Genomic DNA, 55,679 nt, shown 5'->3' on the forward strand with positions numbered 1-55,679 from the left:
GGCCGAGCCCCGCCCCGCCTCCCGCCGCCCCGCGCTGGCCGGCGCGGCGGCCATCGCCGCCGCGCTCTGCCTCGCCCTGGCGGTCGGCTTCGACGATCTCGCGACCTGGCTGCGCGCCGATATTTACGCCGGCGTCGGCCAGCGCAAGAGCGTGACGCTGGAGGATGGCTCGCGCGTCGAGCTCGACGCGCGCTCGGCCATCGCCTTGCATTTCGAGCCCGGCCGCCGGCGGCTGACGCTGCTCGAGGGAGAGGCCTGGTTCCAGGTCGCGCCCGACGCCGCGCGTCCTTTCGTCGTGGAGGCGGCCGGCGGGTCGGTGACGGCGCTCGGCACGGCTTTCGACATCGCCATGGACAAAGGCGAGGCGCGCGTCACCGTCACCGAGCACAGCGTGGCGGTGGCGAGCGGCGGCGGCTCGGTAGTGGTCGAGGAAGGCGCGCAGAGCGCCTTTTCCGCTGAGCGCGCCGCGCGGCCCGAAGCCGTCGACGTCAAGCGCGCCACCGCTTGGCGTCGCGGCAGGCTGATCTTCGAGAACAGGCCGCTCGGCGAAGTGCTGGCGGCGCTCGGCCGCCACCGGCGCGGCTATGTCTATTGTCTCGGCGAAGCGAGCTGCGCCCGGCGCGTGACCGGCGTCTTCGACGCCGAGAATCCGGCCCAGGCGCTGCGCGAGATCGAGGCTTTTCTCGGCCTGCGCGCATTCCATGTCACCGACTATCTGATCCTCCTGCACGGCTGAGGCGTTTCGCAGCGCGCGAAAAAATTTTGCGCCGCGACGTTTCGTTTTTCGCATCCACCGCGTCCAGCAAGACAGGGGCTTCTCGAGCGCCCCGAGGCGGACGATCGACGAGGAGATGCGGAGACATGGCGAGGAAGTCGGCGCGCGGCGAGCGGCGAGGAAAAGCGAATATGGGTTCGACGGTCGCGGCGGCGGCGTTCGGCGCCTTGATGACGGGAGCGGGAGTCTCGGATTCTCCCGCGCAGGCCGCTATTGCTCCGCAGGAGCGCTCGGGAGTCATTCAGGCCTATCGCATTCCCGCGGGCTCGGTGGCTTCGGCGCTGAATGTCATCGCCGATGAGAACGATCTCCATGTGCTCTATGACGCGCGCCTCACCCATGGGCGCATGACGCCCGGCCTTTCCGGCAAATATTCGGTGCGCGAGGCGCTCGGCGCGCTGCTGGCGGGCACCGGCCTCACTTATGAATTCTCGCGCGACGGGCAGGCGGTGTCGATCGTCCTCGCGCAGAACGACGCCGGGACGCAGACCGACGCCAGCGGCGCGACGCCGCTGCCGACGATCGACATTGGCGCGCAGACGAATGGACGCGGCGACGACGCGCGCGCCCGTCCGGCGCCGGGACCGGGCGATCGCTACACGGGCTATACCGCCGCCAGCGCGGCGGCGACATTGAAGGTCGACACGCCGCTGCTCGAGACGCCGATTTCGGTGCGCTCGGTGACGCGCCAGACGATGGACGACCAGCAAGCGATCTCCGTCGGCGACGCCGTGCTGACCAATGTCTCCGGCGTGACGCCGCTGCCCAATCTTCTCGACGTCTACAAGGTGCGCGGCTTCTCCGTCTCGCAGAGCACCTATAAGAACGGCCTGATCGAGCTGCGGTCGCGCTATCTCGACACGGCCAATCTGCAATCCATCGACGTGCTGAAAGGCCCGGCCGCCATGCTCTTCGGTCGCAGCGAGCCGGGCGGCCTCATCAATCTGGTGGTGAAACGGCCTCTGGAGACGCCTTATTACTCGATACAGGAACAGGTGAAATCCTATGGCGGCACGCGCACGACGATCGATGCGACCGGCCCGCTGACGGCGGACAAATCTCTGCTCTATCGCGTCAACGCCGAATATTACCGCGCAGATTCCTATCGCGATTTCGTCACCGATCGCAATTTCTTCGTCGCGCCGACGATCTCCTATCGGCCGATCGAGCAGTTCCGCATCAATGTCGATTTCGAATATCAGAACAAGACCTGGGTCGATGATTATCAGCTGCTGCCCGCGGTCTACGATCATCCGGCGAATATTCCGATCAGCCGCTATCTCTCTGCGCCCTATCTCACGACGAATTTGACGAATCACTTCGACAAAAAGCGCATCGCCTATGACTGGACCTATGACATATCGAAGGATTGGAGCATCACCAATCGGCTGAGCTATACGAGCGTGGGCACGAGGAACGGCAATGTCGCCGGCGCCGCCTTCAATCAGATCACTGGCGTGCTGAACCGAACTTACGTCTATTTCCCCGGCAATACGGACAACACTTTCGCCACCAATCTCGATCTCAAAGGCAAGTTCGAGACTGGGCCCTTGTCGCATTCCGTACTGCTCGGCTTCGACTATTTCAGCAATTATTGGGGCATGAAGAGCCAGATCATCACGCCGATCAGCGCCATCAACATATATGCGCCAAATTATTACACGCTCGATCTTCCCAGAGGCGGCGGCTATGCGCATTCCGGCGAGCAATGGACCGGCGTCTATGGACAGGACATGATCTCCTTCCTCGACGACAGCGTGCACGTGCTGCTCGGCGGTCGTTATGACTGGAACGCCGTGAGTTCGTCCGGCAGCTACAACGCTAATTGGTGGTCCGCCTACACCGGCTACAAGACAGCGGACACCTCCGCTTTCAGCCCGCGCGTCGGCGTCGTCTATCAGCCGCTGCCTTTCATGTCGGTCTACGGAAATTTCGCTCAGTCCTTCGGCTCCAACAACACGAGCAATTACAGCCTGCCGCGACCACCGCAACGCGGCGAAATATGGGAGGTAGGCGCCAAAGCGGAGCTCTTGGACAAACGGCTAACGCTGACCATGGCCTATTTCGACATCACCAAGACGAATATTCCGACCGCCGATCCGCTCAACTCGACCCTCTCCTATCTGATCGGCAAAGCGCGCAGCCAGGGCTTCGAATTCGATCTCACCGGACGCATCGACGACAATTGGAGCGTCATCGCAAATTACACGCATGACGATGTGCGCACGCTCGAGGGCTCGTCGGCCAATGCGCTCGCCGTCTACAACGGCCAGCTCGCTTCACCCGGCAAGGCGCTGGCATCGAGCCCGCGCAACTACGGCAATCTCTGGGTGAAATATGACGCCGACGACGCTTTCAAGGGGCTGAGCCTCGGCGCCGGCCTCACCGTGACGGGCAGCGCGCTCGGCGACAACGCCAATTCCTTTGTGCTGCCGGGCTATGCGCTGCTCAATGGCATGATCGCCTATACGACGAAGATCGAGGGCGTCACCGTCACCGCGCAGCTCAATGTGAAGAACATCACCGATACGGTCTATTACCCCGCGTCGCAGGACCGCACCTATATCATGACCGGCGCGCCACGCAGCTTCCTCGGCTCGCTGCGGGTGGAGTTCTGACGCTCACTCGAACGTCACGCTGAGCCCGTGACGTTCGAGCTCTTCCTCTATCGCCTCCAGAATTGTCTGCAGCTCGACGATGTCGATGGAAATCTCCTCGTCGGGCGCGTCCCAATTCTCTATGTCGTCGAGGCGGATGAAGAAATCCGTGTCCTCGTCCGCATCGGGCGGCGGGGCCGAATTGGCGATGGTCAGCACATGGCCGCCGGAAAGGACGCGGATCGCGCCTTCCGTCATCTCGATCACGATCGATTTGCGCCGCCCCATGCCGATGCTCCCGCTGTCGCGCTCACTCTACAATCAATCCGGCCCGAATCGCCACTTTTCGCATCAAGGTCGGAAGCCCCTCCTCGGAAAGCCTCGCGAGCGGCGTCCAACGGCCGTTCTCGATATAAGGCGGCGGCGCCGGAAGCGTCGCGGCGAATATTGTGAGACGCAGCGAAAAATGCGTGAACACATGCTCGACCGCGCCGGGCAACTCTTTCCAGCGCGCCGCCATGGGCGCATGGGCGCGGGCGCGGGAAGGGTCGAAATCGACGCGAAAGGGCGTCGAGGGAAATTCGCTCATGCCGCCGAGCAGGCCGCGCGGCGGCCGCGTGCGCAGCAACGCCGCGCCGCCGCTGGTCACGACGAAAGCCGCGCCGCGGCGCAAAGGCTTGTCGAGCTTTTGCGCCTTGACAGGGAAGCGCTCCGTCTCGCCGCGCAGCGCCGCCGCGCAGGCGGGCGCTAAGGGGCAGAGATCACAGCGCGGCGCGCGCGGCGTGCAGACCGTCGCGCCGAGATCCATCAGCGCTTGCGTGAAATCACCGGAGCGCGCGGCGGGGAGCAGCGTCTGCGCCTGCTCGCGCAAGTCGCGCTTGGCCTCGCGGATCGGCCTGTCGATGGCGAAGAGCCGGGCGACGACTCGCTCGACATTGCCGTCGACGGCGACGCATGGCGCATCGAAAGCGATGGCCGCCACCGCCGCCGCCGTATAGGGGCCGACGCCGGGCAGCGAGAGAAGATCGCCCTCCTCCCGCGGGAAAATTCCGCCGCGCTCGAAAGCCACCTGTTGCGCGCAGGCGTGGAGATTGCGGGCGCGGGCGTAATAGCCGAGCCCGGCCCAGGCTTTCATCACCTCCTCCAGCGGGGCGGCGGCCAGCGCCGCGACGCTCGGCCAACGCGCGAGAAAGGCGTGGAAATAGGGTTTGACCGCCTCCACCGTCGTCTGCTGCAGCATGATTTCCGACAGCCATACGGAGTAAGGATCGGCCCGCTCGCCAGGCGCCGCGCGCCAGGGCAGATCGCGCCGGCTCCGGTCGTACCAGGAGAGCAGCGCACGCGGATCGGGCCGCGGCGGCTTTTCTGCGGACGACCTTCCGGCCGACGACTTGGCGGGGACTCTCGGCATGGGCTAATCTGTCCTTACCGAGATCGGAGCCGATCGCGCAAGGAGCAGGCCATGACCGGGGCGGCGACGGGACGCTCGAAAATCAGGCAATCGCGCCTCATCGGCGAATTCATCGACAGGACGCTCGATCCTCTGGCGGCGCGGCATGGCTTCAGCGAAAGCTCGCTGCTGCTGCGCTGGGAGGCGATCGTCGGCGCGCGCGTCGCCGCCATTTGCGAGCCGGTGAAGCTGCAATGGCCGCCGCGCGCCAAAAGGCGCGCGGCCGACGAGAACCAAACTGGCGCCAAAAGGCGCGCGGCCGACGAGAACCAAACTGGCGCCAAAAACCGCGCGGCCGACGAGAACCGAGCCGGCGCCAAAAACCGCGCGGCCGACGAGAACCGAGCCGGCGCCAAAAACCGCGCGGCCGAGAAGGAGGACGAGCCGGCGACTCTGGCGCTGCGCGTCGAGCCGGGTTTCGGGCTCGACATTCAGCATATGAGCGCCGCCATCATCGAGCGCGTGAACACGCATCTCGGCTGGCGCTGCGTCGCCAAGATCACGATGAAACAGGAGCCGCTCGCCCCCCGCCGCGTCCGGCCGGCGAAGCCGCCGGTCGATCTCGCGGCGCGCCGGCAGGCGGAGGCCGCGACCGAAGGCGTCGCCGACGAGAGGCTGCGGGCCGCGCTCGTCACGCTCGGCGAGCGGGCGCTCGCCAAGCCCGCCCGCTGATCATTGGATGATCCAATAAGCGTCGGGATCGCCGCGCATATGCACTTTCGCCAGCCGGCTGAAGGGCGGGACCACCTCGACGATGAGGTCGCCGCCGAGCACGCGGCAGTCCTTGCTCTTTATGCCGCGGCGGATCATTTCCCGCGCCGCCTCGAGGTCATATTGCTCCGCGAGCTCGATGACGCGCTGCATGTCGGCGCGCTCCTTGCAGCCGGCATAGCCCGGAAAGCCTTCGTAAATGACGGCGACCTCGACGGCCGCCGCATGGCCGAGTAGAAAAGGCGCGAGCGCCGCGCCGAGAAAAAACGCCGAGAGCTTCATCCTCGTCTCCCAATGAAATGATCGGCTCGCCCGTGAGGGACGCGGGACGCTTTTGAAATTGCGACAAAAATCGATCGGCGACGCAGGGGCGAATCACTGCGCGCAATGGTCGCTCATTCGGCGCTGAAATTCCTCTGTGGATTTATCGAAATCGATCGACCGCATAGGGCGCCGGATCGGTGAAAGGCGTCTCTCCGGTCATCATCTCGGCGAGCAGCCGGCCGCTCACCGGGCCGAGCGTGAAGCCATGATGCTGATGGCCGAAGTCGAACCAGAGCCCCTGATGGCGCGGCGCCTTGCCGATGATCGGCAGCATGTCCGGGAAGCAGGGCCGGCAGCCCATCCAGGGCTTGGGGTCCAGCCGCTCGCCGAGCGGAAACAGCGTGCGGGCGAGGATTTCGTCCTTGTCCACCTGCACCGGCGTGGGCTTGGCGTCGCGGCTCGCGAATTCCGCGCCGGTGGTGAGGCGCACGCCGCGCGTCATCGGGGCCAGCACATAGCCATTGTCGGCGTCGAGCACCGGATGGAAGAGGCGCGCGCCCTCCTCGGTTCCGTAATGCATGTGATAGCCGCGCTTGACCGCGAAGGGCAGCTCATAGCCGAGCGGACGGAAAATCTGATCCGACCAGGGGCCGAGCGCGACGACGACGTCGCGCACGATCAGCGCGCCGTCATGGGTGGGCGCGCTCCAATGTCCGTCGCGCGTCTGCGCCAGCGCGCGCACATCGCCGGCGAGAAAGCGCCCGCCGCGACGCTGGAACAGCTCCGCATAGGCCTGCGCAACGGCGCATGGATCGGCGACCGAGGCGGTGTCGCGAAAATGCACCGCGCCGACGACGGGCGCTATGTCGGGCTCCAGCGCCGAAAGGCCGGCGGCGTCCAGCTCCTCGACGCGGAGCGAAAAGTCGCGCAGCCGCGCAGCGTCGACGATCCCTTTGGCGAGGCTCTTCTCGCTGCGATAGAGCTTGATCCAGCCGGTGCGGCGCACGATGTCGCCTGCGCCCGAGAGCTGGATCAGCGCGTCATGCTCCTCGAGACAGCGCTCGACCAGCGGCAGCGCGTCCAGAGCGTGACGCTTGGCGCGCTCCGGCGAGCTTTCGCGGAAATAGCGCCACAGCCAGGGCGCGACGCTGGGCAGGGCCGAGAAATGATAATGCGCCTGCGGCGAGAGATTGAGCGCATAGCGCAGGAGATCGCCGAAATCGCGCGGGAAGAGATAAGGGAAGATGGAGGCGCGCTCGATGAGCCCGGCGTTGCCGAAACTGGTCTCGAGCCCGGCCGCGCCATGCCGGTCGACGAGAACAACGTCTCGCCCCCGCGCCTGCAGATGCAGGGCGGCCGAGACTCCGACCATTCCCGCGCCCAGCACGGCGACATCGGCGGTCTGCTGCATAAGGTCCTCCGGGCGAACACATTCTAAAAGCGGAATATGGCGGCGCGGGCGGGTGAACGCTAGCGCAAGCGTTGCCTCATCCGCAGCAATATTTCGGCCAAGGCCGCGTCTTTTCCCCTTTGTGGTTTATTCACCACAAAGACACAAAGGACAGGAAGCGGAGCCGGCCCCGCCCCCTTCACTCTGCTCACGGAAGGGCCTAAACGATCCTCTTCCCGCCGACCGGCCGCGCGAAGACTTTTCCCAAAAGGACGCCCAAGCCCATGATCCCTCGCTATTCCCGCCCCGAGATGACGAAGATTTGGGAGCCGCAGACGCGCTTTCGCATCTGGTTCGAGATCGAGGCCTATGCCTGCGACGCGCTCGCCGAAATCGGCGTCATCCCCAAGGAGAGCGCCAAGGCGATCTGGGACAAGGCCGATTTCGTCACTTTCGACGTTGCCCGCATCGACGAGATCGAGCGCGTGACCAAGCATGACGTCATCGCCTTCCTCACCCATCTCGGCGAGTTCATCGGCCCGGATTCGCGCTTCGTGCATCAGGGCATGACCAGCTCCGACGTGCTCGACACCTGCCTCGCCGTGCAATTGGCGCGCGCCGCCAATCTTCTGATCGCCGATGTCGACGGTCTGCTCGCCGCGATAAAGCGCCGCGCGCTGGAGCATAAATATACGCCGACAATCGGCCGGTCGCATGGCATTCACGCCGAGCCGACGACCTTCGGCTTGAAGCTCGCGCAGGCCTATGCAGAGTTCACACGCTCGCGCGAGCGGCTCGTCGCCGCGCGCAAGGAGGTCGCGACCTGCGCCATTTCCGGCGCCGTCGGCACTTTCGCCAATGTCGATCCGCGCGTCGAGGAGCATGTCGCCAAGCAGCTCGGCCTCGCGGTGGAGTCTGTCTCGACGCAGGTCATTCCGCGCGACCGTCACGCCGCCTTTTTCGCGACGCTCGGCGTTGTCGCTTCGTCAGTGGAGCGGCTGGCGATCGAGATTCGTCATCTGCAACGCACAGAGGTGCTGGAGGCGGAGGAATATTTCTCGGCCGGGCAGAAGGGCTCGTCCGCCATGCCGCATAAGCGCAATCCTGTGCTCACCGAAAATCTCACCGGCCTCGCGCGGCTGGTGCGCGGCATGGTGACGCCGGCGCTGGAGAATGTCGCGCTATGGCATGAGCGCGACATTTCGCACTCTTCCGTCGAGCGCAATATCGGCCCCGACGCGACAGTGACGCTCGACTTCGCGCTCTCGCGCCTGACCAGCGTCATCGATCAGCTCGTGATCTATCCCGAGAATATGCAGAAGAATCTCGACCGCCTCGGCGGGCTCGTGCATTCGCAGCGCGTGCTGCTGGCGCTGACGCAAAAGGGCGTCTCACGCGAGGACGCTTATGCGCTGGTGCAGCGCAACGCCATGCCGGTATGGCGCGGCGAAGGCGAGTTCCGCAAGCTGCTCGGCGCCGACGCCGAGGTGAGCGCGAAGCTCTCGCCCGCGGAGCTCGATGAATTGTTCGATCTCGCCTATCACTTCAAGCATGTCGACACGATCTTCGATCGCGTCTTCGGCAAGGCGTGAATCGGGCAAGCAGTGACGCGCCCTCACGCCACCGTCTGCTTGCCATTCTCGTCGAACAGCACCTCGGTCTCGTCCTCGCCCATCAGAATAAGCGCGCGGGCGAGACCGCCCTCGGCGCGATATTCGTAAGCGTGGCGCAGCTCCACCTCGCCATAGACCATCTTCTCGCACAGAAGCAGACGCTCGGCCTCGTCATAGCGGGCGCGAAAGAATGTGTTGCGATTGGCGAGGTCGTTCGGATCGAGCGGCGACGTCAATTTGAGCGGAAGGCTCACGCCGCTATAGGTAAGGAAATAGTAATAACCGTCACTGTCCGCCTTCATGCGTTTCTCTCCCGTCGGGCCGGCATCGGCGCTCGCGCCGGGCCTCGTCGGAGCCATTGCGTAGCGCGCTCCGCGCAAAAAGAAAACCGCCTCGCTGCGACCAATTCTGCGCTTGACGAAATTCAGAATCGAGATCACCATTTCATCATCGCGTCACAGGGGGCCGCGGGAAACGGCGACGAGCCGACCCGGGCGAACCGATCGAGCGGGACCTCGAGGGATGAGAACGCGATGGGCGGGCCGGCGTGGCAACGCACGCAGGCCTCGAGTCGAGCGATACATGCGAGAGGAGCATGACGCCACCGGGTCACACCGTTTGACCTCAGCCGAGGTCGAAGGCGCAGCAAAGAAATCGAGCGCAGGTTTCCTCAAGCGCCGACATTCGTAACATCCCGACGGGCGGCGAAACGCGAAGGCCAAGCGCGACGCCTCCCAATCTTCCGAATCTGGAGCTTTCCGGAGATTTCGCATTCTGCGAAACAAGCGGCCCCGCCAGCCTCAGCGCTGCGGGGCCATCTCATGCATCCCCCCTCTTCTGCCCTCTCCCGCCGAAATCATTTGTAATTCGCCCGCAATTTCGCTAGCGCCTGCCTGCGGCGCAGCGTCGCGGAGGCGTCGATTTGAAAATCGTCATCGTCGATGAGAGTCCGGTGCGGGCTGCGATCCTCGAGGATGGATTGCGCGAGGCCGGCTTCACCAATGTCGAGCGCATTGCCGAAATGCGCAGCCTGCTCGCGCGCATCTATGCGATCGATCCGGACGTCATCCTCATCGATCTCGAAAATCCGAGCCGCGACATTTTGGAGCAGATGTTCCAAGTGAGCCGCGCCGTGCGCCGGCCCGTGGCCATGTTCGTCGATCAGAGCGACGCCGCTTCCATTCAGGCTTCCGTCGACGCCGGCGTCTCCGCCTATATCGTCGACGGGCTGAAGAAAGAGCGCATCAAATCCATTCTCGATCTCTGCGTGTCGCGCTTCAACGCCTTCTCACGCCTGCAGGACGAATTGGCGCGCGCCAAATCGGAGATAGAAGAGCGCAAGACGATCGACCGCGCCAAGGGTCTTTTGATGAAGGCGAAGAACCTCAGCGAGGAGGACGCCTATCGGCTGATGCGCAGCACGGCCATGCGCGAGAAGAAGAAGATTTTCGAGATCGCCCAGGCGATCATCACCGCCTCGGAGCTGTTCAAATGACCGCGGAGCGCGAACATTTACGCATCGGCTTCATTCCGCTCGCGGACGCCGCCTCGCTCTTCGTCGCCGTGGACAAGGGTTTTGCCGCGCAGGAAGGGCTCAATGTCGAGCTCGTGCAGGAAGTCTCCTGGTCCAATGTGCGCGACAAGCTCAATATCGGCATGTTCGACGCCGCGCATCTTCTCGCGCCCATCGCCGTCGCCTCCAGCCTCGGCGTCGGCCATGTGAAGACACCGATCGTCGCGCCCTATAATCTCGCCATGAACGGCAACGCCATCACCGTCTCTCCCGCGCTGCATGAGGCGATGCGGGCGCGGCTCGACGGCGATGCGCTCAATCCGCTGGCCACGGCGCGCGCGCTCGCGCGCGTCGTCGCCGATCGCAAGGCCGCGCAGGCGGAGCCGCTGACCTTCGGCATGACCTTCCCCTTCTCGGGGCATAATTATCAATTGCGCTATTGGATGGCGGCCGGCGGCGTCGATCCGGATGAGGATGTACGGCTCGTCGTGCTGCCGCCGCCCTATATGGTCGGCAGCCTGGCGCAGGGCCATGTCGACGGCTTTTGCGTCGGCGCGCCGTGGAATTCGGTCGCCGTCGATCTCGGCGTCGGACATATTCTGCATTTTTCGGTCGAGCTGTTCTCGCGCTGCGCGGAAAAGTCGCTCGCCATGCGCGAGAGCTTCGCGCTCGAGCACCCGAATGTCGTCGCCGCTCTGCTGCGCGCGCTGCGTCGCGCCGCGCGTTTCATCGCCGAAGCCGATCCGCATGAGATCGCCGCTCTGCTCGCACGGCCGGATCGCGTCGGCGTCGGCGCCGATGTAATCTTGCGGACGCTGCAAGGCCGGCTCAAGATCGCGCCCGATGGCGCGACGCGCGAGAATGCGCGCTATCTGCTGCTCGGCCAGGAAGGCGCCGAGCGGCCCGACCCCACTCAGGCTGCATGGCTCTATGCGCAAATGGCGCGCTGGGGACAGGCGCCCGTCTCATCCGCCCTTCTCGACGCGGCGAAAGCCGTGTTCCGCCCCGATCTCTTCGACGCCACTCTGCCTGCGGCGCCGCGCTCCGGCGACGCCATCAGCGCCTTCTGCGGCCCAAAATTCGATGATCGCGACCTCGACGCCTATCTCTCCGCCTTCCCCATTCGCCGCACGCCATAGCCTGTTTTTTTATCGATCCGGCGCCTGCCTATTGGGCAAGGCGCCGACTGAGGCGTCGCGCCTCGCCGCGACGGTTCTACAAAAATCCTTTGATTTACAAAGGATAATGGCTGTTCCGCCATTTGGCGCGCAGCTTGCAACACTCTCCCCGACGATGCGCCTCGCGCATCTTTCCATTTGTCCAACGACGGACGAACAGCAACGCCGCTGTCCCGAGGAGTTCGCGCGCCATGCGCTCTCCCGAGGGAAGCGGCTTTTTGCGTTTCGCGCCGTCGACTAAAGGACGGCGCCGACTCGCCCTGACCGATGCGCTCGCAGCGCGAAGAGGACGACGGTGACGATGACAGACGAAACAAGCTCAGCGAAAACCAATGCGGCCATGACGCTCGATCGTCGCGCGCTGCTGCGCGGCGCGGCCGGCGCCGCGGCGAGCTTCGCCGCCATTCGCACGGCCTTCCCCGGCGGCGCCTTCGCACAAGGCGCAGGGCCGGAAACGACGAAAGCGATCCTCGGCTATATCGCGCTGGTCGACGCCGCGCCGCTCATCATCGCCAAGGAAAAAGGCGTTTTCGCCAAGCATGGCATGCCCGATGTCGAGGTCGTCAAGCAGGCCTCCTGGGGCGCGACGCGCGACAATCTCGTGCTCGGCGGCGCTGCAAACGGCATAGACGGCGCGCATATTCTCACGCCCATGCCCTATCTGATCACAACCGGCAGAGTGACGCAGAACAATGCGCCGACGCCTATGTACATACTCGCGCGTCTCAATCTCGACGCGCAGGGCATTTCCGTCGCCAATGAATATAAGGATCTGAAGGTCACGACCAACGCCTCGGCGTTGCGCGAGGCCTTCGCCAAGAAGAAAGCCGAAGGCAAGGAAGTGAAGGTCGCCATGACCTTCCCCGGCGGCACGCATGATTTGTGGCTGCGCTATTGGCTCGCCGCCGCTGGCATAGATCCCGACAAAGACGTCTCGACCATCGTCGTGCCGCCCCCGCAAATGGTGGCGAATATGAAGGTCGGCAATATGGACGCCTTTTGCGTCGGCGAGCCGTGGAACGAGCAGCTCGCCAATCAGAACATCGGCTACACCGCCTGCGCGACCGGCGAGATCTGGTCGAAGCATCCTGAAAAAGCGCTCGGCCTGCGCGCCGATTGGGTCGACAAAAATCCACGCGCCGCACGCGCGCTCACCGCCGCCGTGCTGGAAGCGCAGCAATGGTGCGACAAAATGGAGAACAAGGCTCAGCTCGCGGAGATCGTCGGCAAGCGCCAATGGTTCAACGTGCCCGTCGCCGATATCGTCGGCCGCCTGAAAGGCGATCTCAATTACGGCAATGGCCGCATCGAGAAGGGCACGAAGCAGTTCATGAAATTCTGGCGCGACGCCGCTTCCTATCCCTTCAAGAGTCACGACGCCTGGTTCGTCACCGAGGACATTCGCTGGGGCAAGCTCGAGCCGACGACGAACATCAAGGCGCTGGTCGACAAGGTGAATCGCGAGGATATTTGGCGCGAGGCGGCAAAATCCATCAACGTCCCCGCCAAAGAAATTCCGACATCGACGTCGCGCGGCAAGGAGACCTTCTTCGACGGCAAGGTCTTCGATCCCGAAAACCCACAGGCCTATCTGAAGAGCCTGTCCATCAAGCGCGCGCAGGTTTGACCGAAGAGGCCGAAATGACGATGCAAATCACCAAGGACGATCTCGTCGATGCGACGCAGGCCGACGATCGCTCGATCGACGAGCTCTACGCGCGCCGACGCGCTCCGCTCATCGAGAGGCATGGCGCGCGCATTCGCGCATTCTTCGCCGCCGTGCTGCCGCCGATGATCGTGCTCACCATATTGCTCGGCATCTGGCAGCTTCTCTGCATCAAGCCGACCTCCGCTCTGCCATCGCCATCGCGCATTTGGAGCGAGGCCAATGATCTCATCCTGCATCCCTTCTTCATCGCGGGACCGCAAGACATCGGCCTCGGCTGGCGCGTGCTGACCTCGCTGCAACGCGTCGCCATCGGCTTCGGCCTCGCCAGCGGCGCCGGTGTGCTGCTCGGCGTCATCGTCGGACAATCGCGCTGGGCGATGCGCGGGCTCGATCCGCTGTTCCAAGTGCTGCGCACCGTGCCGCCGCTCGCCTGGCTGCCGATCTCGCTCGCGGCCTTTCGCGACAGTCACCCTTCGGCGATCTTCGTGATCTTCATCACCTCCATCTGGCCGATCATCATCAACACCGCTGTCGGCGTGCGCAATATTCCGCAGGATTATCGCAATGTCGCCGCCGTGCTGCGGCTCAATCACCTCGAGTTCTTCTGGAAGATCATGATTCCGTCTGCCGCGCCATACATCTTCACCGGCCTTCGCATCGGCGTCGGCCTCTCCTGGCTCGCCATTGTCGCCGCGGAAATGCTGACCGGCGGCGTCGGCATCGGCTTCTTCATCTGGGACGCCTGGAACTCCTCACGCCTCTCCGACATTTTTGTCGCCCTCGCCTATATCGGCGTCACCGGCTTCGTGCTCGACCGCATCGTCGCCGCGATCGGCGCATTCGCCACGCGCGGCGCGCAAGCCTCCTGAAAGGATTCGCCATGAGCTATCTTCGCATCGATCATGTCGACAAAGTTTTCACGAGCGGCGCCCGCGCGACGAGAGTGCTCGAAGCCGTCGATCTTTCCGTCGAGAAGGGACGATTCGTCACCATCATCGGCCATTCCGGCTGCGGCAAATCCACGCTGCTCAATATCGTCGCCGGGCTGGTGAGCGCGAGCGCCGGCGGCGTCGTGTTGGAAAATCGTCAAGTCGACACGCCCGGGCCAGATCGCGCCGTCGTCTTCCAGAATCATTCGCTGCTGCCTTGGCTTACCGTCTACGACAATGTGCGCCTCGCCGTGGACAAAGTGTTCTCGCGCAAAAAGAGCCGCGCCGAACGCCATGATTGGACCATGCGCAATCTCGAGCTCGTGCAGATGACCCATGCGAAGGACAAGCGTCCGAGCGAGATTTCCGGCGGCATGAAGCAGCGCGTCGGCATCGCTCGCGCGCTCGCCATGGAGCCGAAGGTTCTGCTGCTCGACGAGCCCTTCGGCGCGCTCGACGCGCTCACCCGCGCGCATTTGCAAGATCAGGTGATGGCGCTGCATCGCACGCTCGGCAATACGGTGATGATGATCACGCATGATGTGGACGAGGCTGTGCTGCTCTCCGACCGCATCGTGATGATGACCAATGGTCCCTGCGCCACGATCGGCGAGACGCTGGACGTAGCTCTGCCGCGCCCGCGTGATCGCGTCACTCTTTCCACCGATCCTCACTATCTCGAATGCAGGCGCCGCGTGCTGCAATTCCTCTATGAGCGTCATCACTATGTCGAAGCGGCGTGAGGCGGACGAAAAATGAGCGAGCCTCTCGTCATCATCGGCAATGGCATGGCCGCCGCGCGCCTCGTCGACGAATTGTCGAAGCGCGCGCTCGGCCGCTACGCCATCGCCGTCATCGGCGAGGAGCCGCGCCTCGCCTATAATCGCGTGCTGCTCTCTTCCGTGCTCGCGGGCGACGCGGACATGGCCGAGATAGAGCTGAGGCCCGCGAGCTGGTGGCGCGACCGCGGCGTTACTCTTCTCTACGGCGCCAAGGCGCACGCCATAGACCTCGCGACGAGACGAGTGTCGCTAGAGAGTGGCGAAAGCGTCGGCTTTTCCAAGCTCGTGCTCGCCACCGGCTCGCGCGCGCTGCGTCTGCCGCTGCCCGGCGCGCAGCTGCAAGGCGTTCATGTGTTCCGCGACGGCGCCGACGTCGACGCGCTGAAGCGCCTCGCGGCGCAGCGCAAGAAAATCATCGTTATCGGCGGCGGCCTGCTCGGTCTCGAAGCCGCCTATGGCCTCGTCAAAAGCGGCGCCGAGGTCTCACTCGCGCATGTCACCGATCGGCTGATGGAGCGGCAGCTGGACAAGGACGCGGCCGAGCTGCTGAAACGAATTATCGAGAGCAAAGGAATTGACGTTCTGCTGGAAGCGCGCACGACACGCATCCTCGGCGATGACCGCGTCAGCGCGATAGAGCTCGCCGATGGTCGGCGGCTCGCGGCCGATGGCGTCGTCTTCGCCGCGGGAATTGCGCCCAATATGGAGCTGGCGCGCGACGCGGGCGTGAGCACGCAAAGAGGAATCGTCATCGACGATCATATGGAAACGAATATCGCCGATATCTTTGCGATCGGCGAATGCGCGCAGCACAGAGGCGTCTGCTATGGCCTCGTCGAGCCCGCCTATGACCAGGCGCGCGTCCTCGCCGCGAGACTCTGCGGCGAAAGCGACATTTACGAAGGAAGCATCGTCTCCACCAATCTGAAGGTCTCCGGCGTCAATGTCTTTTCCGCCGGCGAGTTTATGGAAAGCGACGGCGCCGAGACGATCTCCTGGCGCGACTTTGGGCTCGGCCTCTACAAAAAGCTGATCATCGAGGACGGCCGTCTCGCCGGCGCCGTGCTCGTCGGCGACACCAGCGCCGCGCTCTGGTGCATCGAGCTCATTCGCACGCGCGCCGATGTGACGCAATGGCGCGATGCGCTGATCTTCGGCCGCGCGCTCTGCGAAAGAAAGGCGGCATGACCATGGCCGGCGATTTCACAGCAGAACAAAAGCGCTATCTCGAAGGCTTCGCCTCCGGCTTCCAGGCCTCGCGCGCGCAACGCGCCACGCCGACCAAGGAAAAGCCGACCAGTCCCGACGCCATTCATTTCGCGGCGCAGGATCGCGCAATCGCCAATGGCGGCGCGCTCAATGAGCAAGAGAAGATCAAGCGCGAGGAGCATCCATTCGACGCCTATTCGCGTCTCGTCGCGCAAACGAAGCGCAATGAGCCGCCAAAGCCGGCCGATAATTTTCGGTGGCGCTATCATGGACTGTTCTATGTCGCGCCGACGCAATCCTCCTATATGTGCCGCCTGCGCATCCCCAATGGAATTCTCACCCATTGGCAATTCACCGGCCTCGCCGATCTCGCCGACAGCCATGGCGGCGGCTATCTGCATGTGACGACGCGCGCCAATCTGCAAATCCGCGAGATAGAGCCCGAGAGCGCCGTCGCTATGATCGAAGGCGTGCAGAGCCTCGGCCTATGGACGCGTGGTTCCGGCGCCGACAATATTCGCAACATCACCGGAACGCCGACCGCCGGAATCGATCCGCAAGAGCTCATCGACACACGGCCCTTCGCGCGCGCGATGCATTTTCATATTCTCAATGATCGCTCGCTCTCCGGCCTGCCGCGCAAATTCAACATCGCTTTCGATGGCGGCGGCCGCATCGCCGTGCTCGAGGATACCAATGACGTCGCCTTTCAGGCGATCGAGATTCGCGAGGGGCATGGGCTCGCGCAGGGTGTCTATTTCCGTCTCGCGCTCGGCGGCATCACCGGCCATAAGGATCTTGCGCGCGACACTGGCGTGATCGTTCCGACGATCGAAGCCGTCGAGATCGCCGACGCCATATTGCGCGTCTTCATCGACACAGGCGACCGCACCAATCGCGCGCGAGCGCGTTTGAAATATGTCCTCGACCAATTGGGCTTCGATCGATTTCTGACGCTGGTCGAGGAAAAGCTCGGCCGTCCGCTGCTGCGCGCGCCGCAAGAGGCGATCGCGCCACGGCCCGGCTTCGACAGGCTCGCGCATATCGGCGCGCATGCGCAGAAAGAGGCGCAGAAAAGCTGGGTCGGCGTCGCATTGAAGCTCGGTCGCCTGACGAGCGACGAGGCGCGCGGTCTCGCGACGATCGCGCGCGATCTGGGAGATGGCGACATAAGGCTCACCGTCTGGCAAAATCTGCTCATTTCCGGAATTACCGAGGCGCGGATCGACGAGGCGCTCGCGCGGATCGAGGCGCTCGGCCTTGCAACGAAGGCGTCGCCGCTCCGCGCCGGGCTCGTCGCCTGCACGGGCAACGTTGGCTGCCGTTTCGCCGCCGCCGACACCAAAAGGCACGCAGACGAGATCGCCACGCATTGCGAGGAGAGAATAGAGATCGACACGCCGATCAACATACATTTGACCGGCTGCCGTCACTCCTGCGCGCAGCATTACATCGGCGACATCGGCCTCGTCGGCGCGCGCGTGCCGATCAATGAAGAAGGCGATACGGTCGAGGGCTATAATATGGTCGTCGGCGGCGGTTTCGGCGCGGAGGGCGCGATCGGCCGCGAGCTGCTCGAGAATGTCGCGGCGACAGATGCGCCGCGCAAGATCGAGAGCCTGTTGCGCGCCTATCTCGCGCATCGCGCGACGCGCGAAGAGAGCTTCGCCGCCTTCACGCGACGCCATGACGCAGAAGCTTTGCGACGGTTGATCGCGGAGACGGAACAATGACCAAGATCACGCAGCCGCAACGTCTCGATCTCATTCCGCCCTCGGCTCCATTCTCTGAAGAGCAACGCGCTTGGCTCAACGGTTTTTTCGCCGGCCTGATGTCGATGGACGACGCCGGCGTCGTCGCTCTGTCGCCAGCGGAAAATGCGGCCATCGCCGGCGACGCGGATGACGGCGCCGCGCCTTGGCATGATCCGACGCTGCAATTGCAGGAGCGCATGACGCTCGCGCAAGCCCGTCCTTTACGACGACGGATGATGGCCGCAATGGCGCAGCAGGACTGCGGCCAATGTGGCTATGATTGCCAAAATTATGCGGAGGCGCTGTTCGCCCATAAGGAGGAGCGCCTCAATCTCTGCGCGCCCGGCGGCAAGGACACCGCGCGCATGTTGAAAGCGCTCGCGCAAGAGCGCGACGCTGCGCCATCCACCGAGTCGGCGCCGACAGCGCCGTCGGTCTCGCATTCCACATCGGCGCCGGGCCGCTCACGCGACAATCCGGTCGAGGCGATATTTCTGTCGCGTCGGAGGCTGAACAAGCCCGCATCGGAAAAGGAGACATGGCATATAGAGCTCGATCTCTCGAGGAGCGGAATCGATTACAGCGCCGGCGATTCTCTCGGCGTCTTTGCGCAGAATGATCTCGGCCTCGTCGATCAGATCATCGCCATGATCGGCGCCTCGCCGCTCGCGCCGGTGAAGGGCAAGAGCCTGCGTGAAGCGCTGCGTGACGATTACGCGCTTTCGCCTGCGCCCGATCGGCTCTTCGAGCTGATCTCCTTCCTCACCGGCGGCGAGACGCGCGCAAAGGCGCGCGCGTTGGCGCAAGGAGAAGATAGAGACAATGACGCCGCCGATCTCGACGTGCTGGCGGCGCTGATGAAATTTCCCGGCGTGCGGCCGCATGCGGAAGCTTTCGTCGAGGCGCTCGAGCCACTGCAGCCGCGGCTCTATTCCATATCCTCCTCGCCGAAGGCGGCGCCGGGGCGCGTATCGCTCACTGTCGACGCCGTGCGCTACAAGATCGGCAAGCGCCTGCGCAAAGGCGTCGCCTCCACTTTTCTCGCGGAGCGCATCGAGAGCGAAGCGCCGCTGAAAGTCTATGTGCAGGCGTCGCATGGCTTTTCGCTTCCGGATGATCCGAATGCGCCGGTCGTCATGATCGGCCCCGGCACGGGCGTGGCGCCGTTTCGCGCCTTTCTGCAAGAGCGGGAGGCGGTCGGCGCGCACGGACGCAATTGGCTGTTCTTCGGCCATCAGCGCAGCGATTGCGATTTCTTCTATGCGGATGAATTGAACGCGATGAAGTCCTCCGGCCTGCTCACGCGCCTCTCGCTCGCCTGGTCGCGCGACGGCTCCGAGAAATTCTATGTGCAGGACCGTATGCGCGAACTCGGGCGCGATCTCTTCGCCTGGCTCGCCGATGGCGCGCATATCTATGTCTGCGGCGACGCCAAACGCATGGCCAAGGATGTCGAGCGCGCGCTCGTCGACATCGTCGCGCAATATGGCGCGCGCGCCACGGACGAGGCGGTCGCCTTCGTCGCCGAATTGAAAAAGAGCGGCCGCTACCGACAGGATGTCTATTGATGCAGAGGGTCGATCCGCGCAGCGCCTCTGTCGCGACCGTTTGTCCCTATTGCGGCGTCGGCTGCGGCGTGCTGGCGACGCCGGATGGATGCGGCGGCGCAGCTGTCGCCGGCGATCCCGATCATCCGGCGAATCATGGGCGGCTCTGCTCCAAAGGCTCCGCTCTGCATGAGACGCTGTCGCTCGACGGGCGTCTGCTGCATCCTATGCTGCGCGCCGGCGAGACGCTGCGACGCGCGACATGGGACGCGGCGCTGGATCATGTCGCACAGGGCTTTGCGCGCATCATCGATACGCATGGACCGCAGGCGGTCGCATTCTATCTCTCCGGCCAATTGCTGACGGAGGATTATTACGCCGCCAACAAGCTGATCAAGGGCTTCATCGGCTCGCCCAATGTCGACACCAATTCGCGGCTGTGCATGGCCTCGACAGTGGCGGGACATAAGCGCGCCTTGGGCGCCGATGTGGTGCCGGGATGCTATGAGGATCTCGATTGCGCCGATCTCATCGTGCTTGTCGGCTCCAATGCGGCTTGGTGTCATCCGATTTTGTTTCAACGCATGTTGCGCAACAAGCAGGAGCGCGGCGCGAGGATCGTCGTCATCGATCCGCGCCGCACGGCGACGGCGGAAGAGGCCGATCTCTTTCTGCCCATCGCGCCCGGCGGCGACGTCGCGCTCTTCTGCGGCCTGCTCGTGCATCTCGTCGCCAATGGCGCGACTTGTGACGATTACATCGCGCAACATACCGAAGGTTTCACGCAAGCGCTCGCCGCCGCGCGCGAGATCGCGCCGACCATCGCCGCGACCGCCGCCGCAGCCGGCCTGCGCGAGGGCGATGTCGCGGCTTTCTTCGAGCTCGTCGCCACGACGCCGAAAACCGTCACGGCCTTTTCGCAAGGCGTCAATCAATCCGCGCAGGGGACCGACAAGGTCGACGCGATCATTCATTGTCATCTCGCGACGGGACGCATCGGCGCGCCCGGCGCCGCGCCCTTCTCGCTCACCGGGCAGCCCAACGCCATGGGTGGACGCGAGGTTGGCGGTCTCGCCAATCAGCTCGCCGCGCATATGGGTTTTTCCAGCGCCGAGGTCGATCGCGTGCGGCGCTTTTGGAGCGCGCCGCGCGTTGCGACGCATGAAGGCCTCAAGGCCGTGCAAATGTTCGAGGCCATCGCACGCGGCGAGATAAAGGCGCTGTGGGTGATGGGAACCAATCCCGCCGTCTCGCTGCCTCGAGCCGATGACGCACGCGCGGCGCTTGCGAAGCTCGATCTCTTCGTCGTATCCGACAATGTTCTGTCGAACGACACGATAAACGCCGGCGCGCATGTGCTGCTGCCGGCGCAAGCCTGGGGCGAGAAATCCGGCACGGTCACGAATTCGGAGCGGCGCATCTCGCGTCAGCGCGCCTTTCTGCCCTCGCCCGGCGAGGCGAAGCCGGATTGGCGCATCGTCAGCGACGTCGCGACGCGCATGGGCTTTTGCGACGCCTTTCGATTTCAGTCGGCGGCGGATGTGTTTCGTGAGCATGCGGCGCTCTCCGCTTTCGAGAATGACGGCTCGCGCAGCTTCGACATAGGCGGGCTCGCGACGCTCTCGGATGAAGCCTATGACGCGCTGCATCCGACGCTATGGCCGATCCGCGCCGGCGAGACGAAAGGGCGCGCGCGCTTTTTCGGCGAGGGTGGATATTTCACCGCCAATGGCAAGGCGCGCTTCATCGCGCCCGAGCCGCCGTCGCTGAAGGCCGCGACAACGGCTGCCTTTCCCTTCCGCCTCAACACGGGGCGGATTCGCGACCAATGGCACACGATGACGCGCACGGGCAAAAGCCCGCGTCTCGCGCGGCATTCGCCCTTTCCCTTCGTCGAGATTCATCCGGCCGACGCGGCGCCGCTCGGCCTCGTCGATGGTGGATTCGCCTGCGTTTCGTCACGCCACGCCGAATGCCTGCTCGCAGTGTCCGTCACCGATCGCCAGCGACGCGGGCAACTATTCGCGCCCATTCATTGGAGCGACGAGACGGCCTCTTTCGCGCGCGTCGGTTCGCTCGTCGCCGCGATCGTCGATCCGCATTCGGGACAGCCGGAAGCGAAGGCGACTCCGGCGCGCATAGATGCGGTTACATTCAAATCGCGCGGCTTTCTGCTCTCGCGCGCGCCGCTGCGGCCGATGATCGCCGCGCTCGGAACCAAGGTCGCCGTCGCTGGCGGTCACGGCCTTCTCTTCGCCTCGGACACGGCTCTCGCATCATGGCGCGATTATGCGGCGTCGCTCGGCGATGAGGCAGATGTCGCGGAATATCTCGACGAGGCGCGCGGAATCTATCGCGCCGCGCGCTTTCGCGATCAGCGCGTCGATTTCTGTCTCTTCATCGGAACAGAGGATGCGCGCGGCGCCTTCGACGCGGCGACGACGCTGTTCGAGACGGAGCGGCTCGGCTTGGAGCAGCGTAAGGCGCTGTTGTCGGGGCGCTCGCCCGATGGCGCGGCGCAGGATGGTCCGATCGTCTGCGCCTGCTTCGGCGTCGGCGCCGCGGCGATCGACGCGGCCATCGCGAAGGGCGCGCACAGCGTCGCCGCGATCGGCGAGACGCTGCGCGCCGGCGCGAATTGCGGCTCCTGCATTCCAGAGCTGAAGCGCGCCATCGCCGCGGCGCGCGCCTGCTGCGAAGAGTGACGGAGCCTTATTTCGTCAGCGCCGCGACTCCGGGAAGCTCCTTGCCCTCGAGCCATTCGAGAAAGGCGCCGCCCGCGGTCGAGAGATAGCTGAACTCCTGCGCCGCATGGGCCTGGTTGAGCGCGGCCACAGTGTCGCCGCCGCCGGCGACGGAGAGCAGCTTGCCTTCCACGGTCAAACGCGCCGCCGTCTGCGCGACGGCGTTGGTGCCTTCGTCGAAGGGCGGCAACTCGAAGGCGCCGAGCGGGCCGTTCCACACCAGCGTCTTCGCCTTGGCGAGCAGACTCTCTATATGGGCGATGCTCTTCGGCCCGACGTCGAGGATCATGTCGCTCTCGCCGACATGCTCGATCGCGACGATATGGGACGGCGCATGAGCTTCGAATTTCTGCGCGACAGTGGCGTCGATCGGCAGCACGATCTCGCAATTGGACGATTGCGCGTCGGCGAGAATGGCGCGCGCCTTTTCGAGCAGCTCGTGCTCGCACAGCGACTTGCCGACCGGCTTGCCCTCAGCGGCGAGGAATGTATTGGCCATGCCGCCGCCGATGACGAGAATATCGACCTTGCGGATGAGATTGCCGAGCAGATCGAGCTTGGTGGAGATTTTCGCGCCGCCGACGATCGCTATAACGGGGCGCGCGGGATGTTCCAGCGCCTCGGAGAGCGCCTGCAGCTCCGCCTGCATAGTGCGGCCGGCATAGGCCGGTAGAAGATGCGCCAGCCCTTCCGTCGAGGCGTGTGCGCGATGCGCGGCGGAGAAGGCGTCGTTCACATAGATATCGCCGAGCTCGGCGAGCTCCGCCGCGAAGGCGGGATCGTTCCTCTCCTCGCCCTTGTGAAAGCGCGTGTTCTCGAGCAGCAGAATGTCGCCGTTCTTCATCTGCGCGATCGCCGCGCCGGCGACATCGCCGACGCAATCATCGGCGAAGGCGATTTTTCGCTTGGCCGTCTCCTCAATCGCCGAGACGATAGGCTTCAAGGAATCCTCTTCCTTGCGCTCGCCCTTGGGCCGACCGAAATGGGCGAGAAGGATGACCTTGCCGCCCTTTTTCGAAATATCCTCGATCGTCGGCAGCACGCGCTCTATGCGCGTCTTGTCGGTGACGACGCCATTCTCGGTCGGCACATTGAGATCGACGCGCAACAGGACGCGCTTGCCGTCGAGATCGGCGGAATCGAGCGTTTTGAAAGACGGCATGATCGTGCCCCGGTGAATGAGGAAAAAAATCGCGTCTAGATGAGCTTGGCGATCGTCGCGGCGACATCCGTCATGCGCCCCGAGAAGCCCCATTCATTGTCGTACCAGGACAGGACGCGCACCAGCTCGCCCTCGATCACCTTGGTCTGATCGAGATGAAACACGGATGAACGCGGATCATGGTTGAAATCGACCGAGACATTCTTGTCGTCGGTGTAACCCAAAACGCCCTTCAGCGGGCCGGCGGCGGCGGCGATGATGGCGGCGTTGATCTCTTCCACGCTCGTCTTGCGCTTGGGGACGAATTTGAGATCGACCGCCGAGACATTGGGCGTCGGCACGCGAATGGCGGCGCCGTCGAGCTTGCCTTTCAGCTCCGGAAGCACCAGGCCCACGGCCTTCGCTGCGCCGGTGGAGGTGGGGATCATGGACAGAGCAGCGGCGCGGGCGCGGTAGAGGTCCTTGTGATAGGTGTCCAGCGTCGGCTGGTCGCCCGTGTAGGAGTGGATCGTCGTCATGAAGCCGCGCTCTATGCCGATGGCGTCATTCAGCACCTTGGCGACGGGCGCGAGGCAATTGGTGGTGCAGGAGGCGTTGGAGATCACGAGATCGTCCTTCGTGATCTTGTCCTGATTGACGCCATAGACGACGGTGATGTCGGCGCCTTCGGAAGGCGCGGAGACCAGCACGCGGCGCGCGCCGGCGTCGAGCAGCGCTTTGGCCTTGTCGCGTGCGGTGAAAAGGCCCGTGCATTCGAGCGCAATGTCGATGCCGAGCGCCTTATACGGCAGCTCGGCGGGATTTTTGATCGCGGTGGCCTTGATCGGCCCATGGCCCACGTCGATCGAATCGCCATCGACCTTCACCTCGCGCGGGAAGCGGCCATGCACGGAATCATAGCGCAGCAGATGGGCGTTGGTCTCGACAGAGCCGAGATCGTTGATCGTCACCACCTCGAGGTCGGTGCGGCCGGTCTCGACGATGTAGCGAAGAATATTGCGTCCGATGCGTCCGAACCCATTGATCGCCACTCTCACGGCCATAGCGGTGCTCCTTCTCATCTGCTCGCTCGGGCGGGGCCGGGCGGCCGCTGAACCGCCCAAAATCGGGGCTTTGCCCATTTTGCCGCTTTTTGTGGCGGCGAACGCCCGCTCGAATGAGCGGCTTGATAACAGGTCGCGCCCCCCTGTCAACGCGGCTGCCGGCCGCTCTGCGGCGGAGCCGCGGCTCGGATTGGGGTTTACGCGATTGTCGCCAGGAGATAACGATTCTTACGTGCGAATCTAATCGCGATCGGTCCGGTTTCCATATGACGCAAGTCCCACACAGGCTCGACGACGCGCTGCAACGGCTCTCCGCCGCGCTGGAGCGGCTGGAGGAGACTGTCGCGCGACGCAGAGAGGCGGAGCTGTCGCACGCCGACCTCGAGGAGGAGCTCGCCGTCATGCAGGACGATCGCAGCCGCCTCGGTCTCGAGCTCGACGCCGCCCTCGCCCAGAACAGCGCGCTGGAGAAGGCGCGCGACGAGGTGCTGACGCGTCTCGACCGCACGAGCCTCGGCATTATCGCCGTGCTCGGCGACGAAGACAGGACGCAGACGTAGCGAGAGGCGGCGAATGGCGCATGTGGTGGTGACGATCGCGGGCCGGACCTATCGCATGGCCTGCGAGGATGGCGAGGAAGCCCATCTCGACGAGCTGGCCAAGCTCGTCGAGAACAAGATCCTGTCCTTGCGTGATGGCTTCGGCGACATTGGCGAGCAGCGCATCACCGTGATGGCGGCGCTCACCCTCGCCGACGAGGCGTCGATCGCGACGCGCAAGCTCGAGGCCGTGCAAACGGAGCTGGCGGCGCTGCGCGCGGATGCGGCCGCGGCGAAAGAGGCGGAGGCCGCTCTCACGGAGAAGCTGGCCGCCGCGCTCGAGGATGCGACGATGCGCGTCGAGCGTCTCTCGCGAGACCTTCAGCATGGGGGCGACGAGACGCCCCCTATGCTCTGAGACTTGCAGCACGGCCCGAGCCGGGCGCGCGCGTCAGCGGCCCCAGGCCTCGAATTCCGGCTGGTGCTTGACCTTCTCGAGCTCGTCGGCCTGCTGCGACAACTGAATATGCCGGCGTTCCGCCGCGTCGCGCTCCGCGCCATCCTTGAGAATGGCGATCTTGAGCTGCTCGGTCGCCTTGCGGGCGAGGCCGTTGATCCAGCGGTTGATATTGGTGACGACCAGATTCTTGCGCGCGAGCTCGGCGTCGCGGCCGGTCGCGTCGCTCTTCAAAATGTCGCGCTCCTTGACCGCCGCGGCGAGCTGCGCGTCGAGTTCGGCGAGCTTGTCCGGCGCGGCGCCGGCGCGCGCCTTCTCGATGGCGGCGATGCCGTCGTCCAGCCAGGAGATTTGCTGCGCGAGCACACCGTCCTTGATCGGGCCCTTGACGTCGAAGGAATTGGGCAGCGGAAAAAACGGGCTGATCTCCACCGCTCGCGCCGGAGCGGCGGCGAAGGGCGCCGAGATCAGGACAGCCAGAGCCAGTGAGGCGAATTTCGACATGTTTCTCTCCCATGCCGGCGGGTCATTATCTCTCGTGACGGCGCGCCCATCTCCCAGAGGACCGCCGCCGCCCGCGGCTGCTCGAGATTGGGCCAATGACGCGGCCAAGGCAAGCCTCGTTGAGCCTCGTCCATTAGCCTCGTGACCGATGAGCCTCGCGATCGATGAGCCCTCGCGATTTCGAACGCCGCGCGGCCAACGGCTCGCCCTGCTGCGCTGTTTTTTCGCAGGCTCGACATTCGGAGCGCGAACGGAACGGGGAAGCATCTGCGATGCTCTTGATCCGGCGCTGATATATTGCGCTACAGCTCTGCGCTACACATCAGCGCTCGGACATGCGATAATGCTCTGGGGCTGAAGCGGATGCTCGGCGCGGCGGTCGACTCGGCGACGCCAGCGCGTTATTTTCAGTCTCCCTACCATTGTCGACCGCCAATTTTCCGGGAAGGTCGATTTCATATCTTATCGACACGGTCGAGATACGACAAAAAGAGAATATTTTCTTCCAAGGGCGAGGCAAATGCTCGAACTCGACTGTGACAACTGCTCGAACGCCACAATGCAGGGTCTGCGCGCGCTTCAGCATGATGTGCTCGAGCGGCTGGCGCGCGGCAGGCCGTTGCAAGAGACGATGAACGAGCTTTGTCGCCGCGCCGAGCAGCTCGTCCCCCCTGTCATCTGCTCGGTCCTCACCGTCGACCGCGAGGGCCGACTGCATCCGCTGGCGGGTCCGAGCCTGCCGGAGCATTATTCATTGGCGCTCGACGGCATGAGAATGGGGCCGGACGCCGGCTCCTGCGGCGTCGCCGCCTATTTCGGCGAGCCGATCGAAGCCACCGACATAGAGACCGACCCGCGCTGGGCCGATTTTCGCGCCTTGGCGCTTCCTCTCGGCCTGCGCGCCTGCTGGTCGTCGCCGATTCGCGCCTCCAATGATCGCGTCGTCGGCACTTTCGCTTTCTATTATCCGTCCTGCCGGGGCGCCAGCCCGCTCGACCGCACGATCGTCGAAACTTGCGTGCATCTTTGCGCGATCGCTCTGGAGCAGGAGGAGCGCAAGGAGCGCATCCGTCGGCTCGCCTATTTCGACGCCGTCACCGGAATCGCCAACCGCGCCGCCATGGAGCAGCTCGGCGAAAGCGCGATCGCCGCCGCGGTGGCCAATGGCTTCGGCGCCGCGATCCACTGCGTCGATCTCGACAATTTCAAGGAGATCAACGACACGCTGGGGCACAGGGCCGGCGATATTCTGCTCAAATCCGTCGGCGAGCGTCTTTCCGCCATTGTGAAAAAAAGCGACATCGTCGCCCGCATCGGCGGCGACGAATTCGCGGTGGTCCAGTCGCACGCCGCCTCGCCCGCCGATGTCGGCGGCTTCGCCATGCGGCTGATGCAGGCGATGGCCGCCCCTTTCGACCTCGAAGAGGCGATGGCGACGGTCGGAGTCAGCGTCGGCATCGCCCGCGCGCCGGATGACGGCTTCGATCTGCGAACGCTGATGCGCAAGGCGGATTTCGCTCTATACGAGGCCAAATCCAGCGGCCGCGGCCATTTCCGCTTCTTCGATCCCGGCATCGAATCCCGCATCTCCGCCAATCGCCGAATTTGGCAGGATCTCAAGCAAGCCGTCGACGGCGGCGAGTTCGAGCTCCATTTCCAGCCGATCGTCGCGCTCGGCGTCGCCCGCGTCTGCGGCTATGAGGCGCTGCTGCGATGGCGGCATCCGCGCGACGGCCTGCGGACGCCGGAAGATTTCCTTCCCGTCGCCACCAAGGCCGGCCTCCTGTACGAGATCGGCGCCTGGATATTGAACGAGGCCTGCGCCAGCGCCGCCGCCCTGCCCCCGGATGCGCGCGTCAGCGTCAATGTGAGCGAAGTCCAATTGGAGAAGACCGGCTTCGCGCGCGACGTCGCCGCGGCGCTCGCCGGAGCCGGCATGGACCCGAGCCGGCTGGAGATCGAGATCGCCGGCCCGCTGCGTCTCGACGACAATGCGGAAATTCTGAGCTGCCTGACCGCGATCCGACAACTCGGCGTCTCCATCGCGCTCGATGATTTCGGCGCCGGCGGCGCGACCCTCGCGCATCTTCGGGCGCTGCCGGTCGACCGCGTAAAGGTCGGCCGCTCGCTGACGCAGGCGGCCGCGACCGACCCGCGGGCGGCGACGATCGTCAAAGCCCTCGTCGTCCTCGCGCATGATCTCGGCGTAGCGACGACGGCGGAGGGCGTCGAGACCGACGCGCAGCTGCGCATGATGCGCCAGTTCGGCTGCGACGAGATTCAAGGCTTTGTCGTCAGCCCGGCGCAACCGCTCTCCGCCTTCCTCGAAGGCGCAGACAGCGCCCGTCCACCCTTGTCCCTCGCTTAGACTCGATCGGACGGCGCCCTTCGCTCCGCGCTCGAGGGCTGCGCTCGCCATCGGGAGCGCTAGATTCCCGGGCGATGAGGCTTTTTCCGCCGCCGGCGGAAAAAGCCTCCGCGACAATTCGGGAAAAATCGCGTTTCCTCGGCCCGCGGCGCGTCGGAGATCCAACCATGTATCGCACTGCGCGCGATCTGCTTTCCGAGGAGCTGGAAATCGTCGACGCCGCGGCCCTCGACGCCGCGATACGGGCCGATCAGGCGCAAATGCTCGCCGACGGAAGGTCCGTCCTCGTCTTCAATGCGGCGAACGCCGCAATCGTCGCTGGCGTTTTCCACGAATTCTACTCCCGCGCGCAGATCGCCGTCTGGCTGCTCGCCTTCGTCCTTTTGGTGGCGGCGCGCCTGATCCACGCCGGCCGCTTTCGCGCCGACGCGGCTTCTCCGGAGGAGGTCGACCGCTTCCTCACGCTATGGACGCTCGGCTCGACGCTCACCGGCGGCCTTTGGGGCGCCGCCTCCTCGCTTCTGTGGCTGACGCCGGACACGAGCTATCACGCCTTCGTCGTCTTCGCCGCCGGCGGCATGGCGGCCGGCGCGGTCATTACCAACTCCGCCTATCTGCCGGCGATGTTCGGCTTCATCGTGGTGGATGTGCTTCCCGCCATCGTCGCGCTTTTCGCATGGCGGCAGCCGACCGCAATGGCGATGGGGGCGCTGCTCGCCGCCTTCACCGCCGTGCTGATCATCCTCGGCCTGCGCGCCAATGGCTGGCTGATATCGGTGTCGCGGCGCCGGCTCGTGCAGGAAGCGCTGTCGGCCGCGCTCCATCAGCGCAACGCTTTGCTCCACGCCGTCTCGACCGTGGCGACCGAGCTCGCCACAGCGGCCCCGAGCGCCGCCGCCATTCCCGACCTTCTCGAATCCGTCGGCGGAGCCATCGAGGCCGACCGCATTCTCGTCTTCGAATCCGGCTCGGCGCCGACAGCGCCGCCGGCTCTGCTGCATTTCTGGCGGCGGTCCGAATCACCGATCGCGCCGGATGCGATATTTTTCGAGGCCGACGAGGCGCGCGGCGCGTTTTTGTCGGCTCCGCTGCTCGCCGCTCTGACGGAGCGCCGGCCGATGACCGCGGCGACGCGGACGCTCGAATCCGGCCCCGCCAAATCCTTTCTCGAGCAGGCCGGCGTGCGCTCGGTTCTGTTCGCGCCCATCGTCGTCGACGGCGCCGCCTGGGGCTGGATCGAGGTCGAAGACTGCCGCGCCGAGCGCCGATGGACGGCCGCCGAAATCGACGCGCTGCGCATACTCGGCGATCTCATCGCCGGCTCGGTCGCGCGGCGGCGCTATATCGATCGCCTCCGCGACGCCAATGAGGTCGTCGAGCGCAGCCCGACGCTGCTGTTCCGCCTGCGCATGGACAGCCGCCGGCCGCGGCTCGTCTATGTGTCCCACAACATAGCGCTGTTCGGCTACGACCCATGGGAGCTCACCGATCCGGCGAGCAGCCTCGCCGATTGCGTCCATCCCGACGATCTCGACAAGGTCGGCGCCTCGCTGGCGCGTGCGGCCGCGGATGGAAGCCGCGGCGGCATGGTGGAATTCCGCTTTCGCCGGCGCGACGGCGGCTATCGCTGGCTCGACGCCCGCTACGCCGCACGCGAGCGTCCCGGCCGTTCGCAGCTGATCGAAGGCGTCGCGCTCGACGTCACCGAGCGCAAGGAGATCGCGGACCAGATCGCGATCCTCGCGCAGACCGATGCTCTGACCGGCCTCGCCAATCGCCGCAGCTTCCTCGATGCGCTGCGCCGCGCCTTCGCGAACGCCGAGGCCGGCGGCGAGCGCTTCTCGCTGCTCTATATCGACGTCGACCATTTCAAGGAGGTCAACGACCGGCTCGGCCATGCGAGCGGCGACGCGCTGCTGGAAGCGCTGGCGGCGCGGCTGAAAGGCCATTGTCGCGCCGGCGACGTCGTCGCGCGGCTCGGCGGCGACGAATTCGCGATATTGCAATCCAACTCGCGCGACGCCGCCAGCGCTTCCGTCATGGCGGCGAAAATCTGCGCGCTCTCGGCGGAGCCCTACGCGCTGCCCGGCGGCGATCTGCGCGCCACGGTGAGCGTCGGCGTCGCTCTCTTCGCCTCCGCGCTGGAGGGGCCGGACGCCATGCTGGCGCGCGCCGACCGCGCGCTCTATCGCGCCAAGGAGAACGGCAGAAACCAATATCGCATCTATTCCGAGACGGCGCCGGCGGATCGTTTCTCGACTTGAATTTTCGCGCGGCGGCGCCGTGGACATCGAGGACGCGCGGCTCGCCGCCCCCATTCCCGTCCCCGCCTCCTCGTATTAGACTCGCGCCCATGACCGACGCCCCCATCCGCTATGTCGAGCCCGTCTTTCGCCCGCCGAGCGAGGCGGAATCGCTGATCCTTCCCGTCACCGACGGCTGCTCCTGGAGTCGCTGCAGCTTCTGCGAGATGTACACCGCGCCGCAGAAGCGCTTCCGCCCGAGGGACGAAGCCGAGGTGATGGAGAGCATAAAGCGCTGCGGCGCGCTCTATGGCGCTTCGGTCGCGCGCGTGTTTCTGGCCGATGGCGACGCCATGACATTGTCGACGCGCCGTCTCGCCGCCATTCTGGAGGCGATCCGCCGCGAGCTGCCCGGCGTGCGGCGCGTGTCGAGCTATTGCCTGCCGCGCAATGTGAGCCGCAAATCCGTCGCCGAGCTGCGCGATCTCGCCGCACTCGGCCTCTCGCTCGTCTATGTGGGCGCCGAATCGGGCGATGACGAAGTGCTGGCGAAGGTCGAGAAGGGCGAGACCTTCGCCTCGACGCGCGAGGCGCTGGAAAAGCTCGGCGAGGCTGGGATCAAGCGCTCGGTGATGATTCTCAACGGGCTCGGCGGCGCGGCGCTCAGCCGGGGACACGCCGAAAATTCGGCGGCGCTGATCAACGCCGCGCAGCCGGAGTTTCTGGCGACGCTGGTCGTCAGCTTCCCCAAGGGCGAGGCGCGATTCCGCGCCGATTTCCCCGATTTCACGCCGCTCGACGTGCCGGGGCTGCTGCGCGAGATGGAGATTTTCCTCTCGCGGCTGGAATTGCGGCGAACCGTATTCCGCAGCGACCACGCATCCAATTGGCTGGTCCTGCGCGGCACGCTCGGCGCCGACAAGCCGCGCCTGCTGGAGCAGCTCCGCGCCGCCATCGCCGCGCCGGAGGCGGCGCCGCTGCGGCCGGCCTGGGCGCGGGGGCTCTGAAGCTTCGCAATATGCGCCGGCGCACAGCGCCGCCCGCCGATCTCGGCCAGGATGCGGCCGGGTCGAAGAGCGGCCATTCGTCGAGAGAAAGATGCGCGCATGATCAAGATCGAGCTCGAGCCGCAGATCGCCAAGGAGCTCCTGATCGTCCTGGAGCGGCGACTGCTGGTTATTCACGAGGTCGAGCAGCGGCTGAAATCCGCGGAGACCGGAACCATCGAGCAGGAGAAGGAGGCGATCATTCCGATGATTATCGCGCTCGAGGGCGCGCTGAAGATACCGCCGCATCAATAGGCGGTGCGTCGGAGCGGCGGGACGGCTATGCTGGCCGCCTCCCTCCGACGAAAGGCGCGCTACTATGCAATTCCTCCACACCATGATCCGCGTCGGCGATCTCGACGGCTCGCTGGATTTTTTCTGCGGCAAGCTCGGCCTCGTCGAGGTGCGCCGCATCGAGAACGAGAAGGGCCGCTTCACGCTCGTCTATCTCGCCGCGCCGGACGATCTCCCGCAGGCGAAGGGCGCCGGCGCGCCGCTCGTCGAGCTCACCTATAATTGGGACGAGCATGATTATGCGGGCGGCCGCAATTTCGGCCATCTCGCCTTCGCCGTCGACGACATCTATGCGGTCTGCGCGCGTCTGCAGGCGGCGGGCGTCACCATCAACCGCCCGCCCCGCGACGGCTATATGGCCTTCATCCGCTCGCCCGATCACATCTCGATCGAGCTGTTGCAGAAGGGCGCGCCGCTGCCGCCGGCCGAGCCCTGGAGCTCCATGCCGAATATCGGCGCCTGGTGAGGGCGCGCCGATATTATTACTGATCGCTCGCGAGCGATCAGTAATAATAATAGTAGCGGCGCCGGCGGCGGAAGCGCGGCCGGTAGTAACGCCGCCAATAGCGGCGGCGCCAGCGCGGCCGCCACACGCGGCGACGGTAATACCAATAGGTTTTTTCGACCTGCGCCCGGTCGATATCCTCCTGCGTCGCCACGGCGGCCTCGGGAACCGGCTCCGGCGCGAGGGGCGCATCGAGCGGCGCGACCGAGGTGAGCGCCAGAGAGGGGCCGGCGGCGAGGGCCGCCGCCGCGCCGACGACGAAAAATTTCATGAAAGAGCGGCGTTCCATCGACATTCCTCCATAAAAGCCGCGGCGATCCGCGACGGCTCTCCACCAGACATCGCGCGGCTCGGGCAGCCGGCAAGGCCTTCGCCGCGCAGACGGCGGAGCCTCGTGAAACCTTTTCACTTCGACGACGTTTTGCTTACGCGGCCCGGGCGGGGCGCCGGTACGATCGAATAGATTCAAATCAAGTCGAGATTCGTGACGATATGACGGCCAATGACGGGGGAAAAGCTTTGAATGAACTGGTTCGGCGCTTGCGTATCTGGTCCGGCTTTTGCGTATGCGTTTTTGCCCGCGACTTCGTTCCGGCGGCGGAGCGCCGCCTCGAACGGAAGCGGACAATAGCCGGCGCAGGGATGGCGCAGCGCCGCATGAAGACGATGGGAATTTCAAAAATGCGTTCCGACGGGGCCGCAGAGTTTCGTTCGCAGGACGGAGAAAAGGTCATGCTCGTCACCGATCTGATCCATTCATGCTCGAACGACAAGGTCGCGCAGGCGGCGACCTTCTGCATCGGAGGCGTTTTCGCGGAGAGAGTCCTCGCCGTCGCGCAGGAGAATGGGGTCAGCGCCGGGCGTTTCGTGGCCGTGGTGGTGCGCGATTTCGCGCTCCGGGCCGGCGAGACGGAGCGCGCCCAGCTGGCGCGCGAGATGGCCGGCTGCGATCAGCCGATCCTCAGCGGACTGCGCCGAGTGGTCGAGAAAGCGCTGGAGGGCGGCGCGCAATTCGCCGACGATGTGAAGGGCTTCGGAATGCCTTTCGTGCGTCGCGACGGCGGCCTCTCCTTCGATGCGGCGGCCGAGCTGCGCCGCGCCGCCTCGCGCTGACCCGCGATCGCGCGCCGCTTGTCCATCCGGCGCCTCTCGACCATCGCGCGCCCCTTGTTCTGGGCCGCCGCGCCGGCGACAATGCCGGTCGACAGCCGGATCGACGAGGGCGACGCATGTCGGGACTGATCGACGAAGCTCAGATCGTCTCCATTCTGACGACCTATGGCTATTGGGCGATATTCTTCATCGTGGCGCTGGAGAGCGCCGGCATTCCGCTGCCCGGCGAGACGACTCTGGTCGGCGCGGCGATCTACGCCGGCCACTCCGGCAATATGGACATCTGGCTGGTCATAGCCGCCGCGGCGGCGGGCGCGATCCTCGGCGACAATATCGGCTATTGGGTAGGACGCGAATTCGGCGTCCGGCTGCTGATGCGCTACGGCTCCCATGTCGGCGTCGGACCGCCGCAATTGCGGCTGGGGCAATATCTCTTCATGCGCTGGGGCGGCGCCATCGTCTTCTTCGGCCGCTTCATCGCGCTGCTACGCATATTGGCGGCCGTGCTCGCCGGCGCCAATCGCTTCGACGCTTTGAAATTCCTGTTCTACAACGCCGCCGGCGGCATATGCTGGTCGCTGGTCTTCGGCCTCGGCGGCTATATCTTCGGCGCCGCCATTCAACGCTTCGCCGGCCCGTTCGGCTGGCTCGGCTTCGCCGTGGCCGCCATCGGCGCTTTCGTCCTATGGCGCTATTGGAAAATCCACGAGGAGCGGCTGACGAAAGAGGCCGAGGCGCATTTCGAGCGCATCGATTATCGCCGGCCGTGACACGCGGGCGTCAGCTATGCGTGAGCCGGGCGAGCGCCAAAACGGCGCCGAGAATGACGAGCGTCTGAAAGCCGATCGTTCCGAACAGCCATTTGATGATCTCGGCTTTCGTGGCCTCGAGCTTCGCCTCGAGGCGAAGCTCGGCTTTTTCGATCTTCGACTCGACGACGGCAAGATCGGCCTTGGTCGCCAGCTCCTGGCTCGTCGCCTCGGCGAAAGCTTCGGCGGTCGCCTTGGCCTGAGCGTGCGGGACGCCGGCGGCCTCGAGCTTCTCCACAAACTTCAATGTATCGAATGCGACTGCGGCGCTCATTTCGGTTCCTTGTCGGAGACGCCTGGAATATGACGCGGCTCGGCCTTCGCGTCCAGCGCCGGGACCTCCTCCGCCTCACGCCTCGCTTTCAGCCGGCACGGGCGCGAGGCGTCCCGCCTCCCAGCCGATGATCGCCTGCTTTCGCGTCAGCCCCCAATGATAGCCGGTGAGCGCGCCGCTCGCCCCGAGCACGCGATGGCAGGGCACGACGAAGGATATCGGGTTGCGCCCGACAGCGGCGCCCACCGCCCGCGCGGCTCCCGGCTTACCGAGCCGCCGCGCGATCGCCCCGTAAGTCGTCGCCCGGCCCATGTCGATGTCGAGCAGCGCCTCCCACACGGCCACGTCGAATTGCGAGCCGATCAGCACGAGGCGCAAAGGCTGCTCTCGTCGCCATTCCGCCGGATCGAAGGCGCGTCGCGCGTAAGCCGCGGTCGCCGGGCCGTCGAACGAAAATCGCGCCTTCGGCCAGCGGCGGCGAAGATCGTCGAGGGCCTCCGCACGCGCGCCGTCGACAAAGCCGAGCCCGGCGAGACCGCGCTCCGTCGCAACCAATATCGCCTCGCCGAAGGGCGAAGAATGGAAGCCGTAGCGCATCTCCAATCCCTCGCCGCCGCGCTTATATTCGCCCGGCGTCAGCGCCTCATGGGTGATGAAGAGATCATGCAGGCGCGAGGGGCCGGAAAGGCCGAGCGATAGAGAGGCGTCGAGCAGGCTCGCCTCGCCGCCGAGCAGCGCGCGCGCATGGCGCAAAGTCAGCGCCTCGAGCAAGGCCTTGGGCGAGAGCCCCGCCCAGCGGCGGAACAAGGCGCGCAAATGCGCTTCGGAAAGGCCCGCCGCCGCCGCCATCTCCTCGACCGAGGGCTGCCGGCGCCAGTTCTCGCCGATGAAGCGGATCGTCTCGGCGACCTTCTCATAATCCTCCTGCGGCCGCGTTTCAGCGAGAGGAGGGATCGTATCGGAGCGCAGGGTCATGCGGCGCATCATGGCGCGGGCGGGCGGGCGCCGCCACCCGAAAACGTCACGAATAATACGGCCCGCGCTTGGCCTCCGCGAGCGCGCGGGAAAGCTCCTCGGCGAGCGCCGCCTTCTGTTCCGGCGCGAGAAAGCCGCCGATCTCGATCCGCTCTCCGCGTGAGACGAGCAGCACGCGCTGCATCCCGAACTCCTCGTCTTCCTCCGTCTCGAGCCGCAGCCAATAAGTGTCGAAACGCCGCTCCCGCCGCAGGCCATAGGCGCTCTTCTGGACGATCACCAGCTCGAAGGGGGTAAGGCTGAGAGTTTCGAAGGCCTTGGCCGAGCGGAAGCTGACGCGGAGCGCGACATAGAGCGCCAGAACGTCGAGCCCCATGAAGCCGACCACCGGCCAGGCGCCGAGAATATAGAAGGGCACGGACAAGACGCATGTGCCCGCGCCGAACAGCAGGATGAACACATGCGCCTGCCGCAGCGTCATCGAGCGATGCGGGATCAGCCGCGTCTGATAAATGGCTTCCGCAGAAGGAGCGCTCGCCGTCACGCCGCCGCCTTTCGTTCTCCAGAACGTCGAGTTATAACGCCTTTATGCCGAACGAAAAGAGCTCGCTCGCCAAGGCGCGGCGCCCTGCATCGCCGCGCAGCCGCGAGGCGGCGCGCATAGAGGAGATTTTCGCGCGTCTCGAGGCGGCCGATCCGCATCCCAAAGGCGAGCTCGAGCATGTGAATGTCTTCACTCTGCTCGTCGCCGTCGTGCTCTCCGCCCAGGCCACGGACGTCGGCGTCAACAAGGCGACGCGCGCTCTATTCGCGATCGCCGACACGCCGCAAAAAATGCTCGCGCTCGGCGTCGAAGGGCTCTGCGGCTATATCAAGACGATCGGCCTCTATCCGACCAAGGCGAAGAATGTCATCGCCCTCTGCGCGCAGCTGATCGAGAAGCACGGCGGCCAGGTTCCCTGCGATCGCGAGGCTCTGCAGGCGCTGCCGGGCGTCGGCCGCAAGACCGCCAATGTGGTGCTCAACATCGCCTTTCATGTGCCGGTGATCGCGGTGGACACGCATATTTTCCGCGTCTCCAACCGGCTGCCGCTCGCCAAGGGCAAGACTGTCGAGCAGGTGGAGGCGGGCCTCGAGAAAATCGTGCCCGAGCGCTTCAAGCTGCACGCGCATCACTGGCTGATCCTGCACGGTCGCTATGTGTGCAAGGCGCGCCGGCCGGAGTGCGAGCGCTGCATCATCGCCGATCTCTGCCGCTTCGAGGGCAAGACGATCTGATCGGCGCGATTCTTCTCTCGCGCTTCCCGCCGGCATGTGCGCCGGCGCACCAACGCGCGCCCGCTCCATCGCTAGACCAGAGCCATAGAGCGTCCGGATCGAAGAGGAGGCGGCGATGCGTTTCGAATTTTCCGCCTCTCGCGCCGAGCGCGCGCCGGCCGACGCGAATCAGAAACGAATCATTAACGCAGCCCGTAAAAAAGGCGCACGGCGGGCGTTTTCGCAGGCGCCCGCTCGAGCCGCCGGGAACAGAAATATTTTCAACGAATTGGAACCAAAATTTTAGCCGTGCGGCGCCCGATCTCCGCGCTTGTCGCGCCGCCCGCGCCGACTTATACGGATTTCTCCGCTTTCGCGCGGACAGTCCCAGTTTCCGGCGCTTCGCCGTCACATCACGGCTCCATGCCCACTCTCTATCATCATCCGCTCTGCCCCCATTCCCGCTTCGTGCGGCTGATTCTCGCCGAATACGGGATCGAGACGACGCTGGTCGAGGAGCGGGCGGCCGAGCGGCGGCGGGAGTTTTTGACGCTGGACCCGGCCGGCAAGACGCCGGTGCTCGTCGACGACGACGGCACCGTGGTTCCGGGCGCGAGCGTCATCGTCGAATATCTCGAGGATTGCCTGCCGCCGGACTTCCGCGGCCTGCGGCTCATGCCGCTCGGACTCCACGAGCGCATAGAGACGCGCCGGCTGATCGAGTGGTTCAATGTCAAATTCTTCGACGAGGTGACGAATTATCTGGTCATGGAGAAAGTCTACAAGCGCTTTCTCGCGCCGGAGATCGGCGGCGGCGCGCCGGACATGGACCTGCTGCGGGTCGCGCGCGCCAATCTGCGTCCCCATATCCGCTACATCGGCTATCTGACCGAGGCGCGGCGGTGGCTGGCGGGCGAATCCTTGACCTATGCGGATTTCGCCGCGGCCGCCCATCTCTCCTGCGTCGACTATCTGGGCGACGTGCCATGGGACGAAGACGAGACGGTCAAGCATTGGTATCAGCGGATCAAATCGCGTCCGGCCTTCCGTCCGCTGCTGGCCGATCGCACGCCGGGCATGACGCCGGGGCCGGTCTACGCCGAGCTGGACTTCTGAGCCTCGAGCAGGCGCTGCGCCGCCGGGCTGCCGAGCTCGGCTTCGATCTCTGCGCCATCACGAGCGCTGACGCTCCCGCCGAGGCCGGCAAGCGTCTCGCCCAATGGCTCGCCGCCGGCGCCCAGGGCGATATGGAGTGGATGGCGGAGACCGCCGAGCGCCGCGCCGCGCCGCGAGCGCTGTGGCCGCAAGCCCGCTCGGTGATAATGCTGGGGATCGATTATGGCGCGCCCGGCGATCCGCTGGCGATTCTTTCCAGGCCCGATCGCGGCGCGATCTCGCTCTACGCCCGCCGGCGCGATTATCATGAGGTAATCAAGGGAAGGCTGAAGCAGCTCGCCGGATTTCTGGTGGCGCAGACCGGCGGCGGCGAAGTGAAGGTCTTCGTCGACACGGCGCCGGTGATGGAGAAGCCGCTGGCGCAGGTTGCCGGGCTCGGCTGGCAGGGCAAGCACACCAATCTCGTCTCGCGGCGCTTCGGCTCCTGGCTGCTGCTCGGCGCGATCTTCACCGATCTTTCGCTCACGCCCGATGCGCCCGAGGAGGACCATTGCGGCTCCTGCCGCGCCTGTCTCGACGCCTGTCCGACCAAGGCCTTTCCGGCGCCCTATCGGCTCGACGCGCGGCGTTGCGTCGCCTACCTCACCATAGAGCACAAGGGCCAGATTCCGCGCGAGTTTCGCGAAGCCGTCGGCAATCGGATCTTCGGCTGCGACGATTGTCTTTCCGTCTGCCCCTGGAACAAATTCGCGCAGGCGACGCGGGACGCCAAGCTCGCCCTGCGCGAGGACCTCTCCGCGCTGCCCCTCGTCGATCTCGCCGCGCTGGACGACGCCGGCTTTCGCGCGCTCTTCGCCGGAACGCCGGTCAAGCGGCTCGGCCATGCGCGCTTTCGGCGTAATGTCGCCATAGCGATCGGCAATTCGAAACGTCCCGCTCTCGCCTTCGCGGTCGAGCCGCTGCTCGGCGATTCGTCGCCGCTGGCGCGCGGCGCCGCGGTATGGGCGCTGGCGCGGCTGCTGCCTATGGGAGATTTTTCCATGCTCGCCGGGAAGGCCCTACCGAAGGAAGACGACGGCTCCGTACGCGAGGAGTGGGCAAAAGAGACACACCCAACGAAAAAGTGACGTCGCGACACAGATTGCCGCGGCGCAACGCCGGCGCGTCCATGGATTCGCCGCAGCACAAACAGTAGAGTTCTCCGCGCCGCCCTCGGGGCGCGCGCCCCACGCCGAACGCCGCCGCCATGTCCAATGTTTCGCGACGCACAATAGATGATCCAGCCGCCGAGGCGGCGCGCCTTTTGGCGCGCCTCAGCATAATGCTGCTGTTCATCATCTCACAGCTGGCGCCGATCGTGACGCGGCAGACCATCTATATTCTGCTGCCCATCGGCGCCGCTCTGCTGCTGCTCTCGGCGAGCCTCGCGCCACAGACGCGGCGCCTGCGGGAGATCGCCGCGCTGGCGCTGACGCCGACGGCGCTGGCCGCATTCTTCTTCGTCGGCTGGACCGGATTGTCGCTCGCCTGGACGCCTTTCGGCGCCGGTCCGGCCGAGCGCTACGCCAAGAGCGCCGCGACTCTGGCGCTGGTCGCCGCCGCCTGCGCGCTGCTGCCGACGCGGACCAAGACCTCCAATCTCAATCTTCTGCCGATCGGCACCGGCGCCGCAGCGGCGGCGCTCGCCGCCGTCGCCTTTCTCTCGGCGAGCAGCGGCGATCAGCCCGCCGATCTCGACAGCAACGCCCTGCAGCGCGCCGGCCTCGGACTGGCGCTGGCGATCTGGCCGGCGCTCGGCGCGCTGGCGCTGCGCGGCCGCTGGGTTTCGGCCGCGATCGTCGCCCTCGTCAGCGTCGCCGCCTGCCTGCTGGCGCGCGCGCCAAATGTCTTGCCGGCGCTCCTCGTCGGCGCGCTCGTGCTGGCGCTGTCCTTCGGCAAGGCGCGGCGCGCCGGCTCGCTGCTTGCGATCCTCTCGGCGGCTCTGATCCTGCTCGCGCCGCTGGCGCCGATTCTCCTGCATTTCGCGGCGCCCGAGCGTCTGCCCGCCTTCGCTGCGCCGCTGGAGAATTGGGGACTCGAAACCTGGGGCCGAATCATCGCCAATGACGGGCCGCGGCTTCTCATCGGCCATGGCTTCGGCGCGGCGGTGTTCGGCGTCGCCGGTCATTATCTCTATCCCGACACGCCGCGCAGCCTGCTGTTCCAGGTATGGTTCGATCTCGGCATTCTCGGCGCGCTCGGCCTCGCCGCCGTCGTCGCGCGCGCCTTCTATGTCATCGGACGGACGCGGCCGGTGCTCGCGCCTTTCCTGCTCGGCGGATTGGCGACCGGGCTGACGATCTGCGTGCTGGGACCGGCAGCCGAGCAGCTCTGGTGGCTGACGCTCGCCGGCCTCGACGCTATCGCCTTCGCGCTCGTGCTGAAAGGTCAGTTCCGCACGCGCCGCCCGCGCGTCGAGCCCAATTGGGGCATGGGCCGAATCGGCGCCCGCTGAGTCACTGCGAACAGGCGATTCCCCGCGTCACGCTCACCTGGCCGTCCGAGCCTTCGACGCGGGTGACGGCGAGCACGCAATCCTCGTCATCGCCGCCATAGACGCGGCCGATCAATATGGCCGGTCCGTCGCCGAAGGGACGCAGCGCCGTCGCGCTGTCGCCGAGCGTCGCTTTAACGATCGGGAGCGGGGCGAGGGCCGGCTGGAACCGCGCGCCGAGCGAGGGCGTGGCGGCGACGGATGCCCCGAGGCTCGCGGCGACGGTCACGGCGGCGAGGATGGAAAGCTTACGCATGGAACAACGCTCCCGGCGAAGGGCCGACGGGAGCGACCAATTCTCCCCGAAGCGTCGGCCGCGCCTCTCATGGGCTGTAACGCGGCGACGTCCGGGAGGGTTGCAAGCAGAGTAGAAACCGAAAGGCGAGGCCAAAGCCTCACCCTCTCGTTACTCGCAGACGCGGGTGGGGCGATAGCCGATGACGACGCCATATTCGTCGAACACCGGCCGGCGCTCGCGCCAGCAGCGATAGGGCGGCGGCGCTTCATAGACGGGCGCCGGATAATAGGCCGGCGCGCCGTAATAGGGCGGCGGAGCCGGACGCGCCGCCGAGCTGCCGGCGAGCGCGCCGAGCGCGAAACCGCCGATGCCCGCCGCAATGGCCGCGCCCGGATCGCCCGCGGCCGCTGGCGCGGCGGTGACGATCGGCGCCACGCCGAGGGCGAGCGCGACGAAGACGCCCGCGATTTTCCGTCCCGAAATCTCCTTCATGACTCTCTCCATTACCCCTCGAGGCGTCGCTCGCACGGCCTGTCCCCGAGCAGCCCACTCGCCGAGCGCGGTCGATGAAAACGAGAAAACGTAAATGAACGGCGAAAACGTGGCCGCTATGCTCACGCCGCGCGATTTTCGCGCGGCGATGCATTCACGCCACAGCGCCGCGACGCGGTTGCGGCGGAATGGGAAAGCGCAGCACGATGCGCGTGCCCTTGCGGCGAATCGCCGGGCTCTGCGCCACGACCGTCCCGCCCATCGCCTCGACGAGGCCCCGGCAGATGGAGAGGCCGAGACCGGCGCCGGCCTTGCGCCCGTCGACGCGGCCGCCGCGATAGAATTTCTCGAATATGCGCTCGAGATCGGCCGGCTTCACGCCCAGCCCTTCGTCGGTCACGGTGAGCAGCAGATCGTCGCCATCGCGCCGCGCATAGACGGAGGCCTGTCCGCCGCCATATTTATGCGCATTGTCGAGCAGGTTGAACACGATCTGCCCGAGCAGGCCGGCGTCGCCGCGAATCGCCGGCAAATCCGGCGCGAGGCTCGCCGAGACCTTCAAATCGGGAAACTCCTTCCGGCTGCGCTCCATCGCCGAACGCACGGCGTCGCCGACATCGACCAATTCGCGCCGCGGCGCCAGCGCGCCCGATTCGATGCGCGACATATCGAGCAGATTGACGATGAAGCGCGACAGGCGCGCCGCCTCCTCCTCTATGGAGGCGAGGAGATCGAGCCGATCCGTATCGGCGAGCCGATCGCCGAGCTGACGCAGGCTGGTGACGGCGCCGGTGATGGAGGCGAGCGGCGTGCGCAAATCGTGAGAGAGCGAGGCGAGCAACGTCGTGCGCAGCTTCTCACTCTCCTCGAGCGCGGCGACGCGCACCGATTCCCCGGCGAGCAGTGAACGATCGATCGCGATAGCCGTCTGCTCTAGAATGGCGGTCAGCATACGCTCGCTCTGCGCGGAGGGCGTCTCCGGCGCGGCTTTCGGCTCGAGGCCGATTACGGCCATGACGCCGCGCGACGTCGTCAGCGGACGAAATTCGAAGCGAATATTCGGCAGAGTGCCGCTGCGCAGACCGGCCGGCTCGCCGCGCTCATAGGCCCAGCGCGCCGCCGCCTCCTCTTTGGCGTCCAAGCGGTCGATCGGCGGCCAGGCGGCGGAAATCGTCAGCTCGCCATCCTTCGGCACGAGCAGCGCGACGCATTTGGCGTCCAGCGCTTTCTGCGCATGGACGGCGGCGGCCCACAGCACCTCGTCGAGCGAGGCGGCGCTCGACAATTCGCGTGAGAATTCGAACAGAGATTGCGCCGCCTCCGCCCGCGCGCGCATGGCGCGCGACTGCTCACGCACGCGGCCGGCGAGCGAGCCCGTCACTATGGCGACGAATGTGTAGACCAGCAGCGACAAAAATTCATGCGCCTGCGAAATGCTGAATTGATAGCGCGGTTCGACGAAAAAGAAATCGAAAGCGAAGAAGGAGAGAATGGAGGCCGCGACCGCCGACCAGACGCCCGCCGCGAGCGCGCAGAACACGACGGAAGCGAGGAAGATCATCCCGAGATTGGGAAGACGCAGCCACACATCGAGCGGCCAGGCGACGAGAATGGCGAAGGCGACGGAGGCGAGCGTCGCCCCGAGGCCGCGCCAGAACTCGCCATGAGCCGATCGCGCCCTGCGCGGCCGCGCCCCTTCCGCGACGTTCGCGCGGCTTTCCGTGATCACCTGCACGGCGATATCGTCAGATCGCCGCACGATCTCGTCGGTCAGCGATCGGCGCCGCAAGCGCGCGAGAAGGCCCGCATGGCTGCGGCCGACCACGATTTGCGTAATATTCTCGCGCCGTGCGAATCTCAGCGTCTCGCCGGCGAGATCATGGCCGACGACGCGCTCCACATCGGCGCCGAGACGCTTGGCGAGACGCAGCGCATCGTCGACCCGCCGCAAGCGTTCCGCGTCCTGCTCCTCTTCTCCCGCGCGCTCGACATGCAGCGCGATCCAGGGCGCATTCAATCCGGTGGCGAGACGCGCGCCGGCGCGCACGACATATTCCGACAGATCGTCGCCGCCGACGCAGACGAGCAAGCGCTCCGATGTCGCCCATGGTCCCTCTATGGCGCTCTGGCGCAAGTAGTCGACCATCTGATCGTCGACGCGTTCGGCCGTGCGGCGCAGCGCCAATTCGCGCAGAGCGGTGAGATTGCGCGCTGTGAAGAAATGCTGCACGGCGCGCCGCGCCATATCGGGCACATAGACCTTGCCCTCGTTCAACCGCTGCAGCAGCTCGTCCGGCGTCACATCGACGAGCACGACCTCGGCCGCATCCTGCAGCACGCGATCGGGCACGGTCTCGCGCACGGCGACGCCGGTGATGCGCGCGACGACGTCGGCCAAGCTCTCGAGATGCTGAATATTGAGCGCGGTCCAGACGTCGACGCCGCTGTCGAGCAGCTCCTCGACATCCTGCCAGCGCTTCGGGTGACGGCTCTCCGGCGCATTGCTGTGCGCGAGCTCGTCGACGAGGATGAGCGCCGGATGTCGCGCGAGCGCCGCGTCTATGTCGAATTCCTCGAGCGTGCGGCCGCGATAATCGATTTTTCGCCGCGGCAAGGTCTCGAGCCCTTCCGCCAAGGCTTCCGTCTCGCCGCGGCCATGCGTCTCGACGAGGCCGATGACGAGATCGACGCCGTCGGCCGCGAGCGCGCGGGCGCGCGCCAGCATCGCATAAGTCTTGCCGACGCCGGGCGCGGCGCCGAGAAAGACGCGCAGCTTGCCGCGCTTCTCCCGATCCGCCAGCGCGAGCAGCGCATCGGGATCGGGCCGGCGCTCGAACTCGTTTCCCGCCTCCGCCATTTTCCTCTCTCGCGACGCTCGTGCTTCGACGACAGAAAATGCTCGCGGCGCGCCGCGCGCGCAAGCGCTGCGGCCACCAAAATCGCCGCATCCGCCCGATCTTTATGAAGCCCTTATACGATCGGTCGAATCGCGAATGGCTCCCTTACGGCTCTTCTGCGCATGTTTCGCGCCGTCGACCCTTCAGGAGAGGCGAAAATGTTCCAAATCATCGGCGCGGCGATCGCCGCCATGGCGCTCGTCGCGGCCTATGCCGCGGCTTGGCGCATCTATCGAACGGCATGGGTGCGAAAAGCCGCGGACCCGCTCGACGTGACGGATGCGCTCACGCGCTTTCTCCGCGCCCGCCATCGCCGCCGCCTGAAGGCGCGCTTCGCCAGCGCGCGCAGTTAAAAATTCAAACAAGGAGCCGATCCATGCTCGACCTCGTCTATCTTTGCCTCAGCGCCATCTTCTTTGCGCTGATGGGAGCCTATGCGCGTTTCTGCGGAAGATTGTGAAAGGACCAGCTCATGTTCGAACCCGCGCTCGGCCTGAGCGTCGCCGTCCTGCTCGGCGCCTATCTTCTCTACACGCTTCTTCATCCTGAAAAGTTCTGACGCTATTCGTCCGGCCTTTTTGCAAAGGACTCCGAAATGAACGCCATAGGTCTGGCGCAAATCGCGATCGTGCTCGCGGCCGTGATGGCCGCGGCCGTTCCGCTCGGCGCCCATGTCGCGCGCGTGCTCACCGGCCAGCGCAATCTCCTCTCGCCGATCCTCTCGCCCATCGAAAGGCTTTTCTACAAATTGTCGGGCGTCGATCCCGCGCGCGAGCAGAGCTGGCTCTCCTATACGATCGCCATGCTCGTCTTCAGCGTCGCCGGCTTCGGCTCGCTCTATGCGTTGCAACGATTCCAGCATCTTCTGCCGCTCGATCCGCAAGGCTTCGATCCCGTCCCGGCCGATCTCGCCTTCAACACAGCGATCAGCTTCGTCACCAATACGAATTGGCAGAATTACGCCGGCGAAACGACGATGAGTCATCTCACGCAAATGCTCGGGCTCACCGTGCATAATTTTCTCTCCGCCGCGACCGGCCTCGCCATGGCCTTCGCGCTCGCCCGCGGCTTCGCCCGCGCAGAATCGCCGACGGTCGGCAATTTCTGGGTCGATCTCACGCGCTCCACCCTCTATCTGCTGTTGCCGCTCGCGATCGTCTTCGCGCTCGTTCTCGTCGCGCTCGGCGTTCCGCAGACGCTCCTCGGCTCCGTCGAAGCGACGACATTGGAGGGCGCGAAGCAGATCATCGCCATCGGCCCGGTGGCGAGCCAGGAGGCGATCAAGGAGCTCGGAACCAATGGCGGCGGCTTCTTCAACGCCAATTCCGCGCATCCTTTCGAGAGTCCCGACGCGATCACCAATTCGCTCGAGATCTTCGCGCTGCTCGTCATCCCCTTCTCACTCGCTTTCGCCTTCGGCCGCATCGTCGGCGATATTCGCCAGGGCCGCGCGATCGCGATCACGATGATGATCGTGCTCGTCGTCGGCATTCTCGTCGCCTATTGGGCGGAGGCCGGCGGCAATCCGCTGCTCACCGAAATCGGCGTCGATGCTGCGCCCGGCAATATGGAGGGCAAGGAAGTGCGTTTCGGCGTCGCCACCAGCGCGCTCTTCGCCGCGGCGACGACCGGCACCAGCACGGGCGCCGTGAATTCCATGCATGATTCCTTCATGCCGCTCGGCGGGCTCGTGCCTTTGTTCAACATGCTGATGGGCTCCATCGCGCCCGGCGGCGTCGGCGCGGGACTCTATGGCTTTCTCGTGCTCGTCGTCATCGCGGTCTTCGTCGCCGGCCTGATGGTCGGCCGCACGCCGGAATATCTCGGCAAGAAGATCGAGACGCGCGAGATGAAGCTCGCCATGCTCGCCGTGCTCGTCTATCCGCTCTGCGTGCTCGGCTTTTCGGCGGCCTCTGTTCTGGTGAAGACCGGCCTCGACAGCCTCAACAACGCCGGCCCGCACGGACTATCCGAGATCCTCTACGCCTTCGCCTCGACGACCGACAATAATGGCTCGGCCTTCGCAGGGCTCTCCGGCAACACGCTCTGGTACAATACGACGCTGGGCCTCGCCATGGCCTTCGGCCGCTTCGCCTATGTGATTCCGGTGCTCGCCATCGCCGGCGCGCTCGCCGAGAAGAAACGGGCGCCGGCGTCGAGCGGAACCTTCCCGACGCATGGCCCGCTCTTCGTCGGCCTGCTGATCGGCGTCATCGTCATCCTCTATCTGCTGCAATATTTCCCTGCGCTCGCGCTCGGCCCCATCGTCGAGCATCTGCTGCTGCAGTCCGGCAAGCTCTTCTGAACGGAGTTCGCGCAATGTCTTCGAAAGCTTCGGCTCCCGGCCTCTTCGACGGGACCATTCTGCGCCGCGCGGCGATCGACGCTTTCTACAAGCTCGATCCGCGTAGGCTGGCGCGCAATCCGGTGATCTTCGTCACCGAAATCGTCTCCGCCGTGGTGACGATCCTCTTCATCCGCGATCTCGTCGCCAAGGACGGCGACGCGCTCTTCTCGGGCCAGATCGCGGCCTGGCTGTGGTTCACCGTGCTCTTCGCCAATTTCGCGGAAGCGGTGGCGGAAGGGCGCGGCAAGGCGCAGGCCGACGCGCTGCGCCGTACGCGCAGCGACGCCGAGGCGAAGCGCGTCAGAGGCGGCGCGACCGAGACCATTTCGGCGCTCGATCTGAAGATCGGCGACGTCGTCCTGGTCGAGGCCGGCGATCTCGTCCCCGGCGACGGCGAAGTGATCGAAGGCGTCGCCTCGGTCAATGAATCCGCCATCACCGGCGAATCGGCGCCGGTCATTCGCGAGGCCGGCGGCGATCGTTCCGCCGTCACCGGCGGCACGAGCGTTCTCTCCGATTGGATCAAGGTGAAGATCACCGCCGCGCCGGGCTCCACCTTCATCGATCGCATGATCGCGCTCGTCGAAGGCGCCGAACGGCAGAAGACGCCGAACGAGCTCGCTCTGTCGATACTTCTCTCCGGGCTGACGATCATCTTCCTCATCGTCTGCGTGACGCTGTGGCCGCTCGCCGATTATTCGGGGACCCGGCTGTCGCTCACAGTGCTGGCGGCGCTGCTCGTCTGCCTCATTCCGACGACGATCGGCGGCCTGTTGTCGGCGATCGGCATAGCCGGGATGGATCGGCTCATCCGCTTCAATGTCATCGCCACATCCGGCCGCGCGGTGGAAGCGGCGGGCGATGTCGACACTCTGCTGCTCGACAAGACCGGCACCATCACTTTCGGCAATCGCATGGCGGATGAATTCATCGCCGTCGGCGGCGTCGGCGAGCATGAGCTCGCCGAGGCGACGCTGCTCGCCTCGCTCGCCGACGAGACGCCGGAAGGCCGCTCCATCGTCGCTCTGGCGCTGCGCCGCTATGGCCTCACGGCGCCGGAGGTCGGCAGCGACCTTCGCGTCGTTCCCTTCACCGCGCATACGCGCATGTCGGGCGTCGATCTGCCGGGCCGCGCGCTGCGCAAGGGCGCCGTCGACGCGATTCTCGCGCAGAGCGAAACGTGTAGCCTGCGCGAAGCGCCTGCGGATGCGCGCATGAGCGGCGGCGGCGCGGAAATTCTGGAGCGCGCCGGACATGCGAGGCTCGCCGCGCCGGAGGATTTTTCCCGCGCGGTGGAGCGCATCTCGCGCGCCGGCGGCACGCCGCTCGCCGTCAGCGAGAATGGGCGTCTGCTCGGAGTCGTGCATTTGAAGGACATCGTCAAGCCCGACATAAAGGCGCGCTTCGCAGCGCTACGCGCCATGGGCATAAAGACGGTGATGGTGACGGGCGACAATCCGATCACTGCGGCCGCCATCGCCTCGGAGGCCGGCGTCGATGATTTCATCGCGCAGGCGACGCCCGAGGACAAGCTCACCTATATTCGCCGCGAGCAGCAGGGCGGGCGCCTCATCGCAATGTGCGGCGACGGCACCAATGACGCGCCGGCGCTGGCGCAAGCCGATGTCGGCGTCGCCATGCAGACCGGCACGCAGGCGGCGCGCGAAGCCGGCAATATGGTCGATCTCGACAGCGATCCGACCAAGCTCATCGAGATCGTCGCCATCGGCAAACAATTGCTGATGACGCGCGGCTCGTTGACGACATTTTCGATCGCCAATGATGTCGCCAAATATTTCGCCATCATTCCGGCGCTGTTCGTGATCGCCTATCCAGAGCTCGGCGCGCTCAATGTGATGAAGCTCGCCTCGCCGCAATCGGCGATATTGTCGGCGGTGGTGTTCAACGCGCTCATCATCATCGCGCTCATCCCGCTCGCGCTGAAGGGCGTCGCCTATCGGCCCGTCGGCGCGGCGGCGCTGCTGCGGCGCAATCTGCTGATCTATGGTCTCGGCGGCGTCGTCATTCCCTTCATCGGCATAAAGATCATCGATCTCATCGTCACCGCTCTGCATCTCGTGTGAGGAAGCGCCCATGATCTCGCATCTTCGACCGGCGATCGTGATGATCGTCCTCTTCACCCTTCTCACCGGCCTCGCCTATCCGCTGGCGATCACCGGCATTGCGCAGCTCGCTTTTCCCGAGCGCGCCAATGGCAGCCTGATCGAGCGCGATGGAATCGTCGTCGGCTCCTCGCTGATCGGGCAGAATTTCGCGTCCGAGCGCTATTTCCACGGCCGCCCTTCGGCGACCACGGCGCCGGACCCGAATGATTCGAGCAAGACCATCGACGCGCCCTTTAACGCCGCCAATTCGGGCGGCTCCAATCTCGGCCCGACCTCGAAAAAGCTCGTCGATCGCGTCAACGCCGCGATAGAGGCGGAATTTTCGGCGGGACGCATAGACGTCGTCGCGGCCGACGCCGTCACCACCTCCGCCTCCGGTCTCGATCCGCATATTTCGCCGCGCTTCGCTCTGGCTCAGGCGGCGGCGGTGGCGGCGGCGCGCGGAATGCCGGAGGCGCAGGTGCGCGCCCTCGTCGAGACAAAAGTCGAACCGCGGCTCGCGGGCGTCATCGGCGAGCCGCGCGTGAATGTGCTGGCGCTCAATCTGGCGCTGGACGCGCTGGCGCGAGCGCAGGCGGCGCGGTGAGCCCTCTTCCGTCCGGAGGCGCGAAGCCCTATTGAAGGGAGGACTCACTTAAGCCGGATCGAAGAATGAATGTTCTGCTCATCGGCTCGGGCGGCCGCGAACATGCGATCGCCCGAGCGCTTTCCAAAAGCGCTCTGCTCTCGCGGCTCTACGCCGCGCCCGGCAATCCCGGCGTCGCCGAGGTCGCGGAGCTGGCGCGGCTCGATGTTTCCGATCACGCCGCCGTGGCGGGCTTTTGCGCGGAAAAGAACATAGAGTTCGTCGTGGTGGGGCCGGAGCAGCCGCTGGTCGAGGGCCTCGCCGATTCGCTGCGCGCGAAGGGCGTCGCGGTTTTCGGCCCTTCGAAAGCGGCCGCACGACTCGAGGGCTCGAAGGGTTTCGTCAAGGATATCTGCCGGGCGAATGCGATTCCGACCGCCGATTACGAGCGCTTCGCCAATGAGGAGAAGGCGCTCGCCTATCTGCGCGAGAAGGGCGCGCCCATTGTGGTGAAGGCCGACGGCCTCGCCGCCGGCAAGGGGGTGGTCGTCGCCGAGACGCTCGAAGAGGCGGAGCAGGCGGTCGCCGACATATTCGCCGGCGCCTTCGGCAAATCCGGCGCGGAAGTCGTCATCGAAGAAAAGCTCGAGGGCGAGGAGGCCTCCTTTTTCGTGCTCTGCGACGGGACCCATGCGCTGCCCTTCGCTTCGGCGCAGGATCACAAGCGCGTCGGCGACGGCGACAGAGGGCCGAACACGGGCGGAATGGGCGCCTATTCGCCGGCGCCTTGCTTCACGCCGGAAATCGAAGCGCGCGTGATGCGCGAGATCGTGGCGCCGACATTGCGCGCCATGCGCGAGATGGGCGCGCCGTTTCAGGGCGTGCTCTTCGTCGGGCTGATGCTGACGAAAGACGGGCCGAAGCTCATCGAGTTCAATGTGCGCTTCGGCGATCCCGAAACGCAGGTCTTGCTGCCGCGGCTCGAGGACGATCTGCTCGAGCTGATGCTCGCCTGCGCGCGCGGCGCGCTGCCCGAGCGAAAGATCCGCTTTTCGCCGCAGACCGCGCTCGCGGTCGTTCTAGCCGCGAAAAACTATCCGGGAACGCCGCTGACCGGCACGGAAATAAAGGGCCTCGAGCGCGCCGGCGAAATCGCGGGCGTCATCGTCACCCATGCCGGCACGCGGCGGGAGGGCGACAAGCTCGTCGCCGCCGGCGGGCGCGCGCTCAATGTCGCCGCTCTCGGCGCGACTGTGCGCGACGCGCAGGCGCTGGCCTATCGAGGCGTCGATGCGATAGACTGGCCGGACGGATTTTGTCGCCGCGACATAGGCTGGCGCGCGATCGAACGGGAAAGATAGAACGAGAACCTGTTTGCGGGGAGGCCACATGGACAAGATCGCGCCCAATCTCACCGGCGTGCCGGAGACCATGTTGTGGACGCTGCACAATCGCGCCGGCGAGGCGCTGCGCGAAGACGGCCTGCTAAGTGACGAGAAGCTCGTCGAAATCTATCGCGCGCTCGATTATGATTATGAGGCGAGCTTCGGCGCGGCGCAGCCCTCGCACGCCAATCGCGCTCTCGTCTTCGACAATGCGCTGCGCGCCTTTTTGGCGGCGTATCCAGACGGTGTGATCGTCAATCTCGGCGAAGGATTGGAGACGCACAGATTTCGCATCGCCGACACGGGCGAAGCGCTGTGGATCACCGTCGATCTGCCGGAATCGATCGCCATTCGTGAGCGCTTCATAGAGCCCGACGCGCGCCATCGCCATGTGTCGCTGAGCGCGCTCGATCGCCGCTGGTTCGACGAGGTCCCGCCGGGCCGACCCGTCTTCATCGCGGCGCAGGGGCTGTTCATGTATCTTCCGCCGGAGGAGACCGCAGAGCTGATACGCGAAATGGCGCGCCGCTTTCCGAAGGCGAGCCTGCTATTCGACCATGTTCCGCGCTGGCTCTCCAAAGCGACGCTGAAAGGTCATGCGCTCACGCCGAATTTCACCATACCGCCCATGCCCTGGGGAATAGATCGCAGCGAGATCGAGCCGACATTGCGAAGCTGGGCGGCGATCGAAACGGTTGAGATTTTCGATTACCGCGTCTATCGCGGGTGGCGCGGGCGCCTTTTCGGATGGCTGTCGCGCCTCGCCTTCATTCGCGAGCGCGTCCCGGCGATCACGCGCGTGACCTTCGCCTGACGAGCGGCGCGCCGAAGACTTGACAGTTGCCGGCCGCTGCCGATTATGCCGCCATGATGATGCGGCGGAGACGATTCAGCAAAGAGCCATTCGGCGCGCTCTCGCGCATCGTCGCGATCTTGTCGGTGCTTCTGGGACTGACGATGAACGCCGGGCCCGCGCACACGGTCCCGGCCGACGAGGCTTCGCTCACCGCGACGACGCAGAACATCTGCGCGACTCATCGCGGCGGCCATGAGCACGAAAGCTCCGGCTGCTGCTGCCTGCAGGCGACGGCTCGGCGCGATGCGACGGTCTTTGTCGCGATACTGCTCGGCGTCGTCCATTTCGCATGTCCCGAAGCGCCGTCTTTCGCCGCGCGATCCACGACAGCGAGCCGCGCGGGCGTGGCTCTGCCGACGACGCCCCGGTTGTCGCGAGCTCCGCCCCTTTTCTCCTGATCGGCCCTATGCGGCTTTCCCGCTCCGTTCTTTGATCTGCGCGCGCGATCCTGCCGCGCCAGGAGAAATTCGTCATGACTCGCACTGCTCTTTCGCGCGGCGTCTCCGCCGGCGCGCTCCTCGTCGCGTCTCTTTCCTCCGCCATGGCGCAAGAGGCGCTTCCCTCCATCGATATCGCCGCCGAAGGCGCGCCCTCCGCGCGGGAACAAATAGCCTCGGCGCCGGGATTTTCTCCCGAGAAGAAAGCGCTTCCCGTCTATCGCGATCCGACTGGCCAAACTTTCACGACGGTGAAGCGCGAGGACTTCAAGACCTCGCCGCTCGTCACCATCGGCGATCTCGTCCAATACAGCCCCGGCGTCTCCTTCAAGCAGGGCAATGGGCCGCGCGACATGACGCTGTCGATTCGCGGCTCCGGCGCGCGCATCGGCGGCGCGATGCGCAATATCGTGCTGCTCGAGGACGGCTTCACCATGACGCAGCCGGACGGCTTCTCGCGCACCGATTCGACCGATCCGCACGCCTATGCGGGCGTCGACGTCTATCGTGGCCCCTCCTCCGCCCTGTTCGGCAATTGGGCCAATGGCGGCGCCATCAATTTCCGCACCCGCACGGGCGCCGAGATCGACGGCGTGGAGACGGGCCATGAAGCCGGCAGCTTCGGCTATCTCACCAATTATACGACGATCGGCAAGAAATACGGCGATTTCGACATCGCCCTCTTCGCCAGCGACGCACGCGGCGAAGGCTCGACGACGCATACGGAATTCAACACGCAGACGGTGAATCTGAAGGCGAGTTACGAGGCGACCCCGACCGATCGCTTCACCTTCAAATGGGTCCACAATCAGCTCTACGGCAATGTGCCGGCGCGCATGTCGCTCAATCAATTCTATTTCGATCCCTATCAGCGCGGCTGTTACGGGCTGCCCACCCCGTCCACCATCGTCAGCCGCAGCCTCTGCGGGCAGACGGCGGTGTTCCTCAACGGAACCAATGGCGCGACGGCGCAGGTCTCCGCGTTGCAATCTGGGTGGCATCGCAACGATCGGCGCGACATGCTCGGCCTGCGCTGGGAGCACGACATAGACGCACAGACGGTGCTGCGCACGCAATTCATTTATGACGACAAGGATTTCTACCAGCCGATCGACACGCCGGTCACTTATGGCGACGCGCCCTCGATCAATATTTCCACCGACCTCACCCATCACGGCGCGCTGCAGGGCCGTGAGCTGACCAGCAATTTCGGCGTCTGGTACAATCACACGCGCTTCACCACCTACTCGCAAAATCTGCTCGGCTGGGGCAATGGCGATCTCGGGCCATTGCTCACCAACAAGCAGGAGATCATGCATTCCAATCTCGGCGGCCGTTTCCGCGAGGAGCTCGAGCTCGCGCCGGATGTGACGGGCGTGATCGCTCTCGCCACGGAAATGAGCAAGGTCGCGGCGCTGTCCTCTTCCGTCTCCTATCCCTCCGGCGCGCTGACCACCGTGCCGGCCAATCGCACCTTCTGGAATTTCGCGCCGGAAGCCTCGGTGACCTGGCGGCCCGATCGCGAGTGGAAATTCTATGCGCGCGCCTCGAGCGGCTATGGAACGCCGCAATATGGCTTCCTCTTCGTCAATCAACAGGGGCTCGACGGCAATAACACAAATCTCAAATCGCAGTGCAATTCGGGCTTCGACGCCGGCTTCGACTGGACGCCGACGGAGACGCTGAAAGTCACGCTCAACGGCTTCTACGAATGGTATCAGAACGAGATGCTGACGCAGTCGCCGGGCAATGGCCTCAAGAACTACACCTATAATGCGCCGGGCTCTGTCCATCGCGGCGCGGAGTTCCTGCTCGACTGGCGGCCTATCGACGGCTGGCGACTGCTCGCCAATTACTCCTACAATAATCAGATCTTCACGAGCTTCGTCGAGCAGCGTGGGCCGAGCTCGTTTTTCAACCGCGCGGGCTATAAGATTCCCGGCGTCGCTCCGCATGAGCTGACGACGCGCATCGGCTACGACATTCCGCAGGGCGACTTCAAAGGCGTCGGAGCCTATCTCGAATATGTGCTGAAGAGCTCCTATTTCATCGACAATGGAAATCAGCTCACCATACCGGGCTATGGCCTCGTCAATCTCAACATGCATTACGATCGCGACGTATCGATCGGCTTCCTGAAGAACATCTCCGCCTTCGTCGAGGTGCGCAATGTGTTCGACAGGACTTACGTCGCCTCGGCGACGGTGATCGCCAATTCGCTCACCTCGGGATTTCAAAATCCCGGCTTCGTGCTCGCGCAAAATTCGACCGGCTCGATTTATTCCGGCCAGCCGCGTGCGATACAGGGCGGCGTGAAGTTCAAATTCTGAGGCGAGGATCGCCGCTATTCTCCCCCGCCGAAGGCGCGGGAGAATAGCGCGACGTCGTCAGCCGTTCGGCTCGCGGTCGGCGGCGAAGATCATGCAGCTCGTCGTCGCATGAGCGAGCAGGCGCCGCCGCGCGTCATAGAGCCGCGCTTCCGCCGTCGCGACGCTGCGGCCTCTGTGCAGCACATTTCCCTCGGCGTGAATGTCGACGCCGGCCGTGATCGCGCGGGTGAAGTTCACCTTGAACTCCAGCGTCGTATAGAGCTGGCCCGGCGGCAGCGTCGTATGCACGGCGCAGCCCATCGTCGAATCCAGCAGCGCGGCAATATAGCCTCCGTGAACCGTTCCGAGCGGATTGTAGTGGCGCTCGTCCGGCGTCGCCGCGAAGACCACCCGCCCATCCTCTATCTCCACGGGGCGGAAGCCGAAAAAGAGCAATATGGGCGGAACCGGCAGGGCGGCTTCGCCCATGGCCCGGACGATGTCCAGCCCGCTCATCGAGCGCAGGCGCTCCAGCGGCAAGGCGCCGCCGACATGAATCCTCGTTTGATCCGACATGAGGCGCTCTCCCCTCTATAGTCGCGCGTGAAACTGCGTCTTATATTTAGTTTCGTCAAGAGACCAAACAGGGCCCGAGCGAGACGATGCGAAACGAGCAATTCCCGGATCAGGCCTGTTCCGTGGCGCGGGCGCTGGAGATCGTCGGCGAATGGTGGACGCTGCTCCTCATCCGCGAGGCTTTTCTCGGAACGCGACGCTTCGGCGAATTCGAGCGCAATCTCGGCGTCGCCAAAAATGTGCTGAGCGAGCGGCTGTCCAAGCTCGTCGCCTGTGGCGTGCTCGAACGCGTCGACGTTCCGGGGCGCGGCAATCCGCGCGATTACCGTCTGACCGAGAAGGGCCGCGACCTGTTTCCGGTTCTGGTGGCGCTGATGCAATGGGGCGACCGCTGGGCGGCGCCGGCGGGGCCTCCGCTGCGGCTGCTGGAGCGGTCGACGGGCGAGGAGATCGCGGCGCTGTGCGTGAGGGGCACCAGTGGCGCGGCGCTCGCCCCGCAGGAGGTGAGAATCGCCCCCGGTCCCGGCGCGGATGAGAAAATCCGCCGGCGCCTGGCCGACGCGGCTTCGGAAATACTCCCGAGATGACGGCGGCTCCGGCCGCCGCTATCCTCGCCATGGCGCCGTCGATGCGCCGGCGGGCGGGCCGAGACGAACGAGGGTTGAACCCTCGGCCGGTTTCGTGTGAATGCTCTCCACTCTCATCTGGATCGCCGGCTCGATGATGCGCAGCTTTTTCAATGTCGCGCCCGGCGCCGCCGGAACATCTCGCGGAACGGAAGCGGGCGGCGCATCCGTTCGGTCGGGACGAAAAGCGACGCTCTCGCCGTCCTTTTTCCGCAATGCGGCGTTCGAATGTCGCTTCTGACATGAGCTTGAGAGCAGACCCGGCCGAACGTCTGATAACGCAGCCCGAGAGCGAGGGACCTGCGAAGCCTTCGCTCGCGCCCATCATTCTTTCGGCGCTGGTCCATATTTTCGTCCTGGCCGTCTTTCTGCTCGAGCAAATGCTGGTGTCGATCGATATTCCGACGATGGAGCAGGAAATTCCGCTCGAAGTGGTCGCCGAGGCGCCGCAGCCGCCACAGG

Annotated in this window: 54 protein-coding genes (1 of these 54 running past the window's edge); 37 read left to right on the top strand and 17 right to left on the bottom strand. The window is 65.3% G+C overall.

All coding sequences use genetic code 11. The features are described from left to right. Positions 1–736 (top strand): FecR family protein (locus tag C5689_RS04180; RefSeq protein ID WP_108916020.1); only part of this gene is annotated, 736 nt, incomplete at its 5' end. A 170-nt stretch (positions 737–906) separates the two neighbouring features. Further along, complete coding sequence (locus tag C5689_RS04185; RefSeq protein WP_108916165.1) at positions 907–3,393, top strand: TonB-dependent siderophore receptor; 2,487 nt, start codon at positions 907–909, stop codon at positions 3,391–3,393. A 3-nt stretch (positions 3,394–3,396) separates the two neighbouring features. Here the strand turns inward: C5689_RS04185 and C5689_RS04190 are convergent, their stop codons facing one another. Continuing rightward, positions 3,397–3,660, bottom strand: a complete 264-nt coding sequence (locus C5689_RS04190; protein WP_108916021.1) for an Imm74 family immunity protein — start codon at positions 3,658–3,660, stop codon at positions 3,397–3,399. 22 nt (positions 3,661–3,682) lie between these two features. Then, entirely contained in the window at positions 3,683–4,783 is a 1,101-nt protein-coding gene (gene mutY / locus C5689_RS04195) for an A/G-specific adenine glycosylase (protein ID WP_108916022.1), read from the bottom strand. A 51-nt stretch (positions 4,784–4,834) separates the two neighbouring features. On the opposite strand from mutY, the gene C5689_RS04200 reads away from it, so the two are divergent. Continuing rightward, positions 4,835–5,494, top strand: a complete 660-nt coding sequence (locus C5689_RS04200) for a DUF721 domain-containing protein (RefSeq protein ID WP_108916023.1) — start codon at positions 4,835–4,837, stop codon at positions 5,492–5,494. Here the strand turns inward: C5689_RS04200 and C5689_RS04205 are convergent, their stop codons facing one another. Then, positions 5,495–5,815, bottom strand: coding sequence for a hypothetical protein (locus tag C5689_RS04205; RefSeq protein ID WP_108916024.1), 321 nt, complete (start codon positions 5,813–5,815; stop codon positions 5,495–5,497). It abuts the gene before it with no gap. Positions 5,816–5,957: 142 nt separating this feature from the next. Then, entirely contained in the window at positions 5,958–7,208 is a 1,251-nt protein-coding gene (locus C5689_RS04210) for an FAD-binding oxidoreductase (RefSeq protein ID WP_108916025.1), read from the bottom strand. 263 nt (positions 7,209–7,471) lie between these two features. On the opposite strand from C5689_RS04210, the gene purB reads away from it, so the two are divergent. Next, positions 7,472–8,779, top strand: coding sequence for an adenylosuccinate lyase (gene purB, locus C5689_RS04215; protein WP_108916026.1), 1,308 nt, complete (start codon positions 7,472–7,474; stop codon positions 8,777–8,779). Between the two features lie 23 nt (positions 8,780–8,802). Here the strand turns inward: purB and C5689_RS04220 are convergent, their stop codons facing one another. Further along, positions 8,803–9,102: a DUF6156 family protein gene (locus C5689_RS04220; protein WP_108916166.1), complete on the bottom strand. Its 300-nt coding sequence runs from the start codon at positions 9,100–9,102 to the stop codon at positions 8,803–8,805. 620 nt (positions 9,103–9,722) lie between these two features. On the opposite strand from C5689_RS04220, the gene C5689_RS04225 reads away from it, so the two are divergent. From C5689_RS04225 to C5689_RS04265, 9 genes are all read left to right on the top strand, one after another. After that, positions 9,723–10,295, top strand: a complete 573-nt coding sequence (locus C5689_RS04225; RefSeq protein WP_108916027.1) for an ANTAR domain-containing response regulator — start codon at positions 9,723–9,725, stop codon at positions 10,293–10,295. Beyond that, the gene (locus tag C5689_RS04230) at positions 10,292–11,452 is read left to right on the top strand and encodes a CmpA/NrtA family ABC transporter substrate-binding protein (protein ID WP_108916028.1); all 1,161 of its coding nucleotides are present in this window, start codon (positions 10,292–10,294) and stop codon (positions 11,450–11,452) included. The genes C5689_RS04225 and C5689_RS04230 overlap by 4 nt, the downstream gene beginning before the upstream one ends. Positions 11,453–11,792: 340 nt before the next feature. Continuing rightward, positions 11,793–13,118, top strand: coding sequence for a CmpA/NrtA family ABC transporter substrate-binding protein (locus C5689_RS04235; protein ID WP_108916029.1), 1,326 nt, complete (start codon positions 11,793–11,795; stop codon positions 13,116–13,118). A 14-nt stretch (positions 13,119–13,132) separates the two neighbouring features. Continuing rightward, the gene (ntrB, locus tag C5689_RS04240) at positions 13,133–14,029 is read left to right on the top strand and encodes a nitrate ABC transporter permease (protein WP_108916167.1); all 897 of its coding nucleotides are present in this window, start codon (positions 13,133–13,135) and stop codon (positions 14,027–14,029) included. A gap of 11 nt (positions 14,030–14,040) precedes the next feature. Next, complete coding sequence (locus tag C5689_RS04245) at positions 14,041–14,832, top strand: ABC transporter ATP-binding protein (protein WP_108916030.1); 792 nt, start codon at positions 14,041–14,043, stop codon at positions 14,830–14,832. 12 nt (positions 14,833–14,844) lie between these two features. Continuing rightward, positions 14,845–16,059 carry an NAD(P)/FAD-dependent oxidoreductase gene (locus C5689_RS04250; protein WP_108916031.1) on the top strand — a complete coding sequence of 405 codons (1,215 nt, stop codon included), beginning with the start codon at positions 14,845–14,847 and terminating at the stop codon, positions 16,057–16,059. Positions 16,060–16,061: 2 nt separating this feature from the next. Further along, positions 16,062–17,813, top strand: a complete 1,752-nt coding sequence (locus tag C5689_RS04255) for a NirA family protein (RefSeq protein WP_108916168.1) — start codon at positions 16,062–16,064, stop codon at positions 17,811–17,813. Continuing rightward, complete coding sequence (locus tag C5689_RS04260; RefSeq protein WP_108916032.1) at positions 17,810–19,402, top strand: sulfite reductase subunit alpha; 1,593 nt, start codon at positions 17,810–17,812, stop codon at positions 19,400–19,402. Before C5689_RS04255 ends, C5689_RS04260 begins: the two co-directional genes overlap by 4 nt. Continuing rightward, complete coding sequence (locus C5689_RS04265; RefSeq protein WP_108916033.1) at positions 19,402–22,086, top strand: nitrate reductase; 2,685 nt, start codon at positions 19,402–19,404, stop codon at positions 22,084–22,086. The genes C5689_RS04260 and C5689_RS04265 overlap by 1 nt, the downstream gene beginning before the upstream one ends. A gap of 7 nt (positions 22,087–22,093) precedes the next feature. Here the strand turns inward: C5689_RS04265 and C5689_RS04270 are convergent, their stop codons facing one another. Beyond that, positions 22,094–23,287 (bottom strand): phosphoglycerate kinase, encoded by a 1,194-nt coding sequence (locus C5689_RS04270; protein ID WP_108916169.1) that lies wholly within the window; start codon positions 23,285–23,287, stop codon positions 22,094–22,096. 35 nt (positions 23,288–23,322) lie between these two features. Beyond that, on the bottom strand, positions 23,323–24,330 hold the full coding sequence (gap, locus tag C5689_RS04275) for a type I glyceraldehyde-3-phosphate dehydrogenase (protein WP_108916034.1): 1,008 nt from the start codon (positions 24,328–24,330) through the stop codon (positions 23,323–23,325). Positions 24,331–24,596: 266 nt separating this feature from the next. On the opposite strand from gap, the gene C5689_RS04280 reads away from it, so the two are divergent. Together C5689_RS04280 and C5689_RS04285 are read left to right on the top strand one after the other, a co-directional pair. Then, positions 24,597–24,890 carry a DUF4164 family protein gene (locus C5689_RS04280; RefSeq protein ID WP_108916035.1) on the top strand — a complete coding sequence of 98 codons (294 nt, stop codon included), beginning with the start codon at positions 24,597–24,599 and terminating at the stop codon, positions 24,888–24,890. Positions 24,891–24,903: 13 nt separating this feature from the next. Then, complete coding sequence (locus C5689_RS04285) at positions 24,904–25,287, top strand: cell division protein ZapA (RefSeq protein ID WP_108916036.1); 384 nt, start codon at positions 24,904–24,906, stop codon at positions 25,285–25,287. Between the two features lie 33 nt (positions 25,288–25,320). On the opposite strand, the gene C5689_RS04290 is transcribed toward C5689_RS04285, so the two are convergent. Then, positions 25,321–25,830, bottom strand: a complete 510-nt coding sequence (locus C5689_RS04290) for a hypothetical protein (RefSeq protein WP_244594577.1) — start codon at positions 25,828–25,830, stop codon at positions 25,321–25,323. Positions 25,831–26,350: 520 nt separating this feature from the next. Here C5689_RS04290 and C5689_RS04300 point away from each other — a divergent pair. The 5 genes from C5689_RS04300 to C5689_RS04320 all read left to right on the top strand — a co-directional run bounded on the left by C5689_RS04300 (position 26,351) and on the right by C5689_RS04320 (position 32,247). Further along, positions 26,351–28,198, top strand: coding sequence for a putative bifunctional diguanylate cyclase/phosphodiesterase (locus C5689_RS04300; protein ID WP_244594578.1), 1,848 nt, complete (start codon positions 26,351–26,353; stop codon positions 28,196–28,198). Between the two features lie 167 nt (positions 28,199–28,365). After that, positions 28,366–30,462, top strand: coding sequence for a sensor domain-containing diguanylate cyclase (locus C5689_RS04305; protein ID WP_158271747.1), 2,097 nt, complete (start codon positions 28,366–28,368; stop codon positions 30,460–30,462). 89 nt (positions 30,463–30,551) lie between these two features. Continuing rightward, entirely contained in the window at positions 30,552–31,448 is an 897-nt protein-coding gene (locus C5689_RS04310; protein WP_108916040.1) for a radical SAM protein, read from the top strand. Between the two features lie 99 nt (positions 31,449–31,547). Further along, the gene (locus C5689_RS04315) at positions 31,548–31,742 is read left to right on the top strand and encodes a hypothetical protein (protein WP_108916041.1); all 195 of its coding nucleotides are present in this window, start codon (positions 31,548–31,550) and stop codon (positions 31,740–31,742) included. A 64-nt stretch (positions 31,743–31,806) separates the two neighbouring features. Further along, positions 31,807–32,247: a VOC family protein gene (locus C5689_RS04320; protein ID WP_108916042.1), complete on the top strand. Its 441-nt coding sequence runs from the start codon at positions 31,807–31,809 to the stop codon at positions 32,245–32,247. Positions 32,248–32,284: 37 nt separating this feature from the next. Here the strand turns inward: C5689_RS04320 and C5689_RS04325 are convergent, their stop codons facing one another. Beyond that, positions 32,285–32,575 carry a hypothetical protein gene (locus C5689_RS04325; RefSeq protein ID WP_108916171.1) on the bottom strand — a complete coding sequence of 97 codons (291 nt, stop codon included), beginning with the start codon at positions 32,573–32,575 and terminating at the stop codon, positions 32,285–32,287. Positions 32,576–32,967: 392 nt separating this feature from the next. On the opposite strand from C5689_RS04325, the gene C5689_RS04330 reads away from it, so the two are divergent. Both C5689_RS04330 and C5689_RS04335 read left to right on the top strand, forming a co-directional pair. Then, positions 32,968–33,399: a hypothetical protein gene (locus C5689_RS04330; protein ID WP_244594579.1), complete on the top strand. Its 432-nt coding sequence runs from the start codon at positions 32,968–32,970 to the stop codon at positions 33,397–33,399. A gap of 116 nt (positions 33,400–33,515) precedes the next feature. Beyond that, complete coding sequence (locus tag C5689_RS04335) at positions 33,516–34,169, top strand: DedA family protein (RefSeq protein ID WP_108916043.1); 654 nt, start codon at positions 33,516–33,518, stop codon at positions 34,167–34,169. 10 nt (positions 34,170–34,179) lie between these two features. On the opposite strand, the gene C5689_RS04340 is transcribed toward C5689_RS04335, so the two are convergent. The 3 genes from C5689_RS04340 to C5689_RS04350 form a co-directional block, all read right to left on the bottom strand. Further along, positions 34,180–34,482 carry a CCDC90 family protein gene (locus C5689_RS04340; protein ID WP_108916044.1) on the bottom strand — a complete coding sequence of 101 codons (303 nt, stop codon included), beginning with the start codon at positions 34,480–34,482 and terminating at the stop codon, positions 34,180–34,182. A gap of 75 nt (positions 34,483–34,557) precedes the next feature. Further along, positions 34,558–35,457: a bifunctional helix-turn-helix domain-containing protein/methylated-DNA--[protein]-cysteine S-methyltransferase gene (locus tag C5689_RS04345; protein ID WP_244594580.1), complete on the bottom strand. Its 900-nt coding sequence runs from the start codon at positions 35,455–35,457 to the stop codon at positions 34,558–34,560. 46 nt (positions 35,458–35,503) lie between these two features. Beyond that, a complete protein-coding gene (locus tag C5689_RS04350; RefSeq protein ID WP_108916046.1) occupies positions 35,504–36,001 on the bottom strand; it encodes a DUF2244 domain-containing protein in 498 nt (165 codons plus the stop codon). 44 nt (positions 36,002–36,045) lie between these two features. Here C5689_RS04350 and nth point away from each other — a divergent pair, with 44 nt between their 5' ends. The 5 genes from nth to C5689_RS04370 all read left to right on the top strand — a co-directional run bounded on the left by nth (position 36,046) and on the right by C5689_RS04370 (position 40,324). Continuing rightward, on the top strand, positions 36,046–36,735 hold the full coding sequence (gene nth / locus C5689_RS04355) for an endonuclease III (protein WP_108916047.1): 690 nt from the start codon (positions 36,046–36,048) through the stop codon (positions 36,733–36,735). 115 nt (positions 36,736–36,850) lie between these two features. After that, positions 36,851–37,021 carry a hypothetical protein gene (locus C5689_RS18345; RefSeq protein ID WP_158271748.1) on the top strand — a complete coding sequence of 57 codons (171 nt, stop codon included), beginning with the start codon at positions 36,851–36,853 and terminating at the stop codon, positions 37,019–37,021. A gap of 116 nt (positions 37,022–37,137) precedes the next feature. After that, positions 37,138–37,830 (top strand): glutathione S-transferase family protein, encoded by a 693-nt coding sequence (locus C5689_RS04360; RefSeq protein WP_108916173.1) that lies wholly within the window; start codon positions 37,138–37,140, stop codon positions 37,828–37,830. Further along, a complete protein-coding gene (gene queG / locus C5689_RS04365) occupies positions 37,728–38,957 on the top strand; it encodes a tRNA epoxyqueuosine(34) reductase QueG (protein WP_244594581.1) in 1,230 nt (409 codons plus the stop codon). The genes C5689_RS04360 and queG overlap by 103 nt, the downstream gene beginning before the upstream one ends. A gap of 119 nt (positions 38,958–39,076) precedes the next feature. Continuing rightward, positions 39,077–40,324: a hypothetical protein gene (locus tag C5689_RS04370; RefSeq protein ID WP_108916048.1), complete on the top strand. Its 1,248-nt coding sequence runs from the start codon at positions 39,077–39,079 to the stop codon at positions 40,322–40,324. 1 nt (position 40,325) lies between these two features. Here the strand turns inward: C5689_RS04370 and C5689_RS04375 are convergent, their stop codons facing one another. The 3 genes from C5689_RS04375 to C5689_RS04385 form a co-directional block, all read right to left on the bottom strand. Further along, the gene (locus tag C5689_RS04375; RefSeq protein ID WP_108916049.1) at positions 40,326–40,619 is read right to left on the bottom strand and encodes a hypothetical protein; all 294 of its coding nucleotides are present in this window, start codon (positions 40,617–40,619) and stop codon (positions 40,326–40,328) included. 150 nt (positions 40,620–40,769) lie between these two features. After that, positions 40,770–41,093, bottom strand: a complete 324-nt coding sequence (locus C5689_RS04380; protein ID WP_167398682.1) for a hypothetical protein — start codon at positions 41,091–41,093, stop codon at positions 40,770–40,772. Positions 41,094–41,247: 154 nt separating this feature from the next. Next, a complete protein-coding gene (locus C5689_RS04385) occupies positions 41,248–43,950 on the bottom strand; it encodes a sensor histidine kinase (RefSeq protein WP_108916051.1) in 2,703 nt (900 codons plus the stop codon). Positions 43,951–44,148: 198 nt separating this feature from the next. Here C5689_RS04385 and C5689_RS04390 point away from each other — a divergent pair, with 198 nt between their 5' ends. The 7 genes from C5689_RS04390 (at position 44,149) to C5689_RS04420 (ending at position 51,227) form a co-directional block, all read left to right on the top strand. Further along, on the top strand, positions 44,149–44,343 hold the full coding sequence (locus tag C5689_RS04390) for a hypothetical protein (protein WP_146188316.1): 195 nt from the start codon (positions 44,149–44,151) through the stop codon (positions 44,341–44,343). 119 nt (positions 44,344–44,462) lie between these two features. After that, the gene (gene kdpF / locus C5689_RS04395; RefSeq protein WP_108916053.1) at positions 44,463–44,549 is read left to right on the top strand and encodes a K(+)-transporting ATPase subunit F; all 87 of its coding nucleotides are present in this window, start codon (positions 44,463–44,465) and stop codon (positions 44,547–44,549) included. 36 nt (positions 44,550–44,585) lie between these two features. Continuing rightward, positions 44,586–46,295: a potassium-transporting ATPase subunit KdpA gene (gene kdpA / locus C5689_RS04400; protein ID WP_108916054.1), complete on the top strand. Its 1,710-nt coding sequence runs from the start codon at positions 44,586–44,588 to the stop codon at positions 46,293–46,295. 14 nt (positions 46,296–46,309) lie between these two features. Then, positions 46,310–48,421: a potassium-transporting ATPase subunit KdpB gene (gene kdpB / locus C5689_RS04405; RefSeq protein WP_108916055.1), complete on the top strand. Its 2,112-nt coding sequence runs from the start codon at positions 46,310–46,312 to the stop codon at positions 48,419–48,421. A gap of 10 nt (positions 48,422–48,431) precedes the next feature. After that, complete coding sequence (gene kdpC, locus C5689_RS04410) at positions 48,432–49,049, top strand: potassium-transporting ATPase subunit KdpC (protein WP_108916056.1); 618 nt, start codon at positions 48,432–48,434, stop codon at positions 49,047–49,049. A 65-nt stretch (positions 49,050–49,114) separates the two neighbouring features. After that, positions 49,115–50,389, top strand: a complete 1,275-nt coding sequence (purD, locus tag C5689_RS04415) for a phosphoribosylamine--glycine ligase (RefSeq protein ID WP_108916057.1) — start codon at positions 49,115–49,117, stop codon at positions 50,387–50,389. Between the two features lie 28 nt (positions 50,390–50,417). Then, the gene (locus C5689_RS04420) at positions 50,418–51,227 is read left to right on the top strand and encodes a class I SAM-dependent methyltransferase (RefSeq protein ID WP_108916058.1); all 810 of its coding nucleotides are present in this window, start codon (positions 50,418–50,420) and stop codon (positions 51,225–51,227) included. Between the two features lie 43 nt (positions 51,228–51,270). On the opposite strand, the gene C5689_RS18350 is transcribed toward C5689_RS04420, so the two are convergent. Continuing rightward, on the bottom strand, positions 51,271–51,438 hold the full coding sequence (locus tag C5689_RS18350) for a hypothetical protein (protein ID WP_158271749.1): 168 nt from the start codon (positions 51,436–51,438) through the stop codon (positions 51,271–51,273). 303 nt (positions 51,439–51,741) lie between these two features. Between C5689_RS18350 and C5689_RS04430 the strand changes: the two genes are divergently transcribed. Next, on the top strand, positions 51,742–54,036 hold the full coding sequence (locus C5689_RS04430; RefSeq protein WP_244594582.1) for a TonB-dependent receptor family protein: 2,295 nt from the start codon (positions 51,742–51,744) through the stop codon (positions 54,034–54,036). Positions 54,037–54,093: 57 nt separating this feature from the next. On the opposite strand, the gene C5689_RS04435 is transcribed toward C5689_RS04430, so the two are convergent. After that, entirely contained in the window at positions 54,094–54,591 is a 498-nt protein-coding gene (locus tag C5689_RS04435) for a PaaI family thioesterase (RefSeq protein WP_108916060.1), read from the bottom strand. 86 nt (positions 54,592–54,677) lie between these two features. Here C5689_RS04435 and C5689_RS04440 point away from each other — a divergent pair, with 86 nt between their 5' ends. Continuing rightward, a complete protein-coding gene (locus C5689_RS04440) occupies positions 54,678–55,178 on the top strand; it encodes a winged helix-turn-helix transcriptional regulator (protein ID WP_108916061.1) in 501 nt (166 codons plus the stop codon). A gap of 281 nt (positions 55,179–55,459) precedes the next feature. Next, positions 55,460–55,679, top strand: the start of a protein-coding gene (locus C5689_RS04450; RefSeq protein ID WP_108916063.1) for a cell envelope integrity TolA family protein. It continues 776 nt past the right edge of the window; only the first 220 of its 996 coding nucleotides appear in the window; its start codon is at positions 55,460–55,462; its stop codon lies beyond the right edge, outside the window.

Source organism: Methylosinus sporium (assembly GCF_003113265.1).
Classification (GTDB): Bacteria; Pseudomonadota; Alphaproteobacteria; order Rhizobiales; family Beijerinckiaceae; genus Methylosinus; species Methylosinus sporium.

What these genes read in the sequence shown, in the direction of transcription:
- mutY (WP_108916022.1), bottom strand. Translation starts at nt 4,783, where the DNA reads ATGCCGAGAGTCCCCGCCAAGTCGTCGGCCGGAAGGTCGTCCGCAGAA.
- gap (WP_108916034.1), bottom strand. Translation starts at nt 24,330, where the DNA reads ATGGCCGTGAGAGTGGCGATCAATGGGTTCGGACGCATCGGACGCAAT.
- C5689_RS04440 (WP_108916061.1), top strand. Translation starts at nt 54,678, where the DNA reads ATGCGAAACGAGCAATTCCCGGATCAGGCCTGTTCCGTGGCGCGGGCG.
- kdpA (WP_108916054.1), top strand. Translation starts at nt 44,586, where the DNA reads ATGAACGCCATAGGTCTGGCGCAAATCGCGATCGTGCTCGCGGCCGTG.
- C5689_RS04315 (WP_108916041.1), top strand. Translation starts at nt 31,548, where the DNA reads ATGATCAAGATCGAGCTCGAGCCGCAGATCGCCAAGGAGCTCCTGATC.
- purB (WP_108916026.1), top strand. Translation starts at nt 7,472, where the DNA reads ATGATCCCTCGCTATTCCCGCCCCGAGATGACGAAGATTTGGGAGCCG.
- C5689_RS04385 (WP_108916051.1), bottom strand. Translation starts at nt 43,950, where the DNA reads ATGGCGGAGGCGGGAAACGAGTTCGAGCGCCGGCCCGATCCCGATGCG.
- C5689_RS04270 (WP_108916169.1), bottom strand. Translation starts at nt 23,287, where the DNA reads ATGCCGTCTTTCAAAACGCTCGATTCCGCCGATCTCGACGGCAAGCGC.
- C5689_RS18345 (WP_158271748.1), top strand. Translation starts at nt 36,851, where the DNA reads ATGCGTTTCGAATTTTCCGCCTCTCGCGCCGAGCGCGCGCCGGCCGAC.
- C5689_RS04360 (WP_108916173.1), top strand. Translation starts at nt 37,138, where the DNA reads ATGCCCACTCTCTATCATCATCCGCTCTGCCCCCATTCCCGCTTCGTG.
- ntrB (WP_108916167.1), top strand. Translation starts at nt 13,133, where the DNA reads ATGACGATGCAAATCACCAAGGACGATCTCGTCGATGCGACGCAGGCC.
- C5689_RS04280 (WP_108916035.1), top strand. Translation starts at nt 24,597, where the DNA reads ATGACGCAAGTCCCACACAGGCTCGACGACGCGCTGCAACGGCTCTCC.
- C5689_RS04325 (WP_108916171.1), bottom strand. Translation starts at nt 32,575, where the DNA reads ATGGAACGCCGCTCTTTCATGAAATTTTTCGTCGTCGGCGCGGCGGCG.
- nth (WP_108916047.1), top strand. Translation starts at nt 36,046, where the DNA reads ATGCCGAACGAAAAGAGCTCGCTCGCCAAGGCGCGGCGCCCTGCATCG.
- C5689_RS04300 (WP_244594578.1), top strand. Translation starts at nt 26,351, where the DNA reads ATGCTCGAACTCGACTGTGACAACTGCTCGAACGCCACAATGCAGGGT.
- C5689_RS04320 (WP_108916042.1), top strand. Translation starts at nt 31,807, where the DNA reads ATGCAATTCCTCCACACCATGATCCGCGTCGGCGATCTCGACGGCTCG.
- C5689_RS04380 (WP_167398682.1), bottom strand. Translation starts at nt 41,093, where the DNA reads ATGAAGGAGATTTCGGGACGGAAAATCGCGGGCGTCTTCGTCGCGCTC.
- C5689_RS04220 (WP_108916166.1), bottom strand. Translation starts at nt 9,102, where the DNA reads ATGAAGGCGGACAGTGACGGTTATTACTATTTCCTTACCTATAGCGGC.
- C5689_RS04340 (WP_108916044.1), bottom strand. Translation starts at nt 34,482, where the DNA reads ATGAGCGCCGCAGTCGCATTCGATACATTGAAGTTTGTGGAGAAGCTC.
- C5689_RS04370 (WP_108916048.1), top strand. Translation starts at nt 39,077, where the DNA reads ATGTCCAATGTTTCGCGACGCACAATAGATGATCCAGCCGCCGAGGCG.
- C5689_RS04345 (WP_244594580.1), bottom strand. Translation starts at nt 35,457, where the DNA reads ATGACCCTGCGCTCCGATACGATCCCTCCTCTCGCTGAAACGCGGCCG.
- C5689_RS04330 (WP_244594579.1), top strand. Translation starts at nt 32,968, where the DNA reads ATGCGTTCCGACGGGGCCGCAGAGTTTCGTTCGCAGGACGGAGAAAAG.
- C5689_RS04265 (WP_108916033.1), top strand. Translation starts at nt 19,402, where the DNA reads ATGCAGAGGGTCGATCCGCGCAGCGCCTCTGTCGCGACCGTTTGTCCC.
- C5689_RS04235 (WP_108916029.1), top strand. Translation starts at nt 11,793, where the DNA reads ATGACAGACGAAACAAGCTCAGCGAAAACCAATGCGGCCATGACGCTC.
- C5689_RS04335 (WP_108916043.1), top strand. Translation starts at nt 33,516, where the DNA reads ATGTCGGGACTGATCGACGAAGCTCAGATCGTCTCCATTCTGACGACC.
- C5689_RS04210 (WP_108916025.1), bottom strand. Translation starts at nt 7,208, where the DNA reads ATGCAGCAGACCGCCGATGTCGCCGTGCTGGGCGCGGGAATGGTCGGA.
- C5689_RS04430 (WP_244594582.1), top strand. Translation starts at nt 51,742, where the DNA reads ATGACTCGCACTGCTCTTTCGCGCGGCGTCTCCGCCGGCGCGCTCCTC.
- C5689_RS04305 (WP_158271747.1), top strand. Translation starts at nt 28,366, where the DNA reads ATGTATCGCACTGCGCGCGATCTGCTTTCCGAGGAGCTGGAAATCGTC.
- kdpF (WP_108916053.1), top strand. Translation starts at nt 44,463, where the DNA reads ATGTTCGAACCCGCGCTCGGCCTGAGCGTCGCCGTCCTGCTCGGCGCC.
- purD (WP_108916057.1), top strand. Translation starts at nt 49,115, where the DNA reads ATGAATGTTCTGCTCATCGGCTCGGGCGGCCGCGAACATGCGATCGCC.
- C5689_RS04185 (WP_108916165.1), top strand. Translation starts at nt 907, where the DNA reads ATGGGTTCGACGGTCGCGGCGGCGGCGTTCGGCGCCTTGATGACGGGA.
- C5689_RS04205 (WP_108916024.1), bottom strand. Translation starts at nt 5,815, where the DNA reads ATGAAGCTCTCGGCGTTTTTTCTCGGCGCGGCGCTCGCGCCTTTTCTA.
- C5689_RS04390 (WP_146188316.1), top strand. Translation starts at nt 44,149, where the DNA reads ATGTTCCAAATCATCGGCGCGGCGATCGCCGCCATGGCGCTCGTCGCG.
- C5689_RS04200 (WP_108916023.1), top strand. Translation starts at nt 4,835, where the DNA reads ATGACCGGGGCGGCGACGGGACGCTCGAAAATCAGGCAATCGCGCCTC.
- C5689_RS04255 (WP_108916168.1), top strand. Translation starts at nt 16,062, where the DNA reads ATGGCCGGCGATTTCACAGCAGAACAAAAGCGCTATCTCGAAGGCTTC.
- C5689_RS04190 (WP_108916021.1), bottom strand. Translation starts at nt 3,660, where the DNA reads ATGGGGCGGCGCAAATCGATCGTGATCGAGATGACGGAAGGCGCGATC.
- C5689_RS04260 (WP_108916032.1), top strand. Translation starts at nt 17,810, where the DNA reads ATGACCAAGATCACGCAGCCGCAACGTCTCGATCTCATTCCGCCCTCG.
- kdpC (WP_108916056.1), top strand. Translation starts at nt 48,432, where the DNA reads ATGATCTCGCATCTTCGACCGGCGATCGTGATGATCGTCCTCTTCACC.
- C5689_RS18350 (WP_158271749.1), bottom strand. Translation starts at nt 51,438, where the DNA reads ATGTTCTGCGTCGTCGCGGTGAGCGAAGCCTCGTCGGCCGGGACCGTG.
- C5689_RS04290 (WP_244594577.1), bottom strand. Translation starts at nt 25,830, where the DNA reads ATGTCGAAATTCGCCTCACTGGCTCTGGCTGTCCTGATCTCGGCGCCC.
- C5689_RS04310 (WP_108916040.1), top strand. Translation starts at nt 30,552, where the DNA reads ATGACCGACGCCCCCATCCGCTATGTCGAGCCCGTCTTTCGCCCGCCG.
- C5689_RS04420 (WP_108916058.1), top strand. Translation starts at nt 50,418, where the DNA reads ATGGACAAGATCGCGCCCAATCTCACCGGCGTGCCGGAGACCATGTTG.
- C5689_RS04285 (WP_108916036.1), top strand. Translation starts at nt 24,904, where the DNA reads ATGGCGCATGTGGTGGTGACGATCGCGGGCCGGACCTATCGCATGGCC.
- C5689_RS04375 (WP_108916049.1), bottom strand. Translation starts at nt 40,619, where the DNA reads ATGCGTAAGCTTTCCATCCTCGCCGCCGTGACCGTCGCCGCGAGCCTC.
- C5689_RS04250 (WP_108916031.1), top strand. Translation starts at nt 14,845, where the DNA reads ATGAGCGAGCCTCTCGTCATCATCGGCAATGGCATGGCCGCCGCGCGC.
- kdpB (WP_108916055.1), top strand. Translation starts at nt 46,310, where the DNA reads ATGTCTTCGAAAGCTTCGGCTCCCGGCCTCTTCGACGGGACCATTCTG.
- C5689_RS04245 (WP_108916030.1), top strand. Translation starts at nt 14,041, where the DNA reads ATGAGCTATCTTCGCATCGATCATGTCGACAAAGTTTTCACGAGCGGC.
- C5689_RS04435 (WP_108916060.1), bottom strand. Translation starts at nt 54,591, where the DNA reads ATGTCGGATCAAACGAGGATTCATGTCGGCGGCGCCTTGCCGCTGGAG.
- C5689_RS04230 (WP_108916028.1), top strand. Translation starts at nt 10,292, where the DNA reads ATGACCGCGGAGCGCGAACATTTACGCATCGGCTTCATTCCGCTCGCG.